Annotated in this window: 55 protein-coding genes and 1 pseudogene (2 of these 56 cut by a window edge); 25 read left to right on the top strand and 31 right to left on the bottom strand. The window is 40.7% G+C overall.

What is annotated here, in order from left to right; genetic code table 11:
• From ACTJJG_RS05200 to ACTJJG_RS05170, 7 genes are all read left to right on the top strand, one after another.
• Positions 1-551 carry the 3' portion of a hypothetical protein gene (locus ACTJJG_RS05200; RefSeq protein WP_032056250.1) on the top strand. 208 nt of this gene lie to the left of the window's left edge, so 551 of the gene's 759 nt are visible here — the last part of the coding sequence; the start codon falls outside the window, past its left edge; it ends in the stop codon at positions 549-551.
• Positions 552-677: 126 nt separating this feature from the next.
• A complete protein-coding gene (locus tag ACTJJG_RS05195; RefSeq protein WP_014208303.1) occupies positions 678-1,259 on the top strand; it encodes an HdeD family acid-resistance protein in 582 nt (193 codons plus the stop codon).
• A 114-nt stretch (positions 1,260-1,373) separates the two neighbouring features.
• Positions 1,374-3,353 (top strand): ATP-dependent helicase, encoded by a 1,980-nt coding sequence (locus ACTJJG_RS05190; protein ID WP_069120462.1) that lies wholly within the window; start codon positions 1,374-1,376, stop codon positions 3,351-3,353.
• A gap of 73 nt (positions 3,354-3,426) precedes the next feature.
• Positions 3,427-3,666, top strand: a complete 240-nt coding sequence (locus tag ACTJJG_RS05185; RefSeq protein WP_002115113.1) for an RNA recognition motif domain-containing protein — start codon at positions 3,427-3,429, stop codon at positions 3,664-3,666.
• Positions 3,667-3,675: 9 nt separating this feature from the next.
• The gene (locus ACTJJG_RS05180; protein WP_033849499.1) at positions 3,676-4,038 is read left to right on the top strand and encodes an ASCH domain-containing protein; all 363 of its coding nucleotides are present in this window, start codon (positions 3,676-3,678) and stop codon (positions 4,036-4,038) included.
• Positions 4,039-4,118: 80 nt separating this feature from the next.
• Positions 4,119-4,622, top strand: a complete 504-nt coding sequence (locus ACTJJG_RS05175) for a DUF6586 family protein (RefSeq protein WP_005066079.1) — start codon at positions 4,119-4,121, stop codon at positions 4,620-4,622.
• 112 nt (positions 4,623-4,734) lie between these two features.
• Positions 4,735-5,013: a hypothetical protein gene (locus tag ACTJJG_RS05170; protein WP_002114792.1), complete on the top strand. Its 279-nt coding sequence runs from the start codon at positions 4,735-4,737 to the stop codon at positions 5,011-5,013.
• Between the two features lie 35 nt (positions 5,014-5,048).
• Here ACTJJG_RS05170 and ACTJJG_RS05165 read toward each other — a convergent pair whose 3' ends face one another.
• From ACTJJG_RS05165 to ACTJJG_RS05150, 4 genes are all read right to left on the bottom strand, one after another.
• Positions 5,049-6,758: a cation:proton antiporter gene (locus ACTJJG_RS05165; protein WP_069120404.1), complete on the bottom strand. Its 1,710-nt coding sequence runs from the start codon at positions 6,756-6,758 to the stop codon at positions 5,049-5,051.
• Between the two features lie 148 nt (positions 6,759-6,906).
• On the bottom strand, positions 6,907-7,062 hold the full coding sequence (rpmG, locus tag ACTJJG_RS05160) for a 50S ribosomal protein L33 (RefSeq protein WP_001205031.1): 156 nt from the start codon (positions 7,060-7,062) through the stop codon (positions 6,907-6,909).
• Positions 7,063-7,074: 12 nt separating this feature from the next.
• Positions 7,075-7,311, bottom strand: coding sequence for a 50S ribosomal protein L28 (gene rpmB / locus ACTJJG_RS05155; protein ID WP_000048256.1), 237 nt, complete (start codon positions 7,309-7,311; stop codon positions 7,075-7,077).
• Positions 7,312-7,478: 167 nt separating this feature from the next.
• A complete protein-coding gene (locus tag ACTJJG_RS05150; RefSeq protein WP_017385706.1) occupies positions 7,479-8,927 on the bottom strand; it encodes a coniferyl aldehyde dehydrogenase in 1,449 nt (482 codons plus the stop codon).
• A gap of 112 nt (positions 8,928-9,039) precedes the next feature.
• Here ACTJJG_RS05150 and ACTJJG_RS05145 point away from each other — a divergent pair, with 112 nt between their 5' ends.
• The 5 genes from ACTJJG_RS05145 to ACTJJG_RS05125 all read left to right on the top strand — a co-directional run bounded on the left by ACTJJG_RS05145 (position 9,040) and on the right by ACTJJG_RS05125 (position 12,876).
• Positions 9,040-9,732 (top strand): TetR/AcrR family transcriptional regulator, encoded by a 693-nt coding sequence (locus ACTJJG_RS05145; RefSeq protein ID WP_002114968.1) that lies wholly within the window; start codon positions 9,040-9,042, stop codon positions 9,730-9,732.
• Between the two features lie 74 nt (positions 9,733-9,806).
• Complete coding sequence (gene purU, locus ACTJJG_RS05140) at positions 9,807-10,670, top strand: formyltetrahydrofolate deformylase (protein ID WP_005066088.1); 864 nt, start codon at positions 9,807-9,809, stop codon at positions 10,668-10,670.
• A gap of 382 nt (positions 10,671-11,052) precedes the next feature.
• Entirely contained in the window at positions 11,053-11,808 is a 756-nt protein-coding gene (locus tag ACTJJG_RS05135; protein ID WP_016144264.1) for an energy transducer TonB, read from the top strand.
• Positions 11,809-11,851: 43 nt separating this feature from the next.
• Positions 11,852-12,472, top strand: coding sequence for a MotA/TolQ/ExbB proton channel family protein (locus ACTJJG_RS05130; RefSeq protein ID WP_001011664.1), 621 nt, complete (start codon positions 11,852-11,854; stop codon positions 12,470-12,472).
• Positions 12,472-12,876 (top strand): ExbD/TolR family protein, encoded by a 405-nt coding sequence (locus ACTJJG_RS05125; RefSeq protein WP_000885432.1) that lies wholly within the window; start codon positions 12,472-12,474, stop codon positions 12,874-12,876. Before ACTJJG_RS05130 ends, ACTJJG_RS05125 begins: the two co-directional genes overlap by 1 nt.
• Positions 12,877-12,933: 57 nt before the next feature.
• On the opposite strand, the gene msrA is transcribed toward ACTJJG_RS05125, so the two are convergent.
• The 7 genes and pseudogenes from msrA to lgt form a co-directional block, all read right to left on the bottom strand.
• A complete protein-coding gene (msrA, locus tag ACTJJG_RS05120) occupies positions 12,934-13,458 on the bottom strand; it encodes a peptide-methionine (S)-S-oxide reductase MsrA (protein ID WP_004794799.1) in 525 nt (174 codons plus the stop codon).
• Positions 13,459-13,558: 100 nt separating this feature from the next.
• A complete protein-coding gene (locus ACTJJG_RS05115) occupies positions 13,559-14,614 on the bottom strand; it encodes a DUF4105 domain-containing protein (RefSeq protein WP_032056245.1) in 1,056 nt (351 codons plus the stop codon).
• Between the two features lie 14 nt (positions 14,615-14,628).
• Complete coding sequence (locus ACTJJG_RS05110) at positions 14,629-15,138, bottom strand: dihydrofolate reductase (protein ID WP_032056244.1); 510 nt, start codon at positions 15,136-15,138, stop codon at positions 14,629-14,631.
• A 44-nt stretch (positions 15,139-15,182) separates the two neighbouring features.
• The gene (gene thyA / locus ACTJJG_RS05105; RefSeq protein WP_017482022.1) at positions 15,183-16,025 is read right to left on the bottom strand and encodes a thymidylate synthase; all 843 of its coding nucleotides are present in this window, start codon (positions 16,023-16,025) and stop codon (positions 15,183-15,185) included.
• A 146-nt stretch (positions 16,026-16,171) separates the two neighbouring features.
• A pseudogene (locus tag ACTJJG_RS05100) lies at positions 16,172-16,559 on the bottom strand (hypothetical protein); the annotation flags it as partial.
• 9 nt (positions 16,560-16,568) lie between these two features.
• Entirely contained in the window at positions 16,569-16,928 is a 360-nt protein-coding gene (locus ACTJJG_RS05095) for a hypothetical protein (RefSeq protein WP_002115133.1), read from the bottom strand.
• An 80-nt stretch (positions 16,929-17,008) separates the two neighbouring features.
• Positions 17,009-17,827, bottom strand: a complete 819-nt coding sequence (gene lgt, locus ACTJJG_RS05090) for a prolipoprotein diacylglyceryl transferase (protein WP_005066098.1) — start codon at positions 17,825-17,827, stop codon at positions 17,009-17,011.
• Between the two features lie 93 nt (positions 17,828-17,920).
• On the opposite strand from lgt, the gene ACTJJG_RS05085 reads away from it, so the two are divergent.
• Positions 17,921-18,700, top strand: a complete 780-nt coding sequence (locus tag ACTJJG_RS05085) for an NRDE family protein (RefSeq protein ID WP_002114777.1) — start codon at positions 17,921-17,923, stop codon at positions 18,698-18,700.
• 47 nt (positions 18,701-18,747) lie between these two features.
• Here ACTJJG_RS05085 and ACTJJG_RS05080 read toward each other — a convergent pair whose 3' ends face one another.
• The 5 genes from ACTJJG_RS05080 to ACTJJG_RS05060 all read right to left on the bottom strand — a co-directional run bounded on the left by ACTJJG_RS05080 (position 18,748) and on the right by ACTJJG_RS05060 (position 24,850).
• Complete coding sequence (locus tag ACTJJG_RS05080; protein ID WP_032056241.1) at positions 18,748-21,081, bottom strand: PhoX family protein; 2,334 nt, start codon at positions 21,079-21,081, stop codon at positions 18,748-18,750.
• Positions 21,082-21,286: 205 nt separating this feature from the next.
• Positions 21,287-23,239 (bottom strand): PhoX family protein, encoded by a 1,953-nt coding sequence (locus tag ACTJJG_RS05075; RefSeq protein WP_017482025.1) that lies wholly within the window; start codon positions 23,237-23,239, stop codon positions 21,287-21,289.
• Between the two features lie 175 nt (positions 23,240-23,414).
• A complete protein-coding gene (gene tatC, locus ACTJJG_RS05070) occupies positions 23,415-24,185 on the bottom strand; it encodes a twin-arginine translocase subunit TatC (protein WP_372552482.1) in 771 nt (256 codons plus the stop codon).
• Positions 24,182-24,619 carry a Sec-independent protein translocase protein TatB gene (gene tatB, locus ACTJJG_RS05065; protein WP_002114889.1) on the bottom strand — a complete coding sequence of 146 codons (438 nt, stop codon included), beginning with the start codon at positions 24,617-24,619 and terminating at the stop codon, positions 24,182-24,184. The genes tatC and tatB overlap by 4 nt, the downstream gene beginning before the upstream one ends.
• 12 nt (positions 24,620-24,631) lie before the next feature.
• The gene (locus tag ACTJJG_RS05060) at positions 24,632-24,850 is read right to left on the bottom strand and encodes a Sec-independent protein translocase subunit TatA (protein WP_002114991.1); all 219 of its coding nucleotides are present in this window, start codon (positions 24,848-24,850) and stop codon (positions 24,632-24,634) included.
• Between the two features lie 252 nt (positions 24,851-25,102).
• On the opposite strand from ACTJJG_RS05060, the gene ACTJJG_RS05055 reads away from it, so the two are divergent.
• On the top strand, positions 25,103-25,978 hold the full coding sequence (locus ACTJJG_RS05055) for an AEC family transporter (protein WP_017482026.1): 876 nt from the start codon (positions 25,103-25,105) through the stop codon (positions 25,976-25,978).
• 193 nt (positions 25,979-26,171) lie between these two features.
• On the opposite strand, the gene rdgB is transcribed toward ACTJJG_RS05055, so the two are convergent.
• From rdgB to ACTJJG_RS05020, 7 genes are all read right to left on the bottom strand, one after another.
• Complete coding sequence (gene rdgB / locus ACTJJG_RS05050; protein WP_017482027.1) at positions 26,172-26,798, bottom strand: RdgB/HAM1 family non-canonical purine NTP pyrophosphatase; 627 nt, start codon at positions 26,796-26,798, stop codon at positions 26,172-26,174.
• A gap of 174 nt (positions 26,799-26,972) precedes the next feature.
• A complete protein-coding gene (locus ACTJJG_RS05045) occupies positions 26,973-27,560 on the bottom strand; it encodes a tetratricopeptide repeat protein (RefSeq protein WP_005804213.1) in 588 nt (195 codons plus the stop codon).
• Positions 27,557-28,150, bottom strand: coding sequence for a methionine biosynthesis protein MetW (gene metW / locus ACTJJG_RS05040; RefSeq protein WP_001217230.1), 594 nt, complete (start codon positions 28,148-28,150; stop codon positions 27,557-27,559). Before metW ends, ACTJJG_RS05045 begins: the two co-directional genes overlap by 4 nt.
• Positions 28,150-29,310, bottom strand: a complete 1,161-nt coding sequence (metX, locus tag ACTJJG_RS05035) for a homoserine O-succinyltransferase MetX (RefSeq protein WP_017482028.1) — start codon at positions 29,308-29,310, stop codon at positions 28,150-28,152. The genes metW and metX overlap by 1 nt, the downstream gene beginning before the upstream one ends.
• Before the next feature lie 83 nt (positions 29,311-29,393).
• Positions 29,394-31,091: a 2-isopropylmalate synthase gene (leuA, locus tag ACTJJG_RS05030; protein ID WP_005066113.1), complete on the bottom strand. Its 1,698-nt coding sequence runs from the start codon at positions 31,089-31,091 to the stop codon at positions 29,394-29,396.
• Positions 31,092-31,549: 458 nt separating this feature from the next.
• A complete protein-coding gene (locus ACTJJG_RS05025) occupies positions 31,550-32,233 on the bottom strand; it encodes a Fe2+-dependent dioxygenase (RefSeq protein ID WP_002114934.1) in 684 nt (227 codons plus the stop codon).
• A gap of 105 nt (positions 32,234-32,338) precedes the next feature.
• A complete protein-coding gene (locus tag ACTJJG_RS05020) occupies positions 32,339-34,627 on the bottom strand; it encodes a TonB-dependent receptor (protein ID WP_002115056.1) in 2,289 nt (762 codons plus the stop codon).
• Positions 34,628-35,042: 415 nt separating this feature from the next.
• Between ACTJJG_RS05020 and tig the strand changes: the two genes are divergently transcribed.
• The 4 genes from tig to ACTJJG_RS05000 all read left to right on the top strand — a co-directional run bounded on the left by tig (position 35,043) and on the right by ACTJJG_RS05000 (position 39,464).
• The gene (gene tig / locus ACTJJG_RS05015; protein ID WP_005079155.1) at positions 35,043-36,377 is read left to right on the top strand and encodes a trigger factor; all 1,335 of its coding nucleotides are present in this window, start codon (positions 35,043-35,045) and stop codon (positions 36,375-36,377) included.
• Between the two features lie 193 nt (positions 36,378-36,570).
• Positions 36,571-37,176 carry an ATP-dependent Clp endopeptidase proteolytic subunit ClpP gene (gene clpP / locus ACTJJG_RS05010; protein ID WP_002114870.1) on the top strand — a complete coding sequence of 202 codons (606 nt, stop codon included), beginning with the start codon at positions 36,571-36,573 and terminating at the stop codon, positions 37,174-37,176.
• A gap of 105 nt (positions 37,177-37,281) precedes the next feature.
• Entirely contained in the window at positions 37,282-38,595 is a 1,314-nt protein-coding gene (clpX, locus tag ACTJJG_RS05005; RefSeq protein WP_032056233.1) for an ATP-dependent Clp protease ATP-binding subunit ClpX, read from the top strand.
• A gap of 152 nt (positions 38,596-38,747) precedes the next feature.
• Entirely contained in the window at positions 38,748-39,464 is a 717-nt protein-coding gene (locus ACTJJG_RS05000; protein WP_372552483.1) for a DUF2846 domain-containing protein, read from the top strand.
• A gap of 24 nt (positions 39,465-39,488) precedes the next feature.
• Here ACTJJG_RS05000 and ACTJJG_RS04995 read toward each other — a convergent pair whose 3' ends face one another.
• The 4 genes from ACTJJG_RS04995 to ACTJJG_RS04980 all read right to left on the bottom strand — a co-directional run bounded on the left by ACTJJG_RS04995 (position 39,489) and on the right by ACTJJG_RS04980 (position 44,326).
• Positions 39,489-40,043 carry a DUF2059 domain-containing protein gene (locus ACTJJG_RS04995; RefSeq protein ID WP_004794750.1) on the bottom strand — a complete coding sequence of 185 codons (555 nt, stop codon included), beginning with the start codon at positions 40,041-40,043 and terminating at the stop codon, positions 39,489-39,491.
• A 142-nt stretch (positions 40,044-40,185) separates the two neighbouring features.
• Positions 40,186-41,712 (bottom strand): fumarate hydratase, encoded by a 1,527-nt coding sequence (locus ACTJJG_RS04990; protein WP_002115045.1) that lies wholly within the window; start codon positions 41,710-41,712, stop codon positions 40,186-40,188.
• 289 nt (positions 41,713-42,001) lie between these two features.
• Positions 42,002-43,279 carry an ISL3 family transposase gene (locus tag ACTJJG_RS04985; RefSeq protein WP_000610830.1) on the bottom strand — a complete coding sequence of 426 codons (1,278 nt, stop codon included), beginning with the start codon at positions 43,277-43,279 and terminating at the stop codon, positions 42,002-42,004.
• Between the two features lie 12 nt (positions 43,280-43,291).
• The gene (locus ACTJJG_RS04980) at positions 43,292-44,326 is read right to left on the bottom strand and encodes a permease (RefSeq protein ID WP_016658919.1); all 1,035 of its coding nucleotides are present in this window, start codon (positions 44,324-44,326) and stop codon (positions 43,292-43,294) included.
• 111 nt (positions 44,327-44,437) lie between these two features.
• On the opposite strand from ACTJJG_RS04980, the gene ACTJJG_RS04975 reads away from it, so the two are divergent.
• A complete protein-coding gene (locus tag ACTJJG_RS04975; RefSeq protein ID WP_016658918.1) occupies positions 44,438-44,752 on the top strand; it encodes an ArsR/SmtB family transcription factor in 315 nt (104 codons plus the stop codon).
• A 180-nt stretch (positions 44,753-44,932) separates the two neighbouring features.
• Here ACTJJG_RS04975 and pta read toward each other — a convergent pair whose 3' ends face one another.
• From pta to ACTJJG_RS04960, 3 genes are read right to left on the bottom strand one after another with little or no spacing between them, the layout of a single operon-like run.
• The gene (pta, locus tag ACTJJG_RS04970) at positions 44,933-47,077 is read right to left on the bottom strand and encodes a phosphate acetyltransferase (protein ID WP_017482030.1); all 2,145 of its coding nucleotides are present in this window, start codon (positions 47,075-47,077) and stop codon (positions 44,933-44,935) included.
• A 45-nt stretch (positions 47,078-47,122) separates the two neighbouring features.
• A complete protein-coding gene (locus ACTJJG_RS04965; protein ID WP_005066132.1) occupies positions 47,123-48,325 on the bottom strand; it encodes an acetate/propionate family kinase in 1,203 nt (400 codons plus the stop codon).
• On the bottom strand, positions 48,307-48,426 hold the full coding sequence (locus tag ACTJJG_RS04960) for a hypothetical protein (RefSeq protein ID WP_005804223.1): 120 nt from the start codon (positions 48,424-48,426) through the stop codon (positions 48,307-48,309). Before ACTJJG_RS04960 ends, ACTJJG_RS04965 begins: the two co-directional genes overlap by 19 nt.
• Before the next feature lie 659 nt (positions 48,427-49,085).
• Here ACTJJG_RS04960 and edd point away from each other — a divergent pair.
• From edd to ACTJJG_RS04935, 5 genes are all read left to right on the top strand, one after another.
• Positions 49,086-50,939, top strand: a complete 1,854-nt coding sequence (gene edd, locus ACTJJG_RS04955; protein ID WP_017482031.1) for a phosphogluconate dehydratase — start codon at positions 49,086-49,088, stop codon at positions 50,937-50,939.
• 20 nt (positions 50,940-50,959) lie between these two features.
• Positions 50,960-51,589, top strand: coding sequence for a bifunctional 4-hydroxy-2-oxoglutarate aldolase/2-dehydro-3-deoxy-phosphogluconate aldolase (eda, locus tag ACTJJG_RS04950; RefSeq protein ID WP_009390833.1), 630 nt, complete (start codon positions 50,960-50,962; stop codon positions 51,587-51,589).
• Positions 51,590-51,774: 185 nt separating this feature from the next.
• Complete coding sequence (locus tag ACTJJG_RS04945; RefSeq protein WP_002115035.1) at positions 51,775-53,133, top strand: GntT/GntP/DsdX family permease; 1,359 nt, start codon at positions 51,775-51,777, stop codon at positions 53,131-53,133.
• Positions 53,134-53,150: 17 nt separating this feature from the next.
• Positions 53,151-53,663 (top strand): gluconokinase, encoded by a 513-nt coding sequence (locus tag ACTJJG_RS04940; protein WP_014208329.1) that lies wholly within the window; start codon positions 53,151-53,153, stop codon positions 53,661-53,663.
• Positions 53,664-53,830: 167 nt separating this feature from the next.
• Positions 53,831-55,459, top strand: coding sequence for an NADP-dependent glyceraldehyde-3-phosphate dehydrogenase (locus tag ACTJJG_RS04935; protein WP_032056229.1), 1,629 nt, complete (start codon positions 53,831-53,833; stop codon positions 55,457-55,459).
• A gap of 68 nt (positions 55,460-55,527) precedes the next feature.
• On the opposite strand, the gene ACTJJG_RS04930 is transcribed toward ACTJJG_RS04935, so the two are convergent.
• Positions 55,528-56,793 (bottom strand): glutamate-5-semialdehyde dehydrogenase, encoded by a 1,266-nt coding sequence (locus ACTJJG_RS04930; RefSeq protein WP_017482033.1) that lies wholly within the window; start codon positions 56,791-56,793, stop codon positions 55,528-55,530.
• Positions 56,794-57,092: 299 nt separating this feature from the next.
• On the opposite strand from ACTJJG_RS04930, the gene ACTJJG_RS04925 reads away from it, so the two are divergent.
• A protein-coding gene (locus ACTJJG_RS04925) for an alpha/beta fold hydrolase (RefSeq protein ID WP_017482034.1) crosses the window boundary here: on the top strand, positions 57,093-57,671 show its 5' portion. Its footprint extends 735 nt past the window's final position; only the first 579 of its 1,314 coding nucleotides appear in the window; the start codon lies at positions 57,093-57,095; its stop codon lies beyond the right edge, outside the window.

The following is a 57,671-nucleotide window of genomic DNA, read 5'->3' as shown; positions in this document are numbered from 1 at the left end:
GGTCGCAACACTATCGTGGTCAATCAGGAAACTTTGTAATTCGTTTAGGTCAGCCATTACAGCAACGACCTCCTGAGGTTCCTCAAAATGCCAATATCTTTCATGTGATGTGGTGGAGTTTAAAGTTCCGTTTTTATGCATGGCGACATCAACAATCTGAAGACAATGGGGCATCACTTAAACTTTATTTAAATTATTACGATCCCAATTATCAAAAAGTTTTGATCCATTCGACTGCTTTGGAAAAAGGTCGTATTGGTAGTGTGAATTTATTTGCGACTAAAACACAAGCTTCCCAAAATCAGGTTGTGATTGTTCATGAGCTATTACATGGCTTTGGGGCACAAGACAAATATGATTTAGAAACTGGTCAACCGCTTTACCCTCTAGGTTATGCGCAACCTGAAAAAGTGTCTTTATATCCGCAAACTGACGCTGAAATCATGGGTGGTCGAACACCATTATCTGAGCAGAGCAGTAAAATGCCGAATGGTTTACATGAAACAATAATAGGTTTACCTACAGCTCAAGAAATTGGTTGGGTGAAATAAAATTGTGGATAAATACTGCTTTATCCACATTAATTGATAAGAAACGATGCAGATCTTATACAGACAAAAAATGTGAAGTGGATCACTATTATTAGGTAGATGAAATTCTAATACCTGATAATAAGAGTGGCCATGATGAAAACTGTCGGTAATGATTTGGTGCGTAATCAGTTACATGCTGATCGTAAGTGGTATTTGATATTAGGCTTTGTACTTATTGGCTTCGGTCTGATTTTGTTTAGTTCATTACCATTTGCGACCTTTTCTGTGGTTTTTTTATTTGGAATACTCATGATGGTCGGAGGTGTTTTACATCTTGTCGCGGCCATTAGTGTCTTTAAAGGTGCAAGCCGTTGGTTATGGGCACTTTTTGGTGTGCTTTATCTAATGGCGGGCTATTATGCTTTTTCTACTCCCGTAACGACAGCGGTAGTTTTGACGAGCTTATTATCAATAGCACTGATTATTGCTGGAGCTATACGTACAGTAAACGCGATTTTACTTAAACCAATTACTGGGTGGGGTTGGACCTTATTTTCAGGATTATTAACACTCGCTACAGGTATTTTGATCTTGGTTTCTAAAGATTCACCTTTTTGGGTGTTAGGCATGTTCCTTGCCATAGATATCTTATTCCAAGGAATTAATTTTCTAGGTTTGGCTTCTGCGATTAAGCATCTGCCATCTAGTTCAAAAACAGTATCTTAAATAATATTGTTGAATCAAAGAGCACTTTAGGTGCTCTTTTTGTTTTTAGGACGAACAGACGCATCTGGGGTTGGGTCTGTTAAACTATGTCTTGGTGTTTTAGCGATATGTGTTATGAGTCTTGCAAAATTAATTAATGAACTAAATGCTCAGCAAAAAAAAGCAGCCACGACGTCTGCGCAGAACTGTTTAGTTTTAGCAGGTGCTGGCTGTGGCAAGACTAAGACGATTGTTGCCCGTGCTGCCTATTTAATTGATCAAGGCTTACCAGCAAACCAAATTCAGATTTTAACGTTTACTCGACGTGCTGCGAGTGAAATTGTTGCAAGAGTAGAGCAGCATGTAGGAGCACAGGCAAAGGGTCTAAGAGCTTCAACTTTTCATACTTTTTGTATGTATTTACTGCGCCGTAATCCACAAGCTTTTGGCTTAAATCAATTTAGTATTATTGATCGTGATGATCAGTTGCTGATGTTCCGTTTATTAAGAGGTAAAGACAAAGATAATGTTTTACCTAAAGCGGCAGAGCTGTGTGATCTATATTCCTATGCAAGAAATACTCAAACAAAGCTTTCTGAAGCATTAATCAAACAGCTTCCAGATGCATATGAGCATAAAACTCAAATTGCTGAGTTGATGAAAACTTATGAGCAACGCAAAAGAGAGCGTAATTTTTTAGATTACGACGATATCTTGTCGATTGTGGCTGTTCATTTACAAAACTCAGAAGCGTTAACCAATTGGGTTGCAGGTTTTTGTCAGGCATTGCTCGTTGATGAAATGCAAGATACAAACCCTTTGCAATGGGCTTTGTTGCAGCCCTTAATTGGTAAAGTGAAGTTGTTTTGCGTGGGTGATGACGCTCAGTCCATTTATGGCTTTCGTGGTGCAGACTTTGAAAATATTCATTCTTTTAAAGAACGAATACCTGATGCAGAAGTACTTACACTGGCTTTAAATTATCGCTCGACCCAAGAAATCTTAGATTTATCGAACTGGCTGTTGGCACATAGCCCAATCGATTATCAAAAACAGCTACAAGCGCATCGTGGCCAAGGGCAAAAGCCACAGCTACATTTGTTTGGTAATGAGTTTGAAGAAGCAAACTGGATTGCACAAGATTTAATAACGCGGCATCAGCAAGGTGCAAACTGGCATGACCACATGGTCTTAGTCCGTTCTGGCTATAGTGCCCGATATCTAGAAGGGGCTTTTATTGCGGCTGAAATACCCTATCGTTTTATTGGTGGGGTAAAGCTTCTTGAGTCGGCTCATGTAAAAGATGTACTGAGCCTGTTACGTATTGTGAGTAACCCTCACGATGATTTGGCTTGGATGCGGTTTTTAACCTTGTGGGATGGGATCGGTGATGTTGGAGCGAGTAAGTTAGCCCAAGAGCTGATGGGAATTGTTGATGTCGAGGAGCGCTGTGCGCGACTTGAACGTCATGGCAAGGTACCTCTACAAGCGATTTTAATTTTAAAACAGCTAGATGTATTACAGCAACATGTCGAGGCAAGTATTGGCTTGGCTCTCGATGCTTTAGGTGAACAGCTAGAGCAAAATTATAAAACTAAAGATTGGTCGCGTCGTTTAAAAGACTTTGATTTGGTTAAGCAACTTGCACGAAAGCATGCGTCGTTAGGTGAATTCCTTGAGGAATATGTACTTGAGCCGATTTCAGTTTCTGAAATTGAAAAAGCTGCTGATCAAGATTTAGTAACTTTAATTACGATTCATTCAGCTAAGGGTGCCGAACAGAAAGTTTGTTATGTACCTCACGTATCGCCAAATCAATATCCTTATGCAAGAGCACAGGGTGATTTTGATGATGTTGAGGAAGAGCGCCGTGTGCTGTATGTCGCCTTAACGCGTGCTGAAAATGAATTAATCTTGACGAAGCAAAATCTTAATACGTGGTCGCAAGACACTTATGATGAGCAAGGTCGTAAAATTGAGAGTTATTTCTTAAATGATCTACCTGCACATTTGGTTCAAGCGAAGATTCATAGGCAAGTACCTCAGCAATTTACTAAAAAACAATGGAACAGATCTCCTGCAGTAAATTTAGGTTTTGGTATCGATCTGGACTAAACTACTGTATAAGACGCTGTGATTACTTAAATGTATATTGGCCCTCCCTTTTATTGCCAATTAAGGTTAGAAAATGAAGATATTAGTTCGTAATTTAGATCGTGCTGTAAGTGAAGCTGAAGTTTTAGAGTTATTCAAGGCATATGGTAAAGTTGATACATGTGTTCTGGTGACTGATAAAGATACAGGTAAATCGAAGGGCTTTGGTTTTGTTGAAATGCCTAATCCCCGTGAAGCGATTAAGGCAATTAAAGGCTTAAATACGCTTAAAGTTAAAGGCTATGGAATTCGAGTTAAAGCAGCCGAAGAATAAGTTTTCCTGATGAAAAGACAATTTTTAGCTCTCTCGATTGTAACGCCGAATGGTACTCGTATTGCTGAAGGTATAAAAACACTTGAAGTGCGTTCATGGATACCTACGCAGTTACCAGTGAAAGATCTATTAATTGTCGAAAACCAGAACTTTCTGGTTAAAGATACTGATGAAGAGGAAGGAGTTGCTGTCGCTTTAGTTGATGTCGACTCAGTTCATACTTGGCGAAATGACGAGGTCAATTTAGCCTGTGCATCTGCTTGGAGTGAAGGCTATTTTGCTTGGGTCTTAAGTAATGTTCGTCCTATAAAACAACCAGTGAAAATTTTAGCTAAACGTAAAATTTATCAAGTTGAGCTGGATTTACCATAAATAACGTTGATTTTATCAATGGAGTCGTTAAGCTAAGAATAGCTATTGCAATGGCGATTTTAGAACAGGAAAGTTTAGTTATGTCACGTGTTGCTCGTTATCATGCCGATCGTACCAATCAGAAGCTCTATTTTGCACGTCTAGCGTGTCAACAGGCAGAGCAGACCGATCATGTGCAGCAGGTACAAGCTTACCGTGAAGCAGCTGTATTTCATTTACATGGCGCAATGTTAGCGTTCTTACAAGAATTGGTACGTTATTACCGTTTAAATGATTTGCAACCCACCTTAAAATCTATTGAGGAACATATGGCGGCAAAAGGACAGGTTTCCCCTGAAGTGTCCGTTTTGCAGCAATTGGCAAAAGATGGTTTTGTTGCAGAATTAAAACGAGCTTATCGTATGTGCCAATACGCCCCAGAACCAAAAGAACCGACTCCTGAAGAAGAAACTTCTTCTAACCTTATTATTAAAGTGACACAAGGGCCTCAGTCTTGGTTGCCAGATGTTAAAATCTTGCGTGAATGGCACCGAGAATTAAGTCATTTAATTGATGGTTTTCGTAACGAAATGGTCGAGTTCTAAAATTAAACTGCCTAGATGCTTGAAATTTAGACTAGGTGTGCCTATATAAATAAGACAAGAGATGCAAAGTGCAAGGGTGCTTTGCCACCATGTTGAAACATGGAGGAAGTATATGTCTATACAGCAATTGAAAGAGTTATTTGGAAATCAAGAAGCAGTGTTGGAATTAGTTCAACTCGAAGGTGGTGAACTCGCCTTGCGTAATGCAGGTTCTGAGAATGAACCCTTGGTTAAAATTCAATTTAGCGATGAAGTCAAAGCAATCTTGGGTGAGCAGACTCCAGTTGTTGCTCAGCATATGATTCAGGCTGCATTGTTTGGACTGCTGGAAAAGCAGGTAAACGAGTGGCAGGCTGAGGTATTAGACGAACAGCCTAAATTCTTGAGTTAAAAAAAGCGTACTTTTAAGTACGCTTTTTATATGGGTTAATGAATTGTTGACTGATGGGCAAGCTCGATCTGATTTAATATGTGGTGACTCATATTCTTTGCCATTTCTTCTTTTGCATAGAACACTTCGCCAATATTTTCTTCACGGATAATTGCTGCTTCTTCTTTGCTTTCTGCGCAAATCAATACCTGAATCTGAGGATTTAATTGCTTGGCAATCGCCACAATACGGTGAATATCTAAAATATCCATAGGTGAGATTACCAAGAGTCGTGCATGCATTATATGTGCTTGAATTAAAACACTCGGTTCAGTAGCAACACCACTCACAGCAGCAATATTTGCATTACGCAGTTTTTCTACGATTTCACGATTCTCTTCTGCAATAACGACCTTAATATTCTCATTAATTAGATTTTCAGTGATACGTCTTCCTACACCGCCATATCCCACAATTACGACTTGATCACGTAAATAAGCTTGATCAACTTCATCGGGTAACATTGCCAATGGGTCACCGCTACGTTCAAGCAGTCGGGCTAAGTGAGAACGTTCACGAATCCAGCGTTGTACAGGTTCAATCGCTGAGAAGATGAAAGAGTTAAGCGTAATTGAAAATAAAGCGCCCGCTAGAATTAGATTCTGAGCTTCTAAGCTTAGTAGGCCTAAAGAAACACCCAAGGTCGCTAAAATAAATGAAAACTCACCAATCTGTGCAAGGCTTGCCCCGACTGTTAAAGCTGTATTGATTGGATAGCGGAAGAATAAAACCAATGCCATTGCAGCAAGTGTCTTACCCACCATAATAATCGCGATAACAGCTAAAATATGGAGTGGGCTCTCAACAAGAATGTGGGGATCAAATAGCATGCCCACAGAAACGAAAAATAAAATCGAGAAAATTTCACGTAGTGGGAGAGTCTCTTCCTCAGCACGATGGCTAAAGTCTGATTCTTTAACGACCATACCTGCAAAGAATGCCCCTAAAGCCATTGAAACCCCAAAGATGGCATAAGAACCGTAAGCGATCGAAACAGCAGCAGCGACGACGGTCAGCGTAAATAGCTCTCTTGATCCTAAACGAGCAACAAATTGCATAATAATAGGCACAACGCGTTTGCCTACAATGAGCATAAAGGCAATAAAGCCAATCACCTTTAATAAGGTGATTCCAAGGGTTAACCAGATATTACCGTCTGCACCTGCTGGTGCTTTTCCACCGAGTAAAACAGCTGTAGCCGGAAGAAGTACTAAAACTAGCACCATCACTAAATCTTCGACTAACAGCCAACCCACAGCAATTTTGCCGTTAACTGAGTCTAAAAGACCTCGGTCTCCTAATGCTTTTAATAATACAACTGTACTCGCACACGATAGACTTAAGCCAAAAACGAGTGCAGACCCGAAACTCCATCCCCATAGCATTGAAACGCCAATACCAAGTAAGGTTGCAACAGCGATTTGTAAAATTGCGCCAGGCAAGGCAATACGACGAACCAGTAATAAGTCTTTTAATGAAAAGTGCATCCCTACACCAAACATCAGGAACATGACCCCGAGTTCTGCAAGCTGGTTGGCAAGGTGGATATCTGCTTCTATACCGGGTGTATTTGGGCTAATAATAATTCCGGCAATTAAATAGCCGATAAGAGGGGGGAGTCGTAATCGGGCTGCAATGTAGCCAAAAATGAGGGCAACGCCGAAACCAACAGCAAGTAAAATAATTAAATCTACGTCATGCGGCACTAAAAACTCCTTTTACGTGAGTTAGGCTAAAAACAAGCATAAAAAATGCCAAGGCGGAATGTAGAGAAAGTTTAACAAAAAGGTAGGTATAAAAAAAATGCAAAAAAAAAACGACTTCATAAAGAAGTCGTTTTTTTCGAGGCTAAAATTATTTGATTTTAGCTTCTTTGAAAATCACGTGTTGACGGATTTTTGGATCAAATTTTTTGATTTCCATTTTTTCCGGCATAGTACGTTTGTTTTTAGTCGTGGTATAGAAGTAACCTGTACCAGCTGAAGAAACGAGGCGAATCTTATCACGCATTGCTCAGACTCCTTAGATCTTTTGACCTTGAGCACGAAGGTCTGCAACAACCTTTTCGATACCCAATTTGTCAATAATACGCATACCTTTAGTGGTTAAACGAAGACGTACAAAACGTTTTTCGCTTTCTAACCAGAAACGGTGGTGGTGCAGGTTCGGCTCGAACCGGCGCTTGGTTTTGTTGTTGGCGTGTGAGACGTTGTTACCAACGACTGGACGCTTGCCGGTAACTTGGCAAACCTTAGACATGGTGTAACTCCATTGATTCAGCCAACAGCAAATCTGTGGCCAGTCATACTAAATGTAAACGGATGAATTCATTCAAGGGGCGTTTTATACCAAAAATACGATTAAAAGACAAGCGAAATTGGTAAAAACGAGGCATGATTTAGTATAACAGATCATGCCTTGATCAGTTAGCGCAACAAGGTTTTCGAAATGAAACGATGAATAGGCTTATTGAACGGTGGAAGAATGTATTTAAGGCTATAAAGTTTTGGATTTGACATCATCGAACGCTCATGAGAAAGGCTAAAAAAGCCCTCTGGTCCGTGATATTTACCCATACCTGATGCGCCAATTCCGCCAAACGGTAAATCATCTTGTGCAACATGGGTAATCACCATGTTAATTCCGAAATGCCCTGAATGGGTGTGCTGTGCAATATAGTCAGCACGCGCTTGATCATAGTCAAAATAATACATCGCTAAAGGACGTGGACGACTATTAATGAATTCGATGACTTCTTCTATTTGGTCATATTCTAAAATCGGTAGAATAGGCCCGAAGATTTCATTTTGCATAATATCCATTGCGGTCGTCACGCCAGTGACTAAAGTCGGTGCAATTTTGCGGACATCATCTAAAATTTCATTTTGCGGATTAATTTCAACAATACGTGCGCCTTGATCACGGGCATTTTCGAGATAACCCTGAATGCGGTTGTACTGTTTATCATTAATAATAGAAGTGTAGTCTTGGTTGTTTCTGAAATGAGGATACATTCCTGCCACAATCAATTTAAAGTTTTCGATGAACTCGGCAGTTTTGCCTCGTGGTAAGAAAATATGATCTGGTGCAACACAAGTTTGTCCTGCATTCCACAATTTACCTACAGCAATACGTTGGGCAACATCTTTCATATCCATAGATGCATGCACAAGGGCAGGAGACTTTCCGCCTAACTCGAGAATTACTGGAACTAGGTTTTGAGCTGCGGCTGCCATCACTGTTTTACCAACAGAAGTTGAGCCTGTGAAAATCATTTTGTCAAAAGGCAAATGACTAAACGCATCTGAAATAACGCCACCACCATTTACCACAGCAACTAATTCTTGTGGGAATGCTTCTGCCAATGCACTTTCAAGGACTCGGCCAAAGTTTGGTGAGGCACTAGAAATTTTGATCATGGCATGGTTGCCCGCAGCTAGTGCACAGATCAGAGGTCCAACCGAAAGTAATAATGGGTAATTCCATGGTGTAATAATACCAATCACACCCATAGGTTGATATTGTACCCAACCTTTTGCTGGCTGATGTAATACACTGATATGGCGCTTTGATGGTTTCATCCATGCAGTCAGATGTTTACTGTAATATTTGATTTGTTCCAAACTCGTGAGTAGTTCGCCAATTTTTGTTTCCATAACTGCACGATTGCCATAATCAAGGTTAATTGCTTCGGCAATCTGATCTTGATATTTTACCAAGACTCTTTTAAGACGAGCTAAACGATCAATACGCTCTTTAGCAGTGGGTACCGGATGACGTAAATAAGCGAGCTTTTGTTGTTCAAGCAAATCATGTAAATGCTTAACATCATAAGGAAGCTGAGTCTCTGGATTTGTTTTTGTTTGACTGTTCATCGGTACTTACCAAATATACTGATATACTTATTTTTTAGAGTAAATACTCTAAATAGTCAAGTCGGTTTATGTGTTTAAGTCTTAACCATGTGAATTATTAAAGGTTATTAAAATGTCTCTACCTAAAGCTCTGAAGACAAAAGACCGGATTTTACAAATCAGTTTGCAGCTTTTTAACGAGCGAGGTGAACGGTCGGTTACAACCAATCATATTGCGGCGGAGTTAGGTATTAGTCCTGGAAACTTGTATTACCATTTCCGGAATAAGCATGAAATTATTAAAGAATTAATGTACCAATATCAGGTTGAGACTTTGGAAATGCTTTCGTTACCTGAAGACAGACCATTAACGACCAATGATAAAATCAACTATTTTCAGGTATTAAGTGGTCAACTTTGGAGTTACCGTTTTATCCATCGTGATGTCTATCATTTAGTTGAAAGTAACGAAGACTTTAAAAAGATTTATCCTCGTTTTGCGGGACAGGTCATGCAACAGGGGCAAAAGATTTATCAAGCCTTTGTCGATGCCGGCCTTATGAAAATGACACCATCTGAAATTGAAGCGCTCATTATTAACTTATGGATTGTATTAACAAACTGGACAAACTTTTTATATATGTCTGGTCACATTAGTGACAATAACCACTTAGAAGAAAAATGGGTTTGGCAGGCATTACGTCAAATGGTTTTCCTTGAAGGTCCTTATCTTATGGGGGAAAGCCGAGCAACTTACGAGCAGTTGCTTGATTCACTGGGGCCTTCTGATCTATTCGCCAGCTTGTCATCGTTAAAAGATGAATAGTTGTACTTGCCTATTTAGAGCGCTAGAATACTCGGCTTATTAAAAATTTGACTCAATTAAGTGATATTAACCAAATGAATATGACCACTGCCAATACAGCCCGTTTACTGATTACTTGTGAAGACAAGCCTGGGATCGTACAGGCCGTATCGAGCTTTTTGTACCACCAAGGTGCAAACATTACCGCGCTTGATCAGTATGCGACGGAAGCTCAGGGTGGACGTTATTTCATGCGTGTTGAGTTTGAACTTGACCATTTACAGTCACGTAAAGATGCATTAATTCAAACATTTGCTGCCAACGTTGCTGAGCGTTATGGCATGCAATGGCGTCTTGCTTTCGTAAACGAAATTAAAAAGGTTGGTATTTTAGTTTCTAAAGTCGACCATGCTTTACTTGAGTTATTGTGGCGTCATGCACGTGGGTCGTTACCTTGTGAAATTACACACGTGATTTCTAACCACGAAGATTTACGTGAATCCGTTGAGAACTTCGGTATTCCATTTACTGTAATTAAAGTAACTAAAGACAATAAAGCTGAAGCTTATGCACAAATTGATGAAATGATGCAGGGCAATGATTTATTGGTTCTTGCACGTTACATGCAGATTTTAAGCGAAGATTTTGTTGCGAAATGGGAAATGAAAATCATCAATATCCACCATTCTTTCTTGCCAGCTTTCGTGGGTGCTAATCCATACAAGCAAGCTTATGAAAAAGGTGTGAAGTTGATTGGTGCGACAGCTCACTATGTGACGGCTGATCTAGACCAAGGCCCAATTATTGAGCAAGATGTTGAGCGTGTAAGCCATGACTATAATGTTGAGCAATTACGTGAGCTAGGTGAAGATGTTGAGCGTAATGTATTGGCTCGAGCAGTAAAATGGCATTTAGAAGACCGTATTATTGTTGATGGTAACAAGACGGTTGTTTTTTAAATAACGCTTATTTTAAAAAAGCACGCTTCATGCGTGTTTTTTTTATATTAAAAAAAAATATTGAAATGATATAACATAACAAAATTGAATGAATTTATGGTAGGATTCGATCTCTTCATAGTGAAATTAGCCTAGCTATATAAGTTAGATTAAACATTTTGTGAACAAGAGATATGCATTCATGTAACTATGAGAAAACAAAAGCAAAGACACTCAACTGATACAAATTAGTGATATTGAGCAAATGTTTTTCTCAAAAAATAGTTGCAAATGAAAACACTTCTCATTTATTATTGTGGCACTTTATTGTTCTATCCGATGTTTGAAATCGTTTCTACAAATAGAAAGCTGAAATCATCATCCATTAGGTAATTAGATTCTTATGAGTCAATCTTCCGCAGCCTTAAACTCTCCCAATCCGATGAAAAAGAAAGTCATCACGGCACTAATTGCGGTTGCAATTGGTCATATCGGGGTCTTATGGGCGGTCAGCCATATTAAGCCTGCTGAATTAAAGCCAATCGAGAAGAAGCCTTTACAGGTACGTTTCGTAAAAATTCAAGAGCAACCAAAACCACTGCCTCCTAAACCGAAGGAACCACCTAAAAAGCCGGAACCTAAGAAAGAGGTAAAAGAAGTTAAAGTTGTTGAAAAGCCTGTGACACCACCTAAAAAAGTGGAAAAAATTCAACAGGTGAAAAAGGCTGAAACACCAAAAGAAACAGTAAAGACAGAACCTAAAGTTGAAACCAAAGTGGTGACAACGACGACAACAGTTACTGAGAAAGTTGTTGAAAAACCAAAACCAGTGGTACAAGAAGCGCCTAAAGCTCAACCTGCCCCAGATCCATCACCGAAACGCGTTTCAATTGGTGGTTCGGGTGTACAGTGGAGCCGCTCACCACGTTTAACAGTTTCTTCAAAAGATTTACAAGGCGAAGCACGCTCTGTCATGGTACTCATTGAAGCCGATGAAAAAGGCAAAATTATTAATGTGCGAGTGACTAGAAGTAGTGGTATTTCAAGTCTAGATGACAAAGTAGTCCGTGCTGTTCGCGGTGCGAAATTTAAACCTTATATGGAAAATGGTGTTGCTTATCCAATTAAAGCAGAGCAACCCTTTGATTTAACCCCTTAAATGAATTTGAGTCCCAACGGCTAACCTTAATCAGGAGTTCAATATGAACTTTTCAATCTATTGGCAACATGCAGATGCAGTGAGTAAAACCCTGTATTTCATCTTATTGGCAATGTCGATTGCTACCTGGACAGTTTTCATCTTACGTTTGATGGGGACTCGCCAGCTAAAGCAACAAGCTTATGCTCAACTTTCTCAGGCTATCACTTCGCTAAAAGCAAAGTTACAACCTTTGAGTTTTGAACAGCGTAAAGCGGTTGCAGAGCAGGCATTACTTCGTCAGATTTCTGCTGAAAAGGCCAATGCTGATAAAGGTATTTCTGTTTTAGGAACGATTGCTTCAATTGCACCATTCGTAGGTTTGTTTGGTACTGTTTGGGGTATTTTCCATGCGCTGGTTGCCGTAGGTAAAAGCGGACAAGCAGGTTTGGCTCAAGTGGCTACACCAGTAGGTGAAGCACTGATTATGACAGGTCTTGGTCTTGCAGTTGCGATTCCAGCGGTATTGGCTTATAACATTTGTGTACGTGCAAACCGTGGTCTTGCTCACGACTTACAAGACCAAGCGCACAGCTTGTTAATTGACACGATGTTGCAGCAAGACTCAACTGTAAAGTCTGATGTTAAAACTGCACAGCAAAGTTACGTTGGAGGTCAAGCTTAATGGCTTTTCAATTGGGTGAAGACCACGATAGTGGCATGAATGAGATGAATCTCATTCCGCTAATCGACATTATGTTGGTGTTAATGATCATCTTTTTGGTCACAGCAACAGTTGCCAACCCATCGATTCCATTAACGCTTCCTAAAACAACTGCTGAAATTATTGATCCACCACCAAAAGCAATTACGATTAGTATCAATGCAAATGGTGAAGTGGCTTGGGATACTCAAGTAATTAGCCTAGATGAGCTTCAAAAACGTTTTCAAGAAGCAGGTCAAGGCGATGTTAAACCAACAGTTCAACTTCGTGCTGATAAAGAGTCGAAGTACGATACTGTTGCTCAGGTAATGTCTCGCGCCAGTGAAGCCGGACTGAGCGATATTGCCTTTGTAAGTGAAAACTAAAATTTAGTTTACTCAATAAGAAAGCAACCAAACTGGTTGCTTTTTTATTGCTCTGATTTACTGATCTTTCATCAGATGCTGGAATTTACTATATAGCTTGAGCAGTTTTGGTGGAATCGCAAAGTTGCAATAACCTTGTGAAGGATTCTTTGCATAGTAATTCTGATGATATTCTTCTGCTGGATAGAATGTCGGAACAGGGGACAGCTCAGTCACAATATCAAGATCGTCATTTTTTAGAGTCTGAATCGTGTGTTCCGCTGCCTGCTTTTGCTCTTCATTATAATAGTAAATAACAGAGCGGTATTGTGTGCCGATATCATTACCTTGACGGTTTAAAGTCGTTGGATCATGAGTCGCAAAGAACACGTCGAGTAACTGGGAGTAAGTTACTTGCTCTTCATCAAAGTCGACTAAGATCACCTCAGCGTGCTGGGTGTCTCCTTGACATACTTGCTCGTAAGTAGGGTTAGTCGTGTGCCCACCTGCATAACCACTCGTTACTTTTTCTACACCGCGTATTTGTAAAAATACAGCTTCGACGCACCAAAAACAGCCGCCGCCAAATAATGCCTGTTGCATTGTTTTTCCCTCTATTTCCTGCCTATTACAATAGGGTTTATGTATTTAAAATACAAAGTAAAGCATGTATAAAAAAGTAAAGAAAAGTGCATTACTTATTTCATTTAGCTTTAGGTAAACCTTGTCGAACGATTTGAGAGAAGTGTTCACTACTCTGATCTGAGAGCTGTTCAAAATTTTCAGTTCTTGGGTTGATATGCGCAATTTGATACCACTGTTTTAAACTGATATTCTGATTAAGTGCTTTAAGGTCATATAAATAATTAGGTAAGTAACCCGAAGCGATTAGACGATAATCTTTAGGAAGTTCATAGGGGTTAATTGCTTGAACCATATCAAAAATTAAAGTTGTACAGTTACTCGTAAGTGTGTTGTACCACTCAGGCTTTTTGCGTAGCTCATCCGATTTCTTAAGATATTCTAAAAATAGCGCTTTTTGCTCGCTACGCGGCATATTGACTGGGAAATTATAAACCTGCTCTTTACGGATGTTGCTACGCGTATAGACAATATCTTTCTCATCAGAAGCAATTAAGCTCAGTTCATATTTTCTAAAAAAACCGCCAATTGCCGAAAACTCTTCAGTTTTTTCTTTACGAATCTCGATTGAGAAGACTAGTGGTTGTTGGTGTGCAAACTCAAAACTTACAAGTGTATGAGCAATTTGTGGTCCCATCCAGTAAGAAGTAATGATATTTACTCCATTTAACTGGTTGAGGTCAAAAGTGCGGGTTTCCCATCGCACATCATAGGTTCCGTCAGGATGCCAGTTGAAGTTACGAACATTGTGCAAAGTGATCACATCGCCGTGCTTTTCGTAACTCAGTATATTGGCAACTTCAGGGTTCCAGTCTCGATCTTGACGTGCAGTAATCGAAAAATACCAAACAAGAGAGCAGGCAAACGCTAAAAGATAAATCAGGATATCGGTACGGCGGCTAATAATATGACCTTCAACATATAAGCCAGCCATGCTGAGTGCAAAAGCAATCCAGATGCCAATGAGTATGCGGCTGCCTAACCAGCCAAAAGGTTGTTGGACCCAAAGCGCTACGCATACCCAAATGCTAGAGAACACAATAAACAGCGTGAATAAACTATGTAATAGCCCAAAAAGTAGAGCAATAATAAATTCACGTGTTCCGATATTGTGCATAGGCATCCATAAAATTATTTTTTATAAGTAGCAAACTCGAATGAAGTTCCTGATTTTTCATCAACATGCTGTTCACTTGCGGTTTTATGAAACTCACTCGGTATTGTTGGATAATGTGCATCACCTTGTACATCTAAGTCAACATGAGTGAGCTCAAGACGGTCTGCAATCGACAAGGTTTGCTTAAAGATTTCACCACCACCAATAATGAACAAAGCTTGTTTTTCGGTATTCTTTACATCTTCTAAAGCTGCATTTAAGGCATCTTCAATTGAATACGCAACTTTAACACCGTCAAACTGCCAGTTAATGTCACGGGTAATCACCCAATTCACACGGTTTGGTAGAGCACGGCCCATAGACTCAAGGGTTTTACGGCCCATCACGACCACGCCACCTTGTGTGATTTCTTTAAAATGTTTTAAGTCGGCAGAAATATGCCATGGCAACGCATTGCCTTTACCAATACAGTGGTTTTTGTCCATTGCCACAACTTGGACAACTTCTACATTTTGCCATGCCATAATCTTATTCTCTAAACCGTAATCTAATGAAATTTAAGCCTTTGTTATACTGCAACTGGTGCTTTAATTGCCGGATGTGACTCGTAACCTACAATCTCGATATCTTCAAATTTGAAATCAAATAAGTCAGTTATTTCTGGATTTAGTTTCAATTGGCATAACGGTAAAGGCTCACGTGTCAATTGAAGTTTAGCTTGTTCAAAATGGTTGGCATAAAGATGTGTATCACCACCAGTCCAGACAAAATCACCTACACCTAAACCGCACACTTGAGCAATCATATGGGTGAGTAGAGCATAACTCGCAATATTAAAAGGCACGCCTAAGAACACGTCAGCACTACGTTGATAAAGCTGGCATGACAACTTGTTGTCTTGTACGAAAAACTGGAAGAGCGTATGGCAAGGCGGTAAGGCAACTTGTCCAGCTTCATTTGGGTTCCAGCCAGAAACAATTAAACGGCGTGAATTTGGATTGGTTTTAATTTCATTAATTAACCATTTAATCTGGTCAAAACCATCTTGGTTATAAGAGCCGTCTGCATTTTTAGTTGCGCCGAAATTACGCCATTGATGACCATAGACTGGTCCAAGTTCATGCTCTGGACGGCCAAAGCGAGCAGTTTGTTCTGCTGTTGCCCATTCGTCCCAAATTGAAACTTTATTGTCTTTTAGGTATTGGACGTTAGTGTCGCCTTTTAAAAACCAAAGCAACTCAATCACAATCGAGCGGAAGTGAACTTTTTTGGTAGTGAGTAAAGGAAAACCTTTAGAGAGATCAAAACGCATTTGATGACCAAATACAGAACGGGTTCCTGTGCCTGTACGGTCGCCTTTGTCACCGCCATTATCAAGGATATGTTGTAGTAGGTCTAAATATGCACGCATAACACTCTCGAGTTCGGATTAATTCCATAATATAGAAAGGGGGAGATAGCTCAGAAGATAAATAATTACTCAATAGAGCTGCTTCATCATGAACCACTGAAGATGATACCTGTTGTAGCTCAAGATGAAAATCTAAAATTAGTTCTAAGATATTTTTGCTGAATGTGTTTAGTTAAATCTTTTAGCACGATTTTGATAAATCGAAACAAGAAAAAAGCCAACCAGTACAAAGCCTAAAGCTTGTATGAGATGAATCCATTTATGCTGAAAAGGGAGCAAATACATCAAAATAATAATGATCAAAATAGGATAGATTTTGATTAAAACTCCCAAGCTTGATTTGCCTGATGTGTTGTTTGAAAGTTTGGTATTCAAGTAATGCTCAATATGTAAACCAAATCCGAAAATAAGGCTGAGTATTGTATAAATAGGAGGTAAGGGCTGAACTTGATTAGCAGCATAAACTGCAACACAAACAACGATAATGAAGATAAGTTTGATGTGACGTGGTGCGTTGTACCAATAAGCCAACATATATTGAGCCTATTTATTAAAAAGTGATTGAGGTGAAAAAATAAAAGCAGCAAGTGCCATAAAAGCGATTCCTTGCACACCCCAGATCAGCAAGTTCGGCATTGTTTTAACAAAAATAAGTGCAAATAAAAGAGCGATAGGTATCCACGTCAGCAGGCGATAAAGTAGGCCAGTTGGATTTTTTTGAGCAAAATGCAATTTAAAATAGCGACAGATTAAAAAAATAACCCCAGTTCCTGTAAACATTAGAATGGTATCTAAAGGCAGTGGTTGGTACTGATATAACCCAATACAGATCAACAGTGTAATAATTAAAATTACTAATTTTTTAAATGTCGGGACTTGAGTGTTAAACCAGAATTCCAGCATGTCGTATCTTCATTTTTAGGAGAGTAAAAACTGTAGCATAAAAAAGAAAAGAGGAGCCGAAACTCCTCTGATTTATCATATTAACTGTTCTTTTGTGGGCCCCAGTCATAAATTTTCTTTTGGTAGGCATACCACATCATCCAAAGGCCAATTAATAGCATTGGAACGGTGAGGATCTGACCTTTAGTCATCCAGCCAAATAAAATGAAACCTTGGTCGGCATCTGGTTGACGGAAAAATTCCATTACGAAGCGTGCAACACCGTAGCCCATTAAAAATAGGGCAGAAACCGCCATGCGTGGACGTGGTTTTGAACTAAACCACCACAAGACAATAAATAGGATTAAGCCTTCACAAATTGCTTGATAAATTTGTGATGGATGGCGTACCAGTTGTAATGGATCAGTTGGGAAGATCATACCAAATGGATAATTTGGGTCGGTTACCGCACGACCGTATAGCTCTCCACCAATAAAGTTACCAAAGCGCCCAAACATTAAGCCAGTCGGTACACATGGGGCAATAAAGTCGAGGGTTTGGAACCATGTTTTTTGATATTTTTTACACCAAAATAACATCGCAATCATGACGCCTAAGAAGCCGCCATGGAAACTCATACCGCCTGTCCAGACTTGGAATAGCCAAATCGGATTTTCAAGGAATTTATCAAACTCATAGAAAAGGACGTAGCCGACACGACCGCCCAGAACGACACCTAAAGCACCGTAAAACACCAGATCGGAAACCATTTCTGATGTCCAGCCATCACGCTGTTTGGCACGGTAGGAAGCAAGCCCCCAAGCACATAAAAATGCCAATAAATACATGAGTCCATACCAATGGACTTGAAGAGGTCCTAGATGTATTGCGACCGGATCGATATTAGGATAGGTCAGCATTGCTGCTCCTTGATCTTACGTTTTGACAGATTGTAGCGGAATGATGTGAAAAATGTTGTACATTCAATGTGTAAAGATAGGGAATAAGAAAAGATGTGTATTGTGGCTTTAGCATGGCATGTTCTGGATGATATGCCCTTATGTCTTATGTCAAATCGGGATGAGTTCTATCATCGACCAACAGCATTGTTACATCAGTGGCAACATACACCGATTATTGCTGGGCAAGATTTACAGTCGGGTGGTACTTGGATGGGCGTTACACCTCAAGGCCGATGGGCTGTCTTGACCAATTTTCGTGATGGACGAGATCAGAAATCATATGAAACCTCTCGGGGGCATTTAGTTCAGGCTTTTTTAGAGTCAGATTTATTGCCGATTCGATTTGCTCAACAATTAGAACAGCAGCAACAGAACTTCGCTGGCTTTAACCTGTTTATGGGAAATGCTGATCAAGCGGTTTATATGAGTAACCGTGGTGAAGCCCCGCAAGTATTAGCCAATGGTGTTTATGTGGTTTCAAATGGTTTGATGTCTGAACATTGGGAAAAAACCAGACATTTAAGAACACGTTTTACGCAAGAGTTTTTGCCTATGCTTCAGCACCAGACGGAAGAGTTAACTTTGCAACATGCTGCATGGGATATTCTTGAAGATGAACGTAAGGTCACAACGGCATTATTACCCAATACGGGCATTCAGCCAGAAATGGAAGAGTTATTATCATCGACTTTTATTCAAAGCCCTGTGTATGGCACACGTTGTTCAAATTTTTTAAGAATGACCAATAACGAATGGCTTTGGTTGGAAAAGACCCAACAAGGCGAGCATAGTGGGCAAATTGTTCAGCAACAGGTTCTCTTAAATCGATGATAATAAAAATGCCGATCAATTGACCGGCATTTTTAATCATCTAAGAATTAACCCACGATCACACCGCCATCTTTACGGGTAATCACAACAGTTGCTGAGCGTGGACGCGCAGTTTTGTTGCTTGGATCTTTCTGGGTTGCTGGCCAGTTACTTTCTGGTGTCGAGTAACTTGCAGAATCTTCGCCAGGGTGTTGAACATTAATGAAAATTGCTTTGTAGTCAGGTGTCATCGCAATACCTGTAATCTCACATTGCTTAGGTCCCACCAAGAAACGGCGCAAAGTTGAGTCTGTAACTTTAGCACCGACTAAAGTTTGCTGACCATTTGAGGTAGTTGCAGGAGCACCATCTCCAATCTGGCCTGGTAGCGCAGCAAGCATCATACAGTTAGTGACATCAGTATATGCGCCATCATCTGTTTGAATCCAAAGTACGCCACGTGGGTCGAACCACATACCATCTGGAGATGACAAATCATTGTTGTCTGTTAAACCAGATAGGTTGATGTTTGAAGCCATAGATGCTTCTGCACCAAATAGGTAAATATCCCATTTGAAGGTTTCAGCAGTCGTTTTGTCATCAGTTTCTTTAAAACGGATAATATGACCGTTAACGTTACCCTTTTGCTCTTTAGTGCCGTTGTAGAGGTCTGTGTAGTTACGTGGGTTTGCAGCATCGGTCGCGTAATCTTTACCACGATTTGAGTTATTGGTTAGGGTGACATAGACCTCGCCGTTTACTGGGTTGACCGTACACCATTCTGGGCGGTCCATTTTTGTAGCACCGACTGCATCGGCGGCTAAACGTGCAAATGTGACAACGTCAGCTTGAGATTTAAATGGGTAGGTCGTGTTGCTTTCATTTAAGCCATTTTTGCCATAAGCAAGTTCAATCCATTGACCTGAACCATCGTTATTAAACTTGGCAACATACAATTTACCTGCGTTCATGTATTTGTCGCCAACTGCATAACCGCCATTTATATCTTTAGCATCCCACACTGCGGTAGAGACGAATTTATAGATGTACTCACCGCGAGAATCATCGCCCATATAAAATGCTAATGGTTGACCTACAACGGCACGGCAAGCACTGTCTTCATGTGCAAAACGACCAAGTGAAGTACGTTTAACTGGGTTTTGACGTCTATCAAATGGATCAATCTCGACCATCCATCCGAATGTATTTGGACCGTTGCGGTAGTCTTGGGTAGCTTGTGCAGCTTTTACGTCGGCATTCCAGCGGTCATATAAGTCTTGTGACTCTACTTGACCAATCGCAGTTTCCCAACCGTAACGAGAACTTGCACCTAAATAAATTTGTCGTCCTTGTTCATCAACGTTAGGGATTAACTCACCATTTTTATCTTTTTCATAAATGATTTTGCCCTCGGTATCTTTTTTAGGGGCACCTTTCTCATCTTTCTCATAACGATAGAGCTCATCTTTTTTAACACCTAACCCATAACGCTTTAATGCAATTTTTTCTGCATCTGTACGTGCATATTCATCGCTACCTGAACGTTGGAAATAACCAATAAAGTTTTCTTCCGTGGTTAAGTATGTGCCCCAAGGTGTATAACCATTACCGCAGTTATTATGGGTACCGCGAGTTTTACGTGCATTAGGGGAGAAGCGAGTTGCGAGTAAGCCAGAACCAGCTGCTGCACCTTCAAAATCCATCTCTGTTGATGCTGTAATACGACGGTTAAAAGCAGAACTTTTATCAATTGTTACTTGTTGAGTTGTTGGGTCTTTTTTAATGTGAACAATAGAAACGCCATGCGCATTGGTTTCACGAATGACTTCATCTTCAGGACGACGTCCATCAACTCTTGTTGGACCTTTTGGGTGAAGGAAGGTCTGGTTGATATATTCGTGATTCATGACTAACAAACCTTCAGCTGAAACACTTTCGTCAAAGCGGTTTGTTGAAGTATTTAAGCCAAAATAATGCATACCATCATGGCAGTCGCCAGAGCGAAACTGGAAGCTTGGACCAGATGGAATATTATTGTCGTCCCAATCTCCAACTTTTGGATTGATTGAGTCACCTAAAGCATAGATAACATTCGCTTCATAACCTTCAGGTACAGTCACAATATCATTATGGTTTTTCGCAACTGCGGTAAAAGTTAATTTTTCTGGTTTTTTATTTGGGTCTACAGGTGTGGTTCCACCGTTGTTAGAACCTGAATCATCATCGCTATCATTACAGCCTGTTAATGTAGAGGCTAAAGTTAACGCTACAGCACCACTTGCTGCTTTAGTAATTAAACTACGGCGACTGATGTGTTGTTCTAAAATGTCACGAAAGTGGATGTTGTCAGAAGTATTATTGTCCAGTTCTTGGTCTTCATGATATGGCGACAGCTCTGTCATGGGGAATTCCTAAGTAAATAAAGAGATTGTTCTAAAATTCTTCATGAGCTTAGTTTGTGAATGTGACGAGGTGTTGACGTTTTGATGATAAGTTAATGAAAAGTTCTGTAATTTTTCATTTAATTTTCATAAAAAGTAAAAGTTGAATGTAAAAATATTAAAGCTGACCTTAGCCAGCTTTAATATTTAAAGAGGTTATGAAAAATTATTTAGTTGTGACTGAAGGGGCAATTGGGTCTGCTGTAATATAGCCGACGTTAGCACTATAACCATTGTTGTAATTTTGGTTAATTAATGCCTTAACATCCTCAGGTACACTACTACTGTCGCCTGGATGTTGGAAGTTGCTCATGATGTAAGTCCAACCGTTGATTGAATCTACAGCATGTAAACCTGTTGACTCTGCACCTGCAGGTGTAGAAAGCAGTCGTGTTAACTCTTTGGTATCTACATTGTATGCCCACAAGAAGTTGTTCACGTGGTTACCTGAGTCTTCACCAATGAATAATGTGCGTAAAGTTTCGGAGAACTTCAGATTGTCTGGGCTAGCAATTTTGTCTGGATTCGCTGTATTACCTAAACTATCTTTCGCAGCAAGATCTTCACCCATGAGTAGCATATATGAGTAAAGAGGAACCCACTCGCTATTGATTGCGCTACCTTCGTTGTCTGTAAAGCTATTACCTAACTTGTGTGCAAGCACGCCACCAGCAGTAATCTTTTTAGAGAACGCTACATTATGTTCCGCAACATAACCTTTACCGCCAATGACCATTGAATCTTGAATATTAGCTAAAGCAGAGTAAGCAACTTTATCTTTAATATTTACGTTAGTACCTTCCATCTTGGTGAACGCCATACTTGCACCTTTTAGTGCTGCATAACGATGTGTTTCCAAGAAAGCTGCTGCTTTTTCCATGCCTGGTTTAAGTTTGACCCAGAGCTGTTTCTTTGCCAAAGTGATTTCAGTATAGCTCGCATCATTTGGATTGGTTGTTAAACTTTCCATGATGTCAGTTGACTTAATCCCACCAGCAACTAAATCCTCAATTTCTTTACTTGTCGCATGGCCAAGTTTGATCCATTGAATGCTAGCAGTTGAGGTTTCAGTTAGAGTATTGATGTATTTAGCAACATATAGTGTCCCTGCTGATAAATCTTTTTCTTTATCTGCAACGAACATGAAGAAGCCACCGTTGGTGTAGTCATCTCCCATAAGTGCTGTACGGTTGTCTGGCATAACATGGATAAGTTCGTGAGAAATACGCCCTAAACAATAGTGCTTTTTAATGCTACCTGTACCATCAAGGTTAACCGTTACTTCTGGCAAATGACCGTAGTTATATGGATTTGCTTTAGTTTCGTCACCAAAGAAGTATTTACCAAGATATTTTGGATCTGTACCGCCAATGCCTTGATTGAATGCATCTGGCTCGTATTCTTCACTTGATAAGTGAGTGTTCCAAGGCGATAAACTTGCACCACAAGTGATCCATAAGCCATGAACAGGAGCAGTATCAACATTGAAGTATTTTTTAAGTTCTAAGTGACCTGTTTTTTGGTCTTGATCTAAAGTTAAAATGGCAATTGGTGAAGGTAATTGACCGTAAGTATCACCACCTGCTTGGTCTTTAGAGTTGTATTCAAATTGAACGACATGGAACACTGGGTTTGCTACGCCTTCAACTTTCGCACCTTCTAATTGAATTAGAGATGAACCATCTGGACAGTCTGAAAAGAATTGACGTTCTTTACCAGCAACTGACTTATCCATAATAGGATTGCCATTAACATCAAAATAACCACCCGCAATAATCGTCCCACCACCAAGTTTTGGTACGCTATCACCAGTTTTAAAGAAAGGTTTATAAGCGAGTTGGTATTCAGTACTGGTTGAATTTTCCCAATCAATTTTTAATTTAGAATTCACTACAGTTGTTGCACGGTCTGCCGCAGTTGTTGGCGCTGGCATTGCTGTGAATTTTGCATTTTTAAATTTGCTTGGTTGTGGTGTGGGAGTGACTACTGAGCTGTCATCACTATCATTACAACCTGCTAATGTTGCTGCCGTAGCCATCGCTCCTAATGGTAGAAAAGGAATCCCCGAAAACCATTTTAAAATTTCGCGACGCGTTGGTTGAGTAGAAGCAGTTGTCATAAGAAATCCGTAAATTTTGTGGGTATATTTGTTGAGTTGATTCTATGGACTGAAAATGACACTTTTCTTACATTTTTAAGTCACTTTGAAGACAGTTTATTGCTTTGTAGATTAAAAAGTGTTCTACATAAAAAAGCCTGAACTTGTAGGTCCAGGCTTTTCCTTAGAAATCATTTTATTCAGCAGAGTGGGCTTTTCTTTTCTCAAGAATTTTACCGAAGAGGAGGCCAAGTTCGAAAAGCAACCACATTGGAATTGCTAACATCACCATTGAAATTGCATCTGGCGGTGTAATAAACATCGCTACAAAAAAACATCCAACAATAATAAAACGTCTTTTTTCAGCAAGGCTTTTTGTATTTACCACACCGATTAAAATAAGGAGAAGCGTAGCGATTGGAATTTCAAAAGTCAGTCCAAATACTAAAAATAACTTTAAGCAGAAGCTTAGGTAGCTATTAATATCCGTCATCGGTGCAACAGTTTCAGGCGATACACTAATAAAGAAATGTAAAATTGCCGGAAGAGTAATGTAATATGCAAAAGCAACACCCGCATAAAACAAGACAATACTAGCGATGAGTAATGGTAGTGCTAAATGACGTTCTTTTTGATACAGCGCTGGACGAACAAATGACCAGATTTCATACAGAATAAATGGCATTGCCAGCACAAGTGCGACAAATAAATTGAGTTTAAAAGGCGCCATGAATGTTGCAGTGACATCGGTTGCAATCATTGACGAGGAGGTTGGAAGTTGCAGCCTCAAAGGTTCGGATAGTAATTGGTAAGTATTATTTCTAAATGGTAATAAGCAAAAAAATAAAAATAAGGTTACTCCGACAATCCTAAATAAATGACGTCGTAAAACGACCAAATGGCTCATGATTGGCATTTGGTCTAAATTTTCCTGATTATTTACAGTGGTTGAAGGCAGTTGGTTCATACGGCAATCTTCAATTTAACAGGTGATGTCTCTGAAATATCAGTTGATGATGCTAAAGGCATAAATTTTCTAATGTATGGCACTTTATAATGGCCTGATATAGGAAGACATATCCGAATAGGTTGGGGCACTGATTTGGTTGCCTCAGCCTTATCTATATTTTCAGAAATATTCTGCTTTTGAATTTCTTCAAGCTGTTGTTGTACTTTACGTTCTAGTGCTTCAATGCGGTTGAGTTCTTCTTGCATTTCTTTTCGAAACTCAGAAAGACGCAACTCTTGATCAATCTCATTTTGCAAATTGGTAATATAACGTTTTAGGCGAACATACCAACGACCAGCAAAGCGTGCAGCTTCTGGAAGTTTATCTGGACCTAAAACTAAAATTGCAATAATTGCAAAACAGAGTAGCTCTGTCATTCCTACATCAAGCATGGTCGAAAACCTTTAGCTTTTTACTGATGTGCTGTCAGGTGTTTTGACTTGGGCATCAATTGTACGTGGAGTATTAAGAGCAGTGGTCTCATCTTCTTCACGAACTGATTTTTTAAAGTCTTTTACTGCACCGCCTACGTCTTTACCGATATTTTTTAATTTAGACGTACCGAATAATAAAATAACGACAATTGCAAAAATAACGACATGCCAAATAGATAAACCGGCCATGATCTTATACCTCTTTTCAGTTTGCTTTATATCAACAGGTTGCCATGACAGGAATGTGACATTTATATGTCATTTTTAAGACAATGAATGACTGTCAAAACCTAAAAAGTTCATTTTATAAACTGAATATCTTGTTTTTTTATTTATACATAGTTTGAAAAGAGTCACTTAAATTACTTGAAATGGAGAGTACATTTCATTTTGAAAAGGTGTAGCATAGCAAGCTGGTTTTGATGAGCAAATGGAGAGAATGTGGCGTTATTATTGCCAATATTGGCATTTATCACTGGACTTTTACTTGCTCAGACTTCTCTTTCAGAAACGTTAAAACCTGTTCTTTCAGCTTGGCTTTCCCGTTTATTGATTCCAATTGTTATTATTTACAACATGGTATTTTATCAGCCAGGTAGTTTGAGTTTAATGCTGTTTAGCTTCGGTTCAGCATTTCTTATTTTCTTTGCTTATTTAGCTTTATTTAAAGACAGATTGTTAGCGCTATGCGTAAGTTATACCAACATGGGGTGGCTTGGCTTTCCCTTTGCCATGGCTTTATTTGGCCCTGATGCTACGGCACCTATTGTTGCGCTATATATTGGAGTCTCTCTTTTTGGCAATGCATGGGCTGTTACGGCAGTCACCACTGCACCACAAAGTAAGCTCAACATATTAAAAAAGGTTTTAACTTCTCCACCGTGTATTTCAATATGTTGTGCACTTTTACTTAGGTCGTTAGGTGCTCAACATATCGAGCATCCTGCTATACATTGGGTATATGAAGTTGCCAAGTTTGTCATGACTTTTGCTGGTATGTGTGTGCTGGGAATGTGGCTACGCCGTACCCGAGTGCATTTAAAAGACTTAATTTACAGTACAAAAGCTCAAGCATTTAAAGTAGTGTGCGGGTTTATTCTTTGTGGCTTAACTTATAGATTTTTACCCATTCCAAATATCAGTCAGCAAATTGGAGTGATGTTTTTAATGTTCTGTCTGCCGCCAGCAGCCAATATTGTAGCGCTAGAAACACATTATCAAGGGACGGGAAGATCGGCGGCTTATATTGCCTCAGGGACGATTGTGAGTTGTATTTTTATTGCGATTTATGCGGTATTTTTGCATTTCCCACTATAATTAATTTAAAAATTTTTCCCCTATATCTGCTTGTGCGAAGGCGACATGGATGCCGCCAGTTAGACTGTGGTACATGAACGTACCATCAGTCTAACAAAAGATTTTTGCTTACTTTTTCATCTTTGAAAAGTAAGGTCTGCCTATACAAAGTTTAATATATTCTAACGCTGCATATTGTGGCCATGTGATCAGCTTACTTCTGTAAGCTCTCTCTAAATAACTGCATCGCTTGTCCACGATGACTAATCTTATTCTTATCTTCTTTAGACAACTCAGCGCTAGAAACTTGTAGTTCAGGCAACCAGAACAATGGGTCATAACCAAAGCCATTTTCACCACGTGGCGCTTCTAAAATTTCGCCGTGCCAAATACCTTGGAAAATTTGTGGTAAAGGATCTTCAGCATGAGTGACTAAAGCAAGTACGCACACAAACATACCTTCAATCACTTCACCATTTTTACGGTAGGGTAAAAGGTCATTTAATAATTTGGCATTGTTGGCTGCATCGTCACCATGTTCTCCAGCATAGCGTGCTGAATAAATACCAGGTGCGCCGCCTAAGACTGGTACACAAATACCAGAGTCGTCAGCCATAGCAGGTTTACCTGAAATTTTAGAGGCATGACGAGCTTTAATAATGGCATTTTCAATAAAGCTTAAACCATCTTCAATTGCATCAGGAATATTAAGGCGACCTTGAGGAATAATTTCTACTGGTAAATTAAGCTGTTCAAAAAGTTTTTCAAACTCTGCGACTTTACCTTTGTTATTGCTGGCAAGAACTAAACTGCCCTGATCAAACCAATGTGGGGTAGACATAATAAAACCAAACTTTATAGCTAATATCGAACGTGAGTTATGTTACGTGTTTTTTAAGAGGGGATATAGAGGGAAATAAATAGAATATAAAATGGGACAACCTAAACTAAAGCCACCTTGTAGAGCATACAAGGTGGCTTTAGTCGAGTAAGGTTTTTTACGGATGAACCGTTATTATTGTGCTTGAATCCATTTGTCTGCACGGTCACGCGCTGTACGGATTTGTTCTTGAGTTAAGTTCGCTGCTAGAGCAGTTTTCTTACCTTCAGATAGGCTAATCACTTTATTGTCGAGCATGCCATCACGAGTTGAAAGCTCATACCACTGGTAAGCACCAACGTAGTTTTTCTTTTGCTCTTCCATCATAGCAAGGTTATAGCTTGCACGGTTATCACCATTGCTTGCTGCTTTTTCAAAGTATTTACGAGCCATAGACTCATCTTTTTTAACACCAATACCATCGGCATACATGCGGCCTACGTTTAATTGTGCTGGTGATAAACCTTGATCAGCTGCTGCTTTAAACCATGCGAAAGCTTGTTTGTCATCTTTTGCTACATCTTTACCATATTGATAATGTGTACCAAGATAAAACTGTGCGCCTGCTTGACCAGCTTTTGCTGCTTTCTGAAGATCGTTAATCCCCATTGTTGAAAAACGTGCAGCCTGACTCGCAACCGATTGTGGCTGGGCGATATAATCTGCATGAGCCTGCATACTTAGCAGTCCTGCAAATAGTGTGCTAAATAATGTCTTTTTCATAGTGCACTCACTCGATAAATAGCGACTTCACCAAACAAATTCGGAACATGTTTGCTTAACAGGCTTCCCTGCTGATTTCCATTGACGGCGAGTCGATTAATAATTTGTATCTGATTTTCAGCACATAGTGCTTCGAAATCTTTAAATGTACATAAATGAATGTTGGGGGTGTTATACCACATATATGGTAGAGCATCCGATACAGGCATCATTCCTTTTAATGCAAGAAAAGAGCGAGTCTTCCAATGCGCAAAGTTTGGAAAAGTAATAATTGCCTGTTTACCCACACGCACCATGTCTCTTAATAAAACATCGGGTGCATCTACGGCTTGCAAAGCTTGTGCCATAACCACATAGTCGAAGGACTGGTCTGCAAAGCGGCTTAAGCCGAGATTCAAATCTTGTTGAATAATATTTAACCCGCGACTGACGGCAATTGCAATCTTTTCTTGATCAATTTCTAAACCATAAGCACGAATTTGATGCTTTTGGCTCATATGAGCGAGTAATTCACCGTCACCACACCCTAAATCGAGTACGCTTGAGCCGGGTTTAATCCACTTTTCTGCCAGTTGTTGATCAATACGCATTAGCTTGCCTCCAGTGATGTCGATTTTAAGTGTTCTTCACCGCCTAAGAAAGCGCGCATGGTTTTGACATACAGTGGAATCGGGAATAAGAACGAGTCATGTCCTTGTTCAGCATCAATGTCGAGATAACTTACTGGCTTATGATTGGTAATAAGTGCATCTACAATTTCTTGTGAGCGGCTTGGTGCAAAACGCCAGTCAGTTGTGAACGAGACAATCAAGAACTGGCATTTAGTTTTACCCATCGCTTCAGTTAAAGAATGACCGTACTCACGAGATGGGTCAAAATAATCTAAAGCTTTAGTCATGATGAGATAGGTATTGGCATCAAAGTTACGGCTGAACTGTTCACCTTGATAACGTAAATAGCTTTCGACTTGAAACTCGACATCAAAACCGTACATAAATTTGCCAGATTTTAAATCACGGCCAAATTTTTGTTTCATGGCTTCTTCTGAAAGATAGGTGATATGACCGACCATGCGAGCCAGAATTAGTCCGCGTTTCGGGTAACTATCATTTTCTAAATAACGGCCATGATGGAAATCTGGATCAGACAAGATTGACTGACGAGCAACCTCATTAAATGCAATATTCTGTGCTGAAAGCTTTGGTGCACTGGCAATAATCACACATTTTTGTAGGCGGTCAGGGTAGTCTACGGACCATTGTAGTGCTTGCATGCCTCCTAATGATCCACCAACCACTGCATACCAGACATTTACACCCAAACGGTCAGAAAGCATGGCCTGAGTTTTAACCCAGTCGCGTACCGTTACTAATGGGAAATCAGGTCCATAAGGGCGATTGTCATTTTCAGGATTTGGTGAGGTCGGGCCAGTTGAGCCATTACAACCACCAATATTATTTAGCGAAACTACAAAAAACTTATTTGTATCGATTGCCTTACCCGGGCCAATACAACTATCCCACCATCCAGCTTTTTTATCATCTTCATGGTGATAACCCGCTGCATGATGATGTCCGGAAAGAGCATGACAGATTAAAATTGCATTTGATTTATCAGCATTTAAAGTGCCGTAAGTTTCGACCATTAGTTCAAAACGTGGCAAAACACGATCACATTCAAGGTGTAATGGTTCTTCAAATTGGAACTTTTGCGGAGTGACTAACCCCACTGAATCAGCTGGAAAAGACACGGGAACATTTCGCCTTTTAAATCTTTCAGGAATAAAAAGAAAGGATACCAAGCTAGGTATCCTTTCCAAAGTCTTTTTTTTAATTAAACAGCGGCGGCAACAACCTGATCTGTACTTAAAACACCTTGATCTATCAAACGGTTGGTACACGCAATAATTGCTTCAATTGATGAGGTGACTGTATTGTCATGAACACCAGCACCAAATGAGCCTTTACCTGTACCTTTTACTTGAAGTTCAATTAAAGTTAAGGCTTTCGCATTTGCACCTGAACTAATACTACGTTCTTCATAGTTCAATACGTCAATTGGTAATTGAAGAGCATTTAAGAATGCAGAAATTGGCCCGTTACCTTCACCACGAAGTTGTTGTGTTTCACCTTCGACATCAATATCAAGTTCGATAATTTGAGTGCCATTAATGTCAGATAACTTGTAGTGTTTGACTGTGTAATGGTGGTTTTTCACATCAACATACGCGTCTTTAAATAAGGTCCAGATTTCTTTAGCGTTAATTTCTGTACCGTTCTCATCAGCATATTGTTGAACAACCTGACTGAATTCGATTTGCAAACGACGTGGTAATACAACGTTGTAGTTCGATTCTAATAAATAAGCGATACCACCTTTACCAGACTGACTATTTACACGAATTACAGCATCGTAGTCACGGCCCAAATCTTTCGGGTCGATTGGTAAGTAAGGCATATCCCAGATTTCTTCGTTTTTCTGGTACTCGAAGCCTTTTTTAATCGCATCTTGATGTGAACCAGAGAATGCAGTAAATACCAAATCACCTGCATATGGATGACGAGGGTGTACAGGTAAACCAGTACATTCTTCAACCGTTGCAATCACTTCATTAATATTAGAAAAATCTAACTCTGGTGCTACACCTTGGGTATACATGTTCAATGCAATAGCTGCAACGTCAACGTTACCTGTACGTTCACCATTACCGAACACACAGCCTTCAACACGGTCAGCACCAGCCATAATGGCAAGTTCTGATGCAGCAATACCACAGCCGCGGTCATTGTGGCAGTGAACAGAAATAATTACACCATCACGACGTGCCAAATTACGATGCATCCATTCAATTTGGTCTGCATAAACATTTGGTGTAGAAACTTCTACAGTCGCTGGCAAGTTTAAAATAACTTTATGATCTGGACGTGCATCCCAGATTTCTGTGACGGCATCACAGACATCTTTAGCGACTTCTAATTCAGTTGCAGAGAAACATTCTGGGCTGTATTGGAAAATCCAGTCTGTTTGAGGATATTGAGCCGCATACTCTTTAACTTTTTGAGCAGCATTAATTGCTAATTGTTTTGCGCCATCAACATCTACATTCAACACCTTTTGACGGAAGGTTGGAGAGTTCGAGTTATAAATATGTACAATCGCTCGTTTAGCACCTGCCAAAGATTCAAAAGTACGTTCAATTAAATGGTCACGTGCTTGAACCAAAACCTCAATGTATACGTCATCAGGAATATGATTTTCTTCGATTAACATGCGAGTAAAATCGAAGTCAATTTGAGATGCAGAAGGGAAACCGATTTCAATATGCTTAAAACCAATTTTCACAAGCATTTTGAACATTTTGAATTTTTGTTCCATGTTCATTGGTTCAAAAATTGCTTGGTTACCGTCACGTAAATCCGTACTCATCCAGATTGGCGCTTTTGTAATTTCGTTATTTGGCCATTGGCGATCTGGTAAATCCACACGCTGGTACATACGGCGGTATTTTTTGCTAGGGTCAGCCAACATCATGAGAAAACTCCTTGTCTCGTAGCGCGGTTGCTCTGGATATATTTAAAAGGCAACGTCTCTACTTAATATATGGTATCTAATTTAGAAAAATTAAAGGGAATTTCAAAGTGCTGCTTTAAAAAGCAGACAAAATTTTTATACGCGCGCTTGGCGCAGCATCAGGAGTTGCAGATGATGTCTTGCTTGAGTAGGCGGGGCAAACAAGTAATTCGTTTTCATCTCTAGACCATGAAATAATAAGTTTGGTGGTTTGCAGGTAATCTTGTTATTTAGATATATCACATCTAAAGAATGATTACACCTTGTGCAAAATTCTTATCATAATTTTAGTTAAGTTGTTTAGAAAATAATTTTCTAATTTTGCGCTGTTTTGTTTTTTGTGGGAAATAATTTTCATATTTTTGCCTTATTAAGGTAAAAAAGATTATCTGCTCTTAAAAAGGCAAAAATAAATATAGTTACAGTTCTGACCACATACGGATTAAATTATGATAAATATTGGTCAGCTTCATGACTTCTGAATAGTTATCGCCGTGTGATTTACGTAGTTCTCGAATGCTCTCATCAAGATTAAATAAAAGATGACGTTTACTATCGTCACGGACCAAACTTTGTACCCAGAAAAAAGAAGCAAAACGAGTACCTGTGGTAATGCTACTGACTTCGTGCAGGCTAGTAGACGGGTAGAGCACGACATCACCTGCCGGTAATTTAACTTCGTGATAACCATAAGTGTCTTCAATCACTAGGTCACCACCTTCATATTCATCTGGTTCACTTAAAAATAATGTGCAAGATAAATCAGTGCGTAGCTGTTCAGAAGTTCCACGGATAAGGCGAATCGAGTTATCTACATGGAAACCAAAGCTTTCATGTTCATCATAACGATTAAAAAGTGGTGGAATAATTTTGTGGGGTAGGGCTGCGGCCTGAAACACTGGATTTTGCCAAATTGCTTTGATGACAAGATCACTTAAATGATGAGTAAGGGGATCTTGTTCTGAGAGTTGCTGATTTCTTTTCACAGAAGCAGACAAGGTGCCGGCAGTCACTTTCCCACCTACCCAATTGGCATCTTCCATGAGCTTACGAAACTCGGCAACTTGCTCTTTGCTTAAAACATTGGGGATATGATGAATCACGGCAAACACCTTTTAAGATATATTCTATTTGTAAAAATAGCCTCATGATGAGGCTATTTTATAGGAAACTAAATGAAATCCATAAAAATATTATGGGATTTAGGATTAATATTTAAAGTTAATTGCTAACACTGCGTTACGACCTTCACCCTCATTTGCATAATGAGCTGCATGGGCACTAGTAAAGTAACGTTTGTCAGAAATATTATTAACATTTAATTGTAGATCTACATTTTCATCAACTTTGTACTGAACCATTGCATTGTAAATAGTGAATGCAGGTAAGATTTTGGTTGAAGTCAATGCGGTATTTGGATTTGTGTTTGCATACACTTGGTCACGGTATTGTGCACCTGCACCTACGGTTAGTTTTGGTAGAACTTTATAAGTGGTCCATAAGCTTGCACTATTTTTTGCAACGAATGGTAGAGGTTTGCCTTCTTGAGCAACAGCATTGTAGGCAGCTTTTTCAACTTCACTATCAAGATAGCTATAACCTACAGCCATTTCCCATTTATCGGTAATATGACCAGTTAAACCAAGCTCAAAACCATCAACTTTACTTTCACCAGCATTAGTTGTGGTGTTTGCATCAACTGCAATACGCGTATTTTGCTTTTCGGTACGGAAAATTGCGGCTGTAACATTCGCGCGATTTTCCCAAAGGCTCCATTTTGTTCCCACTTCGTAAGTACGAGCTTTTTCTGGATCTAAAGCCTGATTCGATGCAGACAGGCCATCAATATCAGCATCCATACCTACTGGGTTAGCAGCGGTAGCATAGCTTGCATAAATACTGCCATGTTCAGTTGGACGGAATACTACGCCAGCTTGATACGAGAAGAAATCAGAGTCATTGGTATACACAGTTCCAGCAGGCGTAGTAGTGTTACCACTTATGTAGTCCTTATTGAACTTTAACTCTGAATCGAATTTATCCCAACGCGCACCTAAATTGAGCAACCAGTATTTATTGAATTCAATGCTATCTAAAGCATAAATTGATACTGTTTCATTGGTTGATGTTCTTTGTTTTGGATTCGTTGTTAATGAACCTAACCATGGGGCATTCCCAGATGGATTTGTTAAACTAGTACACCACCCATCATTATTTTTACACGTATTATCAAAGCCAGTTGTCGTTGTTCCCTTATAACCAGGGTAGATGATGTTATATGAGCCACGTTCAGTCTCTTCACGACTATATTCAGCACCTACATTAAAACTATGTGTAAGCTGACCAGTTTGAAGTTTCCCGGCTAAAGATAGTTGATCTGTGAACGCTTCTGTTTCACGAATAGATTGTGTAACACGGCGCCAAACTTGATTTTTATAAATGTTGCTCTTAGAGTCATCTGGGTTAGTGTAGATATAGTCTGCTTTAGAGCGGCTATAGCTTGCTGTGTTACTAAGTGTTAGATCATCATTAAAGTCATGTTCTAACTTCAATGAGCCAATATGGTTTTCGCGTTTGTCGAAATCACGCGCTTTCCAACCATAATATGCTCCTTGCTTAACAGCGACAGGCTTACCATCTCCTTTTTCTGCACCAGCAGGAACATTTGATTTCGGTGTACCATCATTATTAACAAGGTTTGGGTTATTGAATGGAATACCTGAATCAGGTTCATCATTACTTTTTAAGAAGTAATAGCTTAATGTAGCTCGGTTTGCAGAACCTAAGCCGAGCGCTAGGCTCGGTGCAATACCAACACGAGCGTATTCGGCTCCATTACTTTGACCAGGTTTGTCATTTTCATGGCCCATAACAACAACACGGCCAGCAACACCATTGCCAAAGTCTTTGTTGGCATCAAGCTGAATATGACGGTAGTTGTCTGTACCACCCGCAACAGATCCTTGATAAACATTACCTTCATGGGCAATTTTTGGAATAAGGTTAATGCTGCCACCAATCCCGCTTCCCCCAGTTAAAGCAGAGCTTGAGCCCTTGATGACTTCAACTTGTTCAATCGCAAACATGTCACGAGTTTGAGCTGTTGCATTACGAACACCATCAACATAAATAGAAGATTGGCCGTTATAACCACGAATATAAGGAATATCTGTATATGGAACGCCGCCTTCACCAGCACCAAGTGTAATACCTGGTTCATTGCGTAGAGCTTCGAGTAGGGTATTTGAATTCGTTTCTTGAAGTAGCTTTTGGGAAAGAATTGACACCGATTTTGGCGTATCTTTTAGCGGAGCTACAAATTTCGCGTTCGCAGACTGATCTATTTTCAATGATTCTGCTTGATTTGCTTCAGCATGCACATTAATAGTTTTTAATACTTCAACTTGTTCTTGTGCGATAGCAGCGGTTGCTATCACAGAGAGAGAAGAAGCAATTGCAGACGATACAATTTTCTTGCGGGTTTTGATGAAAGACATAATTTCAGGACTTTAAATCATAAAGGTTATGCGAATAATAATAATTCTTATTTATATGTACAGTTTGTGTTAATTGGATTTGTCGATAGAATTGTGAAGGAAATGTGAAAGGTTGGATGGGTTTTAGTATTAAAAAATAGCTAATTATTTGATTGTGTTTAATTGTTTTAAAAAGCGATAAATTTATGAAAAATGATTGTAAATTTAGATTTATAAAGAATAACTAAAAAATTAGTTTTACTTAAGTACTTATGAAAAATATTTAAAGAATCATAAAATTACTGTGAAATTTACTAGAATAATGTCCTTCACTTACATGAAGTGATCGGTTAATTTTGTATATCTTGAAAGTTGTCATATAATACAGCACTTTTTTAAAAACTGTTCCTACTAACTAATTTTTATCGAGGAAGCCATGCAAGTAACGACTGAAGCGGTTTCGGGCGTTGCCCGTCGTTTAAATGTGTCTGTACCGACGAGCCGTATTAACGAGCAATTTGAAGCTCGTTTGAAGCGCACTGCCAAAACTGTGAAGATCAACGGCTTCCGTCCAGGTAAAGTACCTGAAAACGTTGTTCGTCGCGAATACGGTGCAAGCATTTATCAAGAAGTTGTAAATGACATCATTCGTGATAGCGTTTTTGAAGCAATTCAACAAGAAAAAATCAATGCGGTAGGTATGCCGAACATTGAGAAAGTTGAACATAAAGAAGACGCTTTAGTTTTTGAAGCAACTGTAGAAGTTTATCCAGAAATTGAAGTAAAAGCATTTGACGGCTTAGAAGTTGAACGTAAATCAGCTGAAATCAAAGACGCTGACGTTGACGCTATGATCGAAAACTTGCAAAAACAACGTCAAACTTGGGCTGTAACCAAGGGTATGGCGAAAAAAGACATGCAAGTGACTTTTGACTTTGAAGGCACTATCGATGGTGAGAAGTTTGAAGGCGGTTCTGCTGAAGACTTTAAACTTGTGTTAGGTTCAGGTCGTATGATCCCTGGCTTCGAAGATGGCATCATTGGCATGAAAGCTGGTGAAGAGAAAGTAATTGACGTTACTTTCCCTGAAGATTACCAAGCTGAAAACTTGGCTGGTAAAGCAGCTCAGTTCAAAATCACTGTGAAGCAAGTTGAAAAATCTAAACTTCCAGAAATTGATGCTGAATTCTTAAAAATCTTCGGTGTAACTGAAGAAGAAGGCGTTGAGAAGTTAAAAGCTGACGTTCGTAAGAATATGGAACGTGAAGTTCGCAATGGTTTACGTAACCAAGTTAAACAAGCTGCTTTTGATGCTCTTGTTGCTGCGAATGAAGTTGAAGTTCCAACTGCAATGGTTGCTCAAGAAATTGACCGTCAACGTCAACAAATGGTTCAACAGTTCACTCAACAATTTGGTGGTGCAGGCGCGCAATCTTTTGACAAGAGCATGCTTCCTGACGAATTGTTCAAAGAACAAGCAGAGCGTTCTGTTAAGCTTGGCGTATTGGTAAGCAAAGTTTTAGCTGATGCTAAACTTGAAGTTGACCAAGCTCGCGTTGATGCTTACATTGATGACATGGCTTCTTCTTACGAAGATCCAACTGAAGTGATCGAATACTTCAAAAATGATGCTCAACAACGTGCTCAAATCGAAGCAGTTGTATTAGAAGATCAAGTTGTTGATCACATCTTAGCTGGTGCTAAAGTGACTGACAAAGCTGTATCTTATGATGACTTATTGAAAGAACAGCAAGCTCGCCGTATGGGCTAATCTTTTGAGAAGTCAGAAAAAGGCGCCTGAGGCGCCTTTTTTGTTTTTCTTTATGTGGTCAATTAGAGTGCGGCATTAAGTACTTAGGTATAAATAATATAATATTTCAGTGCGAACCTTTTGCAATTTGAGAAATTATCCCGCATATTGTTGCCATAGGTTAAGTCACAAAAAATTTAGGAATAAATAACGTATGTATGTTCCAACAATTGAAAATGCTTTAGTTCCTGTTGTGGTTGAACAATCTTCTCGCGGCGAACGTTCTTTTGATATTTATTCACGACTTTTACGTGAGCGCGTCATTTTTTTGACAGGTGAAGTTGAAGATAACATGGCAAATCTGATTGTTGCCCAAATGTTGTTTTTAGAAGCTGAAAATCCTGATAAAGATATCCACCTTTATATCAACTCTCCAGGTGGATCTGTGACAGCGGGCATGGCCATTTATGACACAATGCAGTTTATTAAGCCTGATGTCGTGACATATTGTATGGGTCAAGCTGCTTCAATGGGTGCATTCTTGTTAAATGCGGGCGCCAAAGGCAAACGCTATTGTTTAGAAAATGCCCGTGTCATGATTCATCAACCATTGGGTGGTTTCCGTGGTCAAGCATCGGATATTGAAATCCATGCGCGTGAAATCCTCTTTATTAAAGAACGTTTGAACCGCTTAATGGCAGAGCACAGTGGTCAAGACTATGAAACCGTTGCTCGTGATACTGACCGCGATAACTTTATGACAGCCCAAGCTGCTAAAGAATATGGTCTGGTTGATCAGGTGTTAAGTAAGCGTCCATAAGGACCTTATTATATAAATAACTTGAGATGTTGAAAAAGGTCTCCATTTAGTTATTTATGCAGTGCATCTTGCCCTAATATTTAAGATTCTATTTGTGGAGTGAATATGTCCGAACATCCTCAAGGACAAAAACATTGTTCATTTTGCGGTAAAACGCAGTCTGAAGTCGGGAAACTGATTGCAGGTGAGGACGCATATATTTGTAATGAATGTGTGGATGTCTGCTTAGACCTTGTACAAACCAGCCAACAGGTTGAAGCAGGTGACTGGGCGAGTAAGGCATTGCCAAAACCACATGAAATACGTGCTGCGCTTGATCAATATGTTATTGGTCAAGATCTTGCCAAAAAGACATTATCTGTTGCGGTTTATAACCATTATAAGCGCTTAAAAGTTGGTCATAATGGCCATGTGTCTAAAGAAGTAGAAATTGCTAAAAGTAATATCTTACTGATTGGACCTACTGGCTCAGGTAAAACTTTACTTGCGCAAACATTAGCTCGCCTTTTAGATGTTCCATTTGCGATGGCAGATGCAACAACATTAACCGAAGCTGGTTATGTGGGTGAGGATGTTGAAAATATTGTGCAAAAGCTTTTGCAAAAAGCAGACTACGATGTAGAGAAGGCTCAGAAGGGCATTATCTATATTGATGAGATTGATAAGATTACTCGTAAATCTGAAAATCCATCAATTACGCGTGATGTGTCTGGTGAAGGTGTACAACAAGCATTATTAAAAATGATTGAAGGTACAGTTGCTTCGATTCCGCCTCAAGGTGGTCGTAAGCATCCACAGCAAGAGTTTATCCAAATTGACACCTCAAATATCTTATTTATTTGTGGTGGTGCATTTTCTGGTTTGGAAAAAATTGTACAACAGCGTCAAGAGAAAGGCGGTATTGGTTTTACAGCTGACGTTAAAAACAAAGATGAAACCAAAAAGCTTGCTGAATTGTTCCGTCAGGTTGAGCCAACTGACTTAGTGAAATTTGGTTTAATTCCTGAATTCATTGGTCGTTTACCAGTGATTGCGACACTTGAAGAGCTAGACGAAGAAGCTTTAATGCAAATTTTGACTGAGCCAAAAAATGCATTAACTCGCCAGTATCAATATCTTTTCACTATGGAAAATATTGATCTAATCTTTGAAGACTCTGCATTGCGTGCTGTTGCTAAAAAAGCGCTTGAACGTAATACAGGAGCGCGTGGTCTACGTTCTATTATGGAAAACGTACTGCTTGAAACTATGTATGATTTACCAAGTCGTACAGATGTTGGAACAGTCATTATTAATGAAGCAGTTATTAATGGTGAAGCAGAACCTGTTTATCAGGCTGAACGTCAGCCTAAAGAAGCTGCAACGCATGAAAGTGTTGCTAAGGCAGATTTAAAGGTTATTGATTCGAAGTCTGCATAGATTTCATTCATCTAAAAAGCATGAATCGCGTTAGTGATTCATGCTTTTTTTGTTTTCAATTTATATGGGTAGTGTTAATCTTAAAAATACAAAATACGCATAGTTTTGCGGTGTAAAAAATAAATCAAAAACAAAACGCTTTGAGGGATGCCATGCGTTATTTAATCGTATCTTTGTGCTGTGCCGGACTATTTGTGGGCTGTCAAAGTTCATCTCATTTAGAAAAAAATCCGAGTGAATTGACCGCGACTCTACCTAAAGTTGATGTTGAAAAAGAACCTGGTTTATTAGATCAATATCATTTAGGCGGTTTTTCTGTAGGAGGGTGGGTCAACCAAAAATTGGGTCAGACTTTTGCTCCAATTAAACCACAAAATGAACAGGCAGCTGTAGTTTATCTATATCGACCAGACACAAAATGGAATCGTCAGGAAATCGCAGCGATTAATCTCTTTGTGAATGGTAAGCGCATTCCGAGTCTATTACATAATCATTATTACTGGATTGAGTTGCCAGCAGGAACATATCGCCTTTCTGCGAGTCGCCCTTTACTTGGTATCCATTTTCAAGAACCAAAATATATTGATATCACTGTTGAGGCGGGAACGTCTTATTATTTGAAATATGATGAAGAAAATAAAATGGACCGAAGTGAACATACTGGTCCATTTATGTTAATGCAAGACAATATTGGACGTAGAGAGATAGCATTTACCGAGTTGAAATCTTCTAGCTATAATTTTGTGGCTGAAGATGCTTCAGGAAAGATCCGTCATAAACCACAAGAATTAAAGCCAGCCAAATATGATGAAAAATCAGATGTACATCTGATTAAACCATTTAAATTATGGAATCCTTTAACTTGGTAATAGCCTAAAAAAGATAAAGAAAAGTTAAGACTTTTCTTTATCTTTCATCAACGGTGCAAGAATTTTAAGCATCTCTTCTTGCATATGATCTCGTGCTTTAGGGTCATTAAATGTTTGCTGTCCCAACTCCATCATATATTCTGAAATTTGCCCCATAATCTGTACGTTTTTGCGCGTAATTGATTGGCCTTCTGGGGTTTTTAAAAATTTCAGATTAGCCTGAATTTCCTCTTCAGTATAAGTCTTAAGATAAATATCCTGTAAGGCTTGGGCGGTTTTTGGATTGCTAATGAGCTGATTGCTCGAATCTTTTAGGAGTAAACCTAACTTCTTCGCGGCCTCTTTTTCTTTTGGACCTAAAGTTTTGATACCCGTGATATTACTAACGATCTGTTCTGCCTGTTGATCATAATAAGGTGTTAATTCATTAATTGATTCTTTAAGCAGGTAATCAATTTGGCTCATTTGCATGAGTTCTTTAACTGAACTTAATTTGGCAGGAGAGGCAAATAAGCTTGTGGTAATACAGCTTAGGCAGAGGCTGATTGAGAGATTTTTAAGAATAGGGCGAATAGTCATGAAATGACCTATATTCAATATTTGGCGAGAGGGTGCTTTCATTAATAGCACAGATTGACGAAGTAATTGTTACAATTCTTTTCAGATTTTAAAATAAAAAAAGAATGCATAAAAAAAGCACCGAATTCGGTGCTTTTCTTGATTAGCCAGCTGCTGCATCGACTACTGGAATTTTTCCAATTTTCGCTTGCCAGATTTTTGGAGCTACTGCGTGAATTGAAGTACCGTTTACATCAACTGCAACAGAAACAGGCATATCTTCAACTACGAATTTGTAGATGGCTTCCATACCTAAGTCTGCAAACGCAACAACTTCAGCTTCGCGAACAGCTTTAGATACGAGGTAAGCCGCACCACCAACTGCCATTAAGTAAGTTGCTTTGTTGTCTTTGATTGCTTCAATTGCTGTAGGACCACGGTCAGCTTTACCGATCATACCGAATAGGCCAGTATGTTCTAATACTTTACGTGTGAATTTATCCATACGTGTTGCAGTTGTAGGGCCAGCAGGACCAACGACTTCATCACCCACTGGATCAACAGGGCCAACGTAGTAAATAAACTTACCTTTAAGATCAACTGGTAATTCTTCACCATTATCGATCATTTCAACCATACGTTTGTGCGCAGCATCACGACCTGTGTACATTGTTCCGCTAAGAAGTAATGTGTCACCCGGTTTCCAAGAGTCCATTTCTTCTTGAGTAATGGTATCAAGGTTTACGCGTTTAGACTGTGAAGAGTCCCAAGTTACAGATGGGTAGTCTTCAAGTTTTGGTGCTTGAATATGAGCTACACCTGTACCATCAAGCTGGAAGTGAGCATGACGAGTAGCAGCACAGTTAGGAATCATACCTACTGGTTTACCAGCAGCATGACATGGGTAATCTTTAATCTTAATATCAAGAACAGTCGTTAAACCACCGAGACCTTGTGCACCAATACCAAGTGCATTTACTTTTTCAAAGATTTCTATACGAAGCTCTTCGATTTTGTTCTCTGGTCCACGGCGAAGTAATTCATCCATATTGATTTCTTCCATGAGTGCTTCTTTAGCAAGCATCATGGCTTTTTCAGCAGTACCACCAATACCAATACCGAGCATACCAGGAGGACACCAGCCTGCACCCATAGTTGGAACGGTTTTAAGTACCCAGTCAACAATCGAGTCAGATGGGTTAAGCATCGCAAGTTTAGATTTGTTTTCTGAACCGCCACCTTTAGCAGCAACAGTAATATCTACTTTGTTACCCGGAACGAGTTTGTAGTGAATTACAGCAGGGGTATTATCTTTTGTATTTTTACGACCAAATGCAGGGTCAGCAAGTACAGATGCACGAAGAACGTTGCTGTTTTCAAGGTAACCTTGGCGAACACCTTCATTTACTGCATCGTCTAAGCTCATCGTTAAATCAAATTTAACATCTAAGCCCACTTCAAGGAAAACGTTAACAATACCAGTATCTTGGCAAATTGGACGATGACCTTCCGCACACATGCGAGAGTTAATTAGAATCTGTGCAATTGCATCCTTTGCGGCTTTGTTTTCTTCGCGATCATAAGCACGGCTCATCGCTTGGATAAAGTCTTGCGGGTGATAGTACGAAATAAACTGTAGGGCGTCCTTGATCGATGTAATCAAGTCATCTTGTTTGATAATCGTTGTCATACCAGAAAATCTCTTGAGCGGGCTGTTAGCTAGCGGGCTAAATTATATGACAAAAAGAGGGTGTTGTGGGAGATTGGTTGATCTTTTGACCGAAAGTCGCATAAGAAGATATTGATGTGATTTAAATGCCAGAAATCGGAAAATTATTTATTTTTGAATGACTAAAATAAAAAAAGCCATTTGAGCGGATATCAAATGGCGAGAGGTAGTAAAGGTGAATTTATTAATTATGGGTATACGGATTTAATGGTTGATGGGGCACCTTTACCCCACCAACCTGATACCATTATCAGATGGTTGATAGATCGACTCCGTAGTTGAGTTCCTCTGCGAAGTCCGGCAGTCCGTAACCGATGGTTTTCTTGTAGAAAGGAGAGACCTTCGCAGTCGGTGCCTTCTTCTTGTGCTTCGTGGTGTAGAGCATTCGTGCCCGCATCACCTCGAAGGAGTAACCGCGCCCTTCACGGTTCTTGTCCTTGGCCAGTCGGTTGATGGACTCCGTGTAAGCGTTGGTGACGGGCATGTCCGTCTCGAAGTAGGTCATGGTCTCTTCGCGCCAGTTTCCCACTGCCCTGACCAGATCGCTCCAGACTTCCTTTTGGCCCTTCGGGATGGTGGCTATCCACTCGTCCAGGGCGGCTTCTGCCTGGAGCCGTGTGGTGGCGTCCCAGATGCCGTAGAAGCGCTCCTTGTGCTCGTAGGCGGCCAGCAGTTGCGGGAACGCGCCTGTCCAGGTCTCCATGATGAGGCGCTCCCGGTCTGAGACTTCGTGAGCGCGTTTCAGCAGGATTTTCCGGTCTCCCTTGAGAGTCCGGCTCTGGGACGGTTTCAGCTCCTTTCTGAGGCCCTTGCGCACTCTCTCTAGGGCATCGTTGGCCATGCGCACCACATGGAACTTATCGACCACGATACGGGCCTGGGGCAGCACAGCCTTGACCGCTGCCCGGTAGGGGTTCCACATGTCCATGCTGACGATCTCGACCTTCTGCCGGTCTTTCAGCTTCATCAGGTAGTTGGTCACCACGTCCTGGCGGCGGGTGGCCAGCAGGTCGAGCAGGGTTCGCTCCTCAATGTTGGTCAGAATGCAGCGGTAGCGCTTGTTCAGGTATAGCTCGTCAATGCCCAGGATGCGGGGCGTCTCGAAGCGGTGCCAGCGCCCCAGGAACTCGGCGCGGGCGTTGAAGATGTCGCGCACCGTCTTCTCGTCCAGGCCGGTCTGTGCCGCCACAAAGGTGTAGGGGTGGTTGAAGGATTCCTTCTCCACGTACTCATGCAGCCGCAGTGTCATACGGAATCCGTCCACCATCTCCGGTAGCTGGGGCCTGAATGTTGTCTTGCAGGCCCGGCAGGTGTATCGGCGGCGGACCACCCAGAGAGTGACCCGCTTGCCGTGGATGGGCAGATCACGATAGGGAACGTCACGCTTGCCGAACCGCACGAACTCACCCTGCACGCCGCACCCCTCGCAGGCTACTGGTGTAGGTGCTTCAAGCCGAAAATGTATGTCTTCATTCTGCTCATCAGAATCCACCAACTGGTACCCAGGAAGGCTTAACGAATTAATCATCTCCCGCCTTGATCAGAAAAACAGGTAGGTGGCGTAACCGGCAATCATCGCCATAGCAAAAATGACTGCTAAAAACGCCGCTAAAAGCTTCAGCGTGAACAAAGAGCGCAACAGAATGAGCTCAGTCAGGCTGGCTCCGGCACTGCCGATGATCAACGCTAGCACCGTCCCGGCACCCACGCCTTTGGCCATCAGAGCCGCTGCCAGAGGTATGACGGCTTCAGCGCGAATATACAACGGCACGCCGATGACAGCGGCAACTGGAATGGCAAAGGGATTATCTGGGCCTGCATACTGCTCCAATAAGTCAGTGGGCATGAAACCATAGATCACGCTGCCAATCGCAATACCGATGAGCAGGTAAGGCAACACATCGATAAAGTCCGACCAAGCTTCCCGCCACACACCACTGTACTTCCCTTCTTTCTTAACCGTGACAGTGGGTTGACTGTCACAGCATTCGCTAGACGTAGAGACTGTTGTCTTCCTATCAGCCCCGCAAGAAGCCGTCTTCGGAGTGGTGTCGCAGCTGTTGGTGCCGCAACTCGATGCGGTCGATGTAGCACTGCACGGGCTTGCTGATGAACTACATCCACTGCTCTCTTGTGTCGCCGTCCGGCGCACATAACGCTCGAAGCCAAGCGTGTGAAGCAGCCATCCGGCACCTACCGCGACCACCAAAGCGGTGAGCACATAGATAGCAGTAAGTGTCCATCCAAACGTGGCAACCAGCAGGCCGACGACGATAGGATTCAGCAACGGAGATGAGAAAAGAAACACCATCATCGGCCCAAAACCGGCCCGTGCCCGAATCAACCCTTTCAACATGGGGATAGTCGAGCAACTACAGAAGGGCGTTATAGCTCCTAAACCAGCAGCAAGAAAATAGCCTCGCTTCCCACTGGAAGGCAGTAACGCTTCCACCTTGGATGGTGGGATGTGACGTTGAAGAACTCCGACCAGCAAGCTAATGCCAATGAATAAAACCGATAGCTCGATAGCGAGAAAGGCGAACATGCCTAGAGCGTCTTGGAGTTGAGATGACATTCAATATTACTCCTATATTTCTAGTATTGTCGAAATGATGTACGCAGCCTACTTGCGTTTATCCGACCTGTCAACTATAATTCTAGAAACATCGAATTATTGGGGCGTGCTATGGATCACGAAAAGGTTGCAGCCAGCTTAGCTGAGCTAGGGAATAGTCACCGACTGTCCGTGTTCCGCTTTCTGGTCAAAGCTGGCCATGATGGGGCTTCGGTCGGAGATATCCAGAAGGGGCTGGGTATTCCTGCTTCGACGCTATCACATCACCTTGCGCGCATGGCCAAGGTAGGGCTGATCCGGCAGGAGAAACATAGCCGCACGATTGTCTGTATAGCCGAGTATGGGCACCTAGAGAATTTGATCGGTTTCTTACAAGAGGAATGTTGTGCAGGTGTCCGGATTGCGCATGAACCAGAACCGCTTTGACGCTTGCCCAGCTCTCGCTGTCCTCCCTAGTCAGCATCGCTATGAAGACTCAGGCGAAGGTGGAAACAGAAAATTGGCAGTAGAGTAGGCTGAAGAGGATCAATCAGATAATCCGCTGAGAAAGATTTTCTTCTTTACATCTTTGGCATTTTATCAACCAGAAATTCCGGATACCCTTAATTATTTGGCAGTGGCTTGCTGTTCTGCCTGAATTGCCGTTAATGCAATGGTAAAGACGATGTCATCTACCAAGGCTCCACGAGATAAGTCATTGACTGGTTTGTTGAGGCCTTGCAGCATTGGTCCAACGCTCACAACATTTGCAGCACGCTGTACTGCTTTGTAAGTGGTATTACCCGTATTTAAATCTGGGAAGATAAATACATTCGCACGGCCTGCAACGCGTGAGTCAGGTGCCTTTTGACGCCCCACACTTTCAACTGAAGCTGCATCGTATTGAAGTGGACCATCAATCAGTAAGTCAGGACGACGTTGTTGAGCAATTTGAGTTGCTTGCTGTACTTTTTCAACATCAGCACCTGTTCCGGAAGTACCGGTTGAGTAGCTGATCATGGCAATACGCGGGTCAATTCCAAAGGCTTTCGCTGAGTCAGCCGACTGAATTGCAATTTCAGCAAGTTGTTCTGCTGTCGGGTCTGGATTAATCGCACAGTCACCATATACATAAACTTCATCTGGTAAAAGCATAAAGAATATAGATGAAACTAGTGAATATTCAGGTGCTGTCTTGATGAGTTGGAATGCTGGGCGGACCGTATTTGCTGTGGTGTGTACCGCACCTGAAACTAAACCGTCGACTTGATCTAAGGCTAACATCATGGTGCCAAGCACTACGGTATCTTGAAGTTGTTCTTTCGCTTGCAGCTCGTTGAGTTTACCTTTACGTAGCTCAACCATTGGTACAACGTATTGATCACGAATACTATCAGGGTCGACAATTGCCAATTCAGCAGGTAATTCAATACCGCGTGCTTTTGCAACATCGTGCACAGCATCTGGTTTAGCCAGCAAAATACAGTCGGCAATGCCACGTGCCTGACAAATTGCCGCAGCTTGAATGGTGCGTGGTTCATCACCTTCAGGTAGCACAATCCGTTTTTTCGCTGCAATCGATTTTTGCACCAGTTCATGACGGAAAGCTGATGGCGACAGGCGAGGGGTAGCAGCATTGTTGCTGTGCTGTTTAAGCCATTCAACATCAATATGACTTGAAACAAATCGAGTCACTTGCTCTGCACGTTCAGTATCGTCAGTTGGAATCTCATTGCCAAAATTAGATAAACGCTGTGCAGTTTCAAGTGTGTTTAAACGGGTATGTAAAATCGGTAACCCTTGTTTAATTGCACTTTGGCAAAACTCTAAAAGTTCTGGTGCTGGTGCTTCTCGTTCAGTCAGTACCAAACCTGCAAGAGGAATACCATTGCTGGTTGCCAAACTACTTGCAAGTAAAACATCGGTACGCTCAGATGCGCTAATAATTAACTCGCCTGCAATAAACTTATTCAGTTCATATTCAATGCTTGAAGCAATTAAACTCGAATGCAAAATTCGACGTGTTTTAGCTTCACCTTGATGTACCCATTGCCCATCAATGACATTTGCAATATCGAGAGTTCTCGGTACGCTTAGCGTGTTACTAAAAGGAACAAGTCCAATAATTGGTAAGTCACTAGAGCCGAAATAACGATTATATTTTTGCAGTTCGGTCGTAAATTTTGCGATTTCTTCAGTCGGTCGTAACGATGGATCAAACGCAACAGGAATTTGTGCTGTTTCTTCAGTTAATCCACGGGTACGCATAAACAGTACACCAGCAGTACGATTTGATGTTGCTCCACCAAACTGACGTAAATGAGCATCTACTTTTTCTGCTGCTTTTTTCGGGTTTTGAATATCTGCTGTGCTGACCAGCACGACTTCTGCATCAAGTGCTTGAGCAAGACTTGCGTTGAGTTCACTGGCAAAGTGGTCTTGTCCGTTAGGTAATAAGCCTTCCACAATAATGACATCATGGTCTGCTGCAACACTACGATGAAGGCTAACAGCTTCTTCAAGTAATTCATCTACTTCCCCAGCGGCAATAAGCTGAGTTAATTTTTCATGCGAAATAGATTGAACAGTTTTACTTTGAAATAAATGACCAAATAATGAAGTGGTTCGGTCAAGATGTTCTTGGTCTTCTTGAGAAAATGGTTTTAAAAAGCCTGCTTTAATCCCATTACAATCAAGTGCGTAAATCATGCCTAAGCAGGCAGAGGTTAAACCAACCCCTTCGCCTGTAGGAATCAATAAAATTGTATTCATATAAACCTATAAATAAACGAATATCGAGTTTTCGCTAAGCTCTAATTAGGCAAGGCTTGCTACAGATGCTGTATTTTCTGCTGCTTCAACAACTTGACGAGTTTCTTTGGCAATACGGCCTTCCTCGTCTGTAGGAATGACCCAAATTTGAGGTCCTGTTCCATTGTCGATTCGTCCTTCAGTGCCACGTTTTAGGTTGTTGTTTTGATCTTTATCAAGCTGCAAACCAAAATGAGGTAAATAAGCTAAGGTTTTTTCACGAATATAAGCTGAGTTTTCGCCAATACCGCCTGTGAAGATTAGACCGTCCAAAGTCGGTAAGCCACAGCTTAATGCAGCCAGTGATTTTGCAAGGCGATAGCTAAACACTTCAATTGCAAGACTAGCATCTTCATTACCATTTTCAGCAGCTTCAATCACTGTACGCATGTCGTTAGACAGTTGAGATAAACCTAGTAAGCCACTTTCATTATTTAAAACTTTATCAATTTTTGCTAAATCCCAACCGAGGTTTTTCGCAAGGAAGCTATGTAAGCTTGGATCAACGTCACCACTACGCGTTCCCATCACTACGCCTTCAAGTGGAGTAAGGCCCATAGACGTGTCAACACTTTGTCCATTCCACACTGCGCAAGTTGAACTGCCGTTTCCTAGATGCGCTGTTAACCATCCACCTTTTTTCAGGTTACCTGCCAGCTCACTCGCTTTGTCAGACACATAGGCGTGACTTGTACCATGGAAGCCATAACGGCGGACATTGTGGTCAGTATATAAAAACTTAGGAATTGCATAACGATATGCATGCGGTGGCATGGTTTGATGGAATGCAGTGTCGAATACGGCAACTTGAGGTAATTCAGGAAATAGACGTACGGTTGCGTCAATACCAATTAAATGTGCTGGGTTATGAAGTGGGGCTAAAGGTGTCGCAGCACGAATACGTTCAATAATTTCAGGAGTGAGTAATTCTGCTTTGGTTAAACTACCCCCGTGTACAACACGATGTCCGATTGCTTGCGGTTTGTAGTTGGCAAGACGTGCAAGTAAAGTTTCTAAAGCTTTGGCATGATCAGCATAAGGGATTGAAAGTTCAAGTGGTTCACCACCTACTGTAATTCCCTTAATACGAGCATCAGCTGCCCCCAAGTTTTCTGCTAAACCGTAAATACGATCTTCACGACGCTCTGAAACCAGTGCGTATTTAATTGATGAAGAGCCGCAATTGATAACTAATACTGATGTAGCCACGTTGAAATACCCAAGTCCTGATTTAAAATAGTTTTCCTAACTTCCTGTTCAACATGTATTATTTTTCGATACAGATTGAACGGGTTGTCATGTTTTAACATGTGTTGTTTTTCTGTCCAAGATAGACTTTAGCCCATTAGACTTAAGCACTATCGACCATCAAATTATTTGTAACTAACATTTGTCCAGTATAAAGCTTAACCACTGTATTCCTTGTTTTTTTATACGTGTAGAAACGAGTTTTTTGTATATATTTATGAAAGGTAAATTTCTATTTAATGTATTTTTCAAATATTTGGTATAAATTTTTTAAGAAAAAAGAAGTGGTGTTATTTTAATCAAACTATAGGGGAGTATTACAAATAATATACGTAAATGAAATTAAATTTTAATCGTTTATATATAGGTTAAAATATATAAATCATAAACATTTTTAATATAAAACTTAGTATAAAAAAGCCGGTATAAATACATTTATAAGAATGTTTTATTGCTTTGATATTATGAGAATTTTCTCGTAGTTATTAGAAGCTAATATACCAGTAAATATAGTCAAAAATAAAACCAGCTTTTTGTTTAAAACTTAAACATAATTTGTATTTAATACCCATGCTCCGGTATTACCGTAAAATTGACTAGGGCTTGCATGTCGCTTTTTGCCTTAATAATATTGTTCCTTCCCCTTATCAAATGATGATGAAATATATCATTTGGTCTATTTTTATGTTCCGGCTTATCCGGTTGTACAGGAGCGTCCAGCATGGACTTGCCGAATCCAATATTGGCAAAAGTGACCGAGCGTGTAATCGCACGTAGTCAAAAAACTCGTTCTGCATATTTACAACGTATTGAACATGCACAAGGCAAATTTCCTGCTCGTGGAGCACTTTCATGTGCCAATCTGGCTCATGGTTTTGCCAGTATGGACGATAATGAAAAATTAATTATTAAAGTAGGCCGTGAACCAAATATTGGCATCGTATCTTCATATAACGAAATGCTGTCGGCTCACGCACCATATAAAACATTTCCAGATTTAATTAAAAATGCCGCTCGCGAAAATGGGGGAGTAGCGCAGTTTGCAGGTGGTGTTCCTGCGATGTGTGACGGTATTACCCAAGGTAATGCTGGCATGGAACTGTCATTGTTTTCTCGTGAAACCATTGCGATGAGTACAGCGATTGCATTGTCTCATAACATGTTTGACGCAGCTTTATGTCTTGGTGTTTGTGACAAGATCGTGCCGGGCTTGCTCATTGGTGCTTTGCAGTTTGGCTATTTACCTACTATTTTTGTGCCAGCTGGCCCAATGACCAGTGGTCTATCTAACGATGAGAAAGCTAAAATTCGTCAGCAATTTGCAACGGGTCAGGTTGGCCGAGATGCTTTGCTAGAAGCTGAGTCAGCTGCTTATCATGGTCAAGGGACCTGTACTTTTTATGGTACAGCCAACAGTAATCAAATGCTGATGGAAGTAATGGGCTTACATTTGCCAAGTGCCGCATTTGTTCATCCTCATACACCATTACGTGATGCACTCACCGCAGAAGCGGCGATTCGTGTACTTGATTTAACAGTTGAGCGTGGAAACTACACGCCGATTGGTCATGTGATTGATGAAAAAGCCATTATCAATGGCATCGTGGCGTTACTCGCTACCGGTGGTTCAACCAACCATACTTTGCATTTGATTGCGATTGCTCGCGCTGCTGGTATCTTGATTGACTGGGATGACTTCGATGAGTTATCGGCTGTTGTTCCATTACTCGCAAAAATCTATCCAAATGGTAAGGCTGATGTAAACCATTTCCAAGCTGCGGGTGGGGTCGCTTTCCTCATTCGTAACTTACTTGAAGCTGGTCTGTTGCATAACGATGTAACGACTGTGGCTGGTAAAGGTTTACAGCACTACACCAAAGAGCCGAAATTGATTGATGGTAAGCTCACTTGGGTTGACAGTGTGGTTCAAAGTCTTGATGACAAAGTTTTACGTAGCATTGATGCGCCGTTTCAACCAGATGGTGGCTTGCGTTTAATGCAAGGTCGCCTTGGCCGTGGTGTGATCAAGATTTCTGCTGTTGCGCAAGAACACCGTAAAGTTAAAGCTCCAGCAATTGTGTTTGATTCTCAAGAAGCAGTGCAAGCTGCATTTGATCGTGGTGAATTACATCGAGACTTTATTGCAGTTGTTCGTTTCCAAGGTGCGCGTGCTAACGGTATGCCTGAATTGCATCGTTTAACTCCTGTGTTGGGTGTTTTACAAGATCAAGGTTTCCACGTTGCTTTAGTCACTGATGGCCGTATGTCTGGTGCTTCAGGTAAAGTTCCTGCGGTGATTCATTTATCTCCAGAGGCCTTACTAAATGGGCCGATTGCTAAAGTGCAAACAGGCGATATGTTAATCATTGATGCTGAGGCTGGCGTACTCGATGTTGAAATAGATGAACAGACTTGGCAGTCGCGTCCTGTTGCTCAGCCAGAACATCAGGCAGAAAACGAAGTTGGCTTTGGCCGTGAATTATTTGGTGTTTTCCGTGCTGCTGCTGCGCCAGCTGAACATGGAGCATCTGTATTTGGTGCATTGGTTGGTGAAAATTCACCAGAGCAGATTTGAATCAAAGGAACTGAAAAATAATGATTAAAATTGAAGATATCGTCAAATTAGGCCCAGTTATCCCTGTATTGGCATTTGATTCTGCTGAGCAAGGTGAGGATGTATCACGTGCTTTACATGCAGGTGGCGTGAAAGTTCTTGAGATTACATTGCGTACCGCTGCTGGTCTTGCTGCTATTGAGCGTGCTAGCCAATTAGCTGATGACATTGTGGTGGGTGTAGGTACGATTACCAAGCCAGAACACTGTGCTCAAGCTAAAAAAGCAGGTGCTCAATTTGGGGTATCTCCTGGTTTGACTAAAGACCTACATTTGGCTGCGCAAGATGCTGGCTTACCTCTATTGCCGGGTGTGATGACACCAAGTGACCTGATTCAAGCGATTGAATTGGGTTATGACATTGTGAAGTTCTTCCCAGCTCAACAGGCAGGTGGCGTTGAGATGCTAAAAGCATTTTATGGTCCATTTCCAAACTTGCGCTTTTGTCCGACTGGTGGAATTACGGCAGAGTCAGCGCCAGATTTCTTAAAACAACCTAACGTGGTTTGTGTAGGTGGTTCATGGTTAACACCTAAAGCTACTGTAGCTGCCCAAGACTGGGCTGAAATTACTCGCTTGGCACAAATTGCGAGTCAGTTGAGAGCACTGTAGATGTAGTCGATATTTATAAAAAATGAAGTGCATTTTATGTGCTTTAAAGGCTGTATTGATGTGACCAGTTTGTGCTGGTCACACCTAAATATAAAAATTTAATGTCTTAACAGTAGGAATTACTGTGGTTGAAGACCCTTGTTTAGGCAGTGTGCCTAAATAATTATTCCAAGGAGAAGTGTCCCATGGAGACGGTTCAGGGTGGCATGTTACTGATCTACACTGTAATCGCGATTATTGCTTTAGTGGTCATGATCGCGAAGTTTAGAATTTATCCATTTTTAGTTCTTATTATTGTTTCACTCGGTTTAGCCTTGGCTGTTGGCATGCCAATGGGTGATATTGTTAAGTCTTATGAAGCTGGTACAGGTAAAACCTTAGGTCACCTTGCGATTGTAATCGCACTAGGAACAATGCTCGGTAAAATGATGGCCGAGTCTGGTGGCGCAGAGCGAATAGCAATTACTTTAATTAAGTGGTTTGGTGAGAAAAATATTCACTGGGCCATGATGTTTATTGCCCTTATTGTTGGTCTTCCCGTATTTTTCGAAGTAGGTTTCGTTCTACTCATTCCAATTGCATTCAACATTGCCAAGCGAACAGGCAAATCTTTACTGGTTGTTGGCTTGCCAATGGTTGCAGGTTTGTCGGTTGTGCATGGGTTAATTCCACCACATCCAGCGGCACTGTTGGCAGTACAGGCTTACCATGCTGATATCGGTAAAACGATTGCTTATAGTCTGATAGTGGGTGTGCCAACGGCTATCGTCGCTGGGCCACTGTATGCATTGTGGATCAACAAATACGTCAAATTGCCTGAGAATAACCCGTTAGCGAAGCAGTTTATTGAAGCAGATACGAATAGAACTCGTGAGCTACCAAGCTTTGGGATTACCTTATTCACAATTATGCTGCCTGTAGTATTAATGTTGGTTGGAAGCTGGGCTGATCTGTTCTTTGCACCACAGACTTTCGCAAATGATTTGCTACGTTTTATTGGTACTTCTGATATCGCATTACTCATTGCCGTACTGGTCAGCTTTATTACCTTTGGTACGATGCAGGGCTTTAACCGTGAACAAATTGAAAAATTCTGCGGTGGGTGTTTAGCTTCTATTGCTGGGATTATGTTGATTGTAGGTGCTGGTGGTGGTTTTGGCGGCATTTTGCGTGACACCGGTATTTCTAATGAGATTGTTTCTACAGCATTGAAGGCAAATTTATCGCCGTTATTGTTAGGCTGGTTTGTTGCAGCACTGATTCGTTTGGCAACAGGATCGGCAACGGTGGCTATGGCTACAGCGTGTAGTATTGTCGCTCCAATTGCAGCTACGGCGGGTGTCGCAGTTAGGCCAGAACTTTTAGTACTTGCCACAGGTTCAGGTTCATTAGTTTTCTCACATGTAAATGACGCAGGATTCTGGTTAATCAAAGAATATTTCGGTATGACAGTAGGGCAGACACTCAAGACTTGGTCAGTATTAGAAACGATCATTTCAGTGTTGGGTTTATCTTTCACGCTACTGCTTAGCACTATTTTATAATTAAAGGTGAGTAATCCATGATTGTGATTGCAATGGGTGTCTGTGGAACAGGTAAAACCCTAATTGGTGAATTGTTATCAGAGCGTTTGGCTTGTGAGTTCCTTGATGGCGATACGCTTCATTCAGCTGCAAATAAAAGTAAGATGAGTCAAGGTATTCCCTTAACTGATGAAGACCGCTTGCCATGGTTACAGGCAATTCGTCAGGCCATTGAAACCAAACAGAGAGACGGTGAAACGGCTGTATTTACATGCTCATCTTTAAAACGCATGTATCGCGATATTTTAAGAGGTCAGGACCAGAATGTTAAGTTTGTCTACTTAAAAGGTTCTTATGAGTTATTACAGCAACGACTTGCAGAAAGATCAGGTCATTTTTTTGACCCAGCGTTGCTACAAACCCAGCTAGACACATTAGAGGAACCTGATGTGAATGAAGCAATTGCTATTGATATTGCTCTCACACCAGAACAGATTATTGAACAAGTCATCCAGAAGCTAGGGGTGACTGATAGTGTGTGTCGGGGGTAAATTCATCTAGAAAGATTATCAACGCTTTAAGATATTCACCTTGTGGTTTACGGTTCAAGCAAGGTGAGTACGGATAATAATAGTGATATTGACCCGAATAAAACCTGATTACAGGGGCGAGTTCGGGAATATATAAAAGACATACGAATAATAAGGTATTAAGAAGAATGAATCAGTTAAATAATCTACAGCTTAAATTCCCAGTAGTGGACAGTATTCCTGAAAGTGTGCGTCTGCCTTCCCAAATTCATCAGCGTGTCTCATTAGTGGACGGTGAGTTGAAGCTATGGGCTGGTGCAACCAAGAAAACATTATCTCCAATCTGGATTCAGCAGCCTGACGGTAGCCTACAGCAAGTTGAGCTTGGTAGTTATCCTGTTATGGGTGAAAAAGAAAGCGATGAAGCACTAGAAGCAGCGGTAAGGGCTTACAACAATGGTCGTGGCGAATGGCCAATGATGAAGGTTGGTGAGCGCATTGCCTGTATGCAAAATTTTATTCAGCGCATGGTGGAGCAACGAGATCTGATTATTAAGCTGATCATGTGGGAAATTGGCAAAAGCTTGGCGGATTCAGAGAAAGAATTTGACCGTACGATTACCTACATGCGTCAAACGATTGATGCCCTGAAAGATTTAGATAATGCCAACTCCCGCTTTGTAATTGCTGAAGGTACGATTGGACAAATCCGTCGTACTCCATTAGGTGTCGTGTTGTGTATGGGACCATACAACTACCCACTGAACGAAACCTTTGCAACTCTGATCCCAGCTATGCTGATGGGTAATACCATTATTTTTAAACCACCTCAATTTGGGACTTTGTTGTTTGAACCGTTACTAGAAGCGTTCCGTGACTCATTTCCAAAAGGTGTGATCAATACGATTTATGCACCAGGCTCTCTAGTGGTACCCCATCTATTGGCATCTGGGCAAATTAATGTACTGGCACTGATTGGCTCTAGTAAAGTGGCTGATCACTTGAAGAAGCAACATCCTAAATCTCACCGTCTGCGTGCGATTTTGGGATTGGATGCGAAGAATGCAGCCATTATTCTGCCAGATGCTGATTTGGATCTAACAGTGAAAGAGTGTCTGCTGGGTGCATTGTCGTTTAATGGTCAGCGTTGTACCGCGCTCAAAATGCTGATGGTACATCGCTCGATAGCCGATGAATTTGTTAACCGCCTAACGGCTGAACTGGCCAAACTTAAAGTGGGTATGCCGTGGGAAAAAGGTGTATTTATTACGCCGCTACCTGGTATGCACCGTACAGCCTACATGACTGAAGTGATTGAAGATGCTGTGGCTAAAGGGGCAAAAGTAGTTAATCCGGAAGGTGGTGAGTTCTGCAAAACCATGTTCTATCCAGCCGTAGTTTATCCAGTGACTGAGGGGATGAGACTGTATCGTGAAGAACAGTTCGGTCCAGTGATACCAGTCTCTGTTTATGATGATATTGAAACTGTGCTGGAATATGTTACTACTTCTGATCATGGTCAGCAGGTGAGTATTTTTGGTAGTGACCCTGAGCAAATTGGCCATTTAGTTGATCCGCTGGTTCATCAAGTCTGTCGTGTAAACATCAATTGTCAATGTCAGCGTGGCCCTGATGTATTCCCGTTCGGTGGTCGTAAAGATTCCGCGGAAGGTACACTGTCTGTGCATGATGCTCTACGAGCGTTCTCTATCCGTTCTATGATTGCTGCTAAACAAACAGATGATAGCAAAGGCATGTTGGCCTCTATGGTGTCTGAGCACTATTCTAAATTCGTGAATACCGACTTTATTTTCTAATTAATAACTTGAATAATAAAAAAACGCCTGAAATTGATCAGGCGTTTTTATTTGAACTCATAGATTAATTATTGGCGAATTTGACCGTCACCTAACACAATCCATTTTTGAGAAGTTAAGCCTTCTAAGCCAACAGGACCGCGGGCATGAATTTTATCTGTAGAGATACCAATTTCTGCCCCTAAGCCATATTCAAAACCATCAGCAAAACGAGTTGAAGCATTGATTACAACTGAGCTTGAGTCTACACGAGCTAAGAATTGACGAGCTAAAGTGTAGTTTTCAGTCACAATTGCATCGGTGTGATGTGAACCATATTTGTTGATATGGTCAATTGCTTCATCAATACCGCTAACCACTTTAACAGCAAGAATTGGCCCTAAATATTCGGTATACCAATCTTCTTCTGTTGCAGGTTTTACAGAGGCACCCAAAATACGGCGTGTTTCTGGGCAGCCACGTAATTCAACTTGTTTTTCAGTATACAGTTCGGCAATGCGTGGTAAGAAAACGTCTGCAATTTTTTCATCAACAAGCAGTGTTTCCATCGCATTACAAACACCGTAACGATGTGTTTTTGCATTTAATGTAATTGGTAAAGCTTTTTGCAAGTCGGCCTGTGCTTCAACAAATACATGGCAGTTACCATCAAGATGTTTAATGACAGGAATACGCGCTTCGTTGGTTACGCGCTCAATTAAGCTTTTACCGCCACGTGGAACGATTACATCTACATATTCAGCCATGGTGATGAGATGACCAACAGCTGCACGGTCAGAAGTTTCAATGACTTGTACTGAATGCTCAGGTAAACCGGCAACTTTTAAACCATGCTTAATTGCTTCTGCGATTGCTTTATTTGATTCGAGTGCTTCTGAACCACCGCGTAAAATAATGGCATTGCCTGATTTAATCGCTAAAGATGCAGCTTCAAGTGTTACGTTTGGACGTGATTCATAAATCATACCAACAACACCTAAAGGTACACGCATTTTTCCAATTTGAATACCTGTGGGGCGATATGCAAGATCCGTAATTTCCCCAATTGGATCGACAAGCGCGATCACATCTTTTAAACCTTGCAACATCCCTTTAAAGCGTGCGGGCGTAAGCTCAAGACGATCAAGTAAGGCGCTGTCGAGCTGGTTGCTACGACCTTTATCCATGTCGATTTGATTCGCCGCCAAAATTGCTGCCTGATTATTTTCTAAAGCAGTATAAATAGCAGAGAGTGCATGATTTTTTAGTGAGGTAGAAGCACTTGTTAAGACGCGTGAGGCCTCGCGTGCTTGTTGCCCAACTTTTTGCATATATTGTTCAATTGAATCTTGCATAGCATTTTTTAATCATTTACCAATGAGTAAGATAGTAGCAGTCAAATGCGGAACAATGAATGGCTTTTTTTGAAAAATGTGACCGCCATAAAAAAACATTTAAATATTTTGCAAACTATTAGCGACTTAAACAAGATGAGCGGTCATTTCAGCGATTGCGTATATTTCAGACAATTGTTTAGAATGTTATTGTGCAATACAAACTAATACAAATTTTAAAGTTTTGTGCATAAAAGATTACGTGTTCAAGAAGGAACTCTTGCAGCATAAAAAAATTACAGCAAGGAGGAAGCAAGGATATGAATTCCATTATTCAAATGGATTCGGAGATCAACCAAGCTTATGCCGGTTTTGGCTTTTTCGATATCTACCATAGAGATAGTTTTAAACAACCTGCTCGTACAACATGGATTGACGGTTGGAAAATTGAATATATGGCAATTGCCGATCCTAAAACGATTCACAAAACGCCGATTGTGATTGTTGGTGGTGCTTTCCAGAATTTTAATTCTTATAAATATTGTGTTGAACAATTGTTTGAAAGTGGTCCGGTTATTTTAATTGATTTACCTTCGATGGGTGCAAATCAGCAAATTACTAATCGCGACACAGGAGTATCTGCGGGTACTTTAGAACTTCCTGATTTATCTGAAATGTTAGGACGTTGGTTAGATATCGTTGGAATACAAAAAGTTTCTGTAATGGGAATGTCTTTAGGGTCCGTGATTGCCTCTTGTTTTGCTCATCAGCGCCCAGATTTGATGGATCGTATGATCTTGATGGGAGTTATGCAAAAGACTCGTAAAAGTTGGCGAATGATTTTGGAAGAGTCGCTCAAACTCATGCAGGAAAACCGCATGGAAGAGTTTGGGCAAGCT

The sequence above is a fragment of the Acinetobacter sp. 22512 genome, from assembly GCF_052044755.1.
Classification (GTDB): domain Bacteria; phylum Pseudomonadota; class Gammaproteobacteria; order Pseudomonadales; family Moraxellaceae; genus Acinetobacter; species Acinetobacter pittii.
The sequence above is the reverse complement of the archived record's forward strand: the minus strand, read 5'-3'. Positions and strand labels throughout refer to the sequence as shown.

Excerpts from the sequence above, each read along its gene's own strand:
- ACTJJG_RS05180 (WP_033849499.1), top strand. The coding sequence starts at position 3,676 with ATGAAAAGACAATTTTTAGCTCTCTCGATTGTAACGCCGAATGGTACT.
- ACTJJG_RS04960 (WP_005804223.1), bottom strand. The coding sequence starts at position 48,426 with ATGTTAAAACATGACAACCCGTTCAATCTGTATCGAAAAATAATACAT.
- ACTJJG_RS05085 (WP_002114777.1), top strand. The coding sequence starts at position 17,921 with ATGTGTATTGTGGCTTTAGCATGGCATGTTCTGGATGATATGCCCTTA.
- ACTJJG_RS05080 (WP_032056241.1), bottom strand. The coding sequence starts at position 21,081 with ATGACAGAGCTGTCGCCATATCATGAAGACCAAGAACTGGACAATAAT.
- edd (WP_017482031.1), top strand. The coding sequence starts at position 49,086 with ATGGACTTGCCGAATCCAATATTGGCAAAAGTGACCGAGCGTGTAATC.
- leuA (WP_005066113.1), bottom strand. The coding sequence starts at position 31,091 with ATGATGTTGGCTGACCCTAGCAAAAAATACCGCCGTATGTACCAGCGT.
- ACTJJG_RS05020 (WP_002115056.1), bottom strand. The coding sequence starts at position 34,627 with ATGTCTTTCATCAAAACCCGCAAGAAAATTGTATCGTCTGCAATTGCT.
- ACTJJG_RS05060 (WP_002114991.1), bottom strand. The coding sequence starts at position 24,850 with ATGGCCGGTTTATCTATTTGGCATGTCGTTATTTTTGCAATTGTCGTT.
- msrA (WP_004794799.1), bottom strand. The coding sequence starts at position 13,458 with ATGCAACAGGCATTATTTGGCGGCGGCTGTTTTTGGTGCGTCGAAGCT.
- ACTJJG_RS04975 (WP_016658918.1), top strand. The coding sequence starts at position 44,438 with ATGGATCACGAAAAGGTTGCAGCCAGCTTAGCTGAGCTAGGGAATAGT.
- tatC (WP_372552482.1), bottom strand. The coding sequence starts at position 24,185 with ATGAACCAACTGCCTTCAACCACTGTAAATAATCAGGAAAATTTAGAC.
- lgt (WP_005066098.1), bottom strand. The coding sequence starts at position 17,827 with ATGCTGACCTATCCTAATATCGATCCGGTCGCAATACATCTAGGACCT.
- ACTJJG_RS05150 (WP_017385706.1), bottom strand. The coding sequence starts at position 8,927 with ATGAACAGTCAAACAAAAACAAATCCAGAGACTCAGCTTCCTTATGAT.
- ACTJJG_RS04935 (WP_032056229.1), top strand. The coding sequence starts at position 53,831 with ATGAATCAGTTAAATAATCTACAGCTTAAATTCCCAGTAGTGGACAGT.
- ACTJJG_RS05045 (WP_005804213.1), bottom strand. The coding sequence starts at position 27,560 with ATGAAAAAGACATTATTTAGCACACTATTTGCAGGACTGCTAAGTATG.
- ACTJJG_RS04995 (WP_004794750.1), bottom strand. The coding sequence starts at position 40,043 with ATGACTATTCGCCCTATTCTTAAAAATCTCTCAATCAGCCTCTGCCTA.
- ACTJJG_RS04945 (WP_002115035.1), top strand. The coding sequence starts at position 51,775 with ATGGAGACGGTTCAGGGTGGCATGTTACTGATCTACACTGTAATCGCG.
- eda (WP_009390833.1), top strand. The coding sequence starts at position 50,960 with ATGATTAAAATTGAAGATATCGTCAAATTAGGCCCAGTTATCCCTGTA.
- pta (WP_017482030.1), bottom strand. The coding sequence starts at position 47,077 with ATGAATACAATTTTATTGATTCCTACAGGCGAAGGGGTTGGTTTAACC.
- ACTJJG_RS05110 (WP_032056244.1), bottom strand. The coding sequence starts at position 15,138 with ATGGCATGGCAAAATGTAGAAGTTGTCCAAGTTGTGGCAATGGACAAA.
- ACTJJG_RS05115 (WP_032056245.1), bottom strand. The coding sequence starts at position 14,614 with ATGCACAATATCGGAACACGTGAATTTATTATTGCTCTACTTTTTGGG.
- ACTJJG_RS05170 (WP_002114792.1), top strand. The coding sequence starts at position 4,735 with ATGTCTATACAGCAATTGAAAGAGTTATTTGGAAATCAAGAAGCAGTG.
- ACTJJG_RS04990 (WP_002115045.1), bottom strand. The coding sequence starts at position 41,712 with ATGACAACGATTATCAAACAAGATGACTTGATTACATCGATCAAGGAC.
- clpX (WP_032056233.1), top strand. The coding sequence starts at position 37,282 with ATGTCCGAACATCCTCAAGGACAAAAACATTGTTCATTTTGCGGTAAA.
- ACTJJG_RS04985 (WP_000610830.1), bottom strand. The coding sequence starts at position 43,279 with ATGATTAATTCGTTAAGCCTTCCTGGGTACCAGTTGGTGGATTCTGAT.
- ACTJJG_RS05130 (WP_001011664.1), top strand. The coding sequence starts at position 11,852 with ATGAACTTTTCAATCTATTGGCAACATGCAGATGCAGTGAGTAAAACC.
- tig (WP_005079155.1), top strand. The coding sequence starts at position 35,043 with ATGCAAGTAACGACTGAAGCGGTTTCGGGCGTTGCCCGTCGTTTAAAT.
- thyA (WP_017482022.1), bottom strand. The coding sequence starts at position 16,025 with ATGCGTGCATATTTAGACCTACTACAACATATCCTTGATAATGGCGGT.
- ACTJJG_RS05145 (WP_002114968.1), top strand. The coding sequence starts at position 9,040 with ATGTCTCTACCTAAAGCTCTGAAGACAAAAGACCGGATTTTACAAATC.
- ACTJJG_RS05175 (WP_005066079.1), top strand. The coding sequence starts at position 4,119 with ATGTCACGTGTTGCTCGTTATCATGCCGATCGTACCAATCAGAAGCTC.
- ACTJJG_RS05135 (WP_016144264.1), top strand. The coding sequence starts at position 11,053 with ATGAGTCAATCTTCCGCAGCCTTAAACTCTCCCAATCCGATGAAAAAG.
- metW (WP_001217230.1), bottom strand. The coding sequence starts at position 28,150 with ATGCGTATTGATCAACAACTGGCAGAAAAGTGGATTAAACCCGGCTCA.
- rdgB (WP_017482027.1), bottom strand. The coding sequence starts at position 26,798 with ATGTCTACCCCACATTGGTTTGATCAGGGCAGTTTAGTTCTTGCCAGC.
- ACTJJG_RS05000 (WP_372552483.1), top strand. The coding sequence starts at position 38,748 with ATGCGTTATTTAATCGTATCTTTGTGCTGTGCCGGACTATTTGTGGGC.
- ACTJJG_RS05190 (WP_069120462.1), top strand. The coding sequence starts at position 1,374 with ATGAGTCTTGCAAAATTAATTAATGAACTAAATGCTCAGCAAAAAAAA.
- ACTJJG_RS04940 (WP_014208329.1), top strand. The coding sequence starts at position 53,151 with ATGATTGTGATTGCAATGGGTGTCTGTGGAACAGGTAAAACCCTAATT.
- rpmB (WP_000048256.1), bottom strand. The coding sequence starts at position 7,311 with ATGTCTAAGGTTTGCCAAGTTACCGGCAAGCGTCCAGTCGTTGGTAAC.
- rpmG (WP_001205031.1), bottom strand. The coding sequence starts at position 7,062 with ATGCGTGATAAGATTCGCCTCGTTTCTTCAGCTGGTACAGGTTACTTC.
- ACTJJG_RS05095 (WP_002115133.1), bottom strand. The coding sequence starts at position 16,928 with ATGCTGGAATTCTGGTTTAACACTCAAGTCCCGACATTTAAAAAATTA.
- tatB (WP_002114889.1), bottom strand. The coding sequence starts at position 24,619 with ATGCTTGATGTAGGAATGACAGAGCTACTCTGTTTTGCAATTATTGCA.
- ACTJJG_RS05075 (WP_017482025.1), bottom strand. The coding sequence starts at position 23,239 with ATGACAACTGCTTCTACTCAACCAACGCGTCGCGAAATTTTAAAATGG.
- ACTJJG_RS05125 (WP_000885432.1), top strand. The coding sequence starts at position 12,472 with ATGGCTTTTCAATTGGGTGAAGACCACGATAGTGGCATGAATGAGATG.
- clpP (WP_002114870.1), top strand. The coding sequence starts at position 36,571 with ATGTATGTTCCAACAATTGAAAATGCTTTAGTTCCTGTTGTGGTTGAA.
- purU (WP_005066088.1), top strand. The coding sequence starts at position 9,807 with ATGAATATGACCACTGCCAATACAGCCCGTTTACTGATTACTTGTGAA.
- ACTJJG_RS04980 (WP_016658919.1), bottom strand. The coding sequence starts at position 44,326 with ATGTCATCTCAACTCCAAGACGCTCTAGGCATGTTCGCCTTTCTCGCT.
- ACTJJG_RS04930 (WP_017482033.1), bottom strand. The coding sequence starts at position 56,793 with ATGCAAGATTCAATTGAACAATATATGCAAAAAGTTGGGCAACAAGCA.
- ACTJJG_RS05185 (WP_002115113.1), top strand. The coding sequence starts at position 3,427 with ATGAAGATATTAGTTCGTAATTTAGATCGTGCTGTAAGTGAAGCTGAA.